Origin of the sequence: Phytohabitans kaempferiae (assembly GCF_042433955.1) — a bacterium.
Lineage (GTDB): Bacteria > Actinomycetota > Actinomycetes > Mycobacteriales > Micromonosporaceae > Phytohabitans > Phytohabitans kaempferiae.
Genome location: NZ_JBHLUH010000009.1, coordinates 226,120 through 283,790 on the forward strand (window position 1 = coordinate 226,120; position 57,671 = coordinate 283,790).

At 74.0% G+C, this 57,671-nt stretch carries 34 protein-coding genes and 1 pseudogene (2 of these 35 only partly in view); 21 read left to right on the top strand and 14 right to left on the bottom strand.

Annotation, left to right across the window (positions count from 1 at the left end; translation table 11 throughout):
* Positions 1 to 821: the 5' portion of an arginine beta-hydroxylase, Fe(II)/alpha-ketoglutarate-dependent gene (gene vioC / locus ACFFIA_RS07805; protein ID WP_377247701.1), read on the bottom strand. 208 nt of this gene lie to the left of the window's left edge; 821 of the gene's 1,029 nt are visible here — the first part of the coding sequence; its start codon is at positions 819 to 821; its stop codon lies beyond the left edge, outside the window.
* A gap of 206 nt (positions 822 to 1,027) precedes the next feature.
* Between vioC and ACFFIA_RS07810 the strand changes: the two genes are divergently transcribed.
* Together ACFFIA_RS07810 and ACFFIA_RS07815 are read left to right on the top strand one after the other, a co-directional pair.
* A complete protein-coding gene (locus ACFFIA_RS07810; protein ID WP_377247704.1) occupies positions 1,028 to 2,158 on the top strand; it encodes an aminotransferase class I/II-fold pyridoxal phosphate-dependent enzyme in 1,131 nt (376 codons plus the stop codon).
* 43 nt (positions 2,159 to 2,201) lie between these two features.
* Positions 2,202 to 3,299: a branched-chain amino acid aminotransferase gene (locus ACFFIA_RS07815; protein ID WP_377247707.1), complete on the top strand. Its 1,098-nt coding sequence runs from the start codon at positions 2,202 to 2,204 to the stop codon at positions 3,297 to 3,299.
* Positions 3,300 to 3,356: 57 nt separating this feature from the next.
* On the opposite strand, the gene vioD is transcribed toward ACFFIA_RS07815, so the two are convergent.
* Complete coding sequence (gene vioD, locus ACFFIA_RS07820) at positions 3,357 to 4,481, bottom strand: capreomycidine synthase (RefSeq protein WP_377247710.1); 1,125 nt, start codon at positions 4,479 to 4,481, stop codon at positions 3,357 to 3,359.
* A 162-nt stretch (positions 4,482 to 4,643) separates the two neighbouring features.
* Here vioD and ACFFIA_RS07825 point away from each other — a divergent pair, with 162 nt between their 5' ends.
* The 12 genes and pseudogenes from ACFFIA_RS07825 (at position 4,644) to ACFFIA_RS07880 (ending at position 27,895) form a co-directional block, all read left to right on the top strand.
* Entirely contained in the window at positions 4,644 to 4,856 is a 213-nt protein-coding gene (locus tag ACFFIA_RS07825) for an MbtH family protein (RefSeq protein ID WP_377247713.1), read from the top strand.
* A 20-nt stretch (positions 4,857 to 4,876) separates the two neighbouring features.
* Positions 4,877 to 5,095, top strand: a pseudogene (locus tag ACFFIA_RS07830) (thioesterase II family protein); the annotation flags it as partial.
* 163 nt (positions 5,096 to 5,258) lie between these two features.
* The gene (locus ACFFIA_RS07835) at positions 5,259 to 11,552 is read left to right on the top strand and encodes a non-ribosomal peptide synthetase (protein WP_377247716.1); all 6,294 of its coding nucleotides are present in this window, start codon (positions 5,259 to 5,261) and stop codon (positions 11,550 to 11,552) included.
* A complete protein-coding gene (locus ACFFIA_RS07840) occupies positions 11,552 to 17,344 on the top strand; it encodes a non-ribosomal peptide synthetase (protein ID WP_377247719.1) in 5,793 nt (1,930 codons plus the stop codon). The genes ACFFIA_RS07835 and ACFFIA_RS07840 overlap by 1 nt, the downstream gene beginning before the upstream one ends.
* A gap of 71 nt (positions 17,345 to 17,415) precedes the next feature.
* Positions 17,416 to 18,672 carry an aminotransferase-like domain-containing protein gene (locus ACFFIA_RS07845; protein ID WP_377248292.1) on the top strand — a complete coding sequence of 419 codons (1,257 nt, stop codon included), beginning with the start codon at positions 17,416 to 17,418 and terminating at the stop codon, positions 18,670 to 18,672.
* Positions 18,673 to 18,730: 58 nt separating this feature from the next.
* On the top strand, positions 18,731 to 19,414 hold the full coding sequence (gene dpgB, locus ACFFIA_RS07850) for an enoyl-CoA-hydratase DpgB (RefSeq protein ID WP_377247722.1): 684 nt from the start codon (positions 18,731 to 18,733) through the stop codon (positions 19,412 to 19,414).
* A 5-nt stretch (positions 19,415 to 19,419) separates the two neighbouring features.
* On the top strand, positions 19,420 to 20,706 hold the full coding sequence (gene dpgC, locus ACFFIA_RS07855; protein ID WP_377247725.1) for a (3,5-dihydroxyphenyl)acetyl-CoA 1,2-dioxygenase DpgC: 1,287 nt from the start codon (positions 19,420 to 19,422) through the stop codon (positions 20,704 to 20,706).
* Positions 20,707 to 20,709: 3 nt separating this feature from the next.
* Positions 20,710 to 21,837, top strand: coding sequence for a 3,5-dihydroxyphenylacetyl-CoA synthase DpgA (dpgA, locus tag ACFFIA_RS07860; RefSeq protein WP_377247728.1), 1,128 nt, complete (start codon positions 20,710 to 20,712; stop codon positions 21,835 to 21,837).
* On the top strand, positions 21,831 to 22,625 hold the full coding sequence (gene dpgD, locus ACFFIA_RS07865; protein ID WP_377247731.1) for an enoyl-CoA-hydratase DpgD: 795 nt from the start codon (positions 21,831 to 21,833) through the stop codon (positions 22,623 to 22,625). Before dpgA ends, dpgD begins: the two co-directional genes overlap by 7 nt.
* Before the next feature lie 112 nt (positions 22,626 to 22,737).
* On the top strand, positions 22,738 to 24,105 hold the full coding sequence (locus ACFFIA_RS07870) for an MFS transporter (protein ID WP_377247734.1): 1,368 nt from the start codon (positions 22,738 to 22,740) through the stop codon (positions 24,103 to 24,105).
* Positions 24,102 to 26,624 (top strand): non-ribosomal peptide synthetase, encoded by a 2,523-nt coding sequence (locus tag ACFFIA_RS07875; RefSeq protein ID WP_377247737.1) that lies wholly within the window; start codon positions 24,102 to 24,104, stop codon positions 26,622 to 26,624. The genes ACFFIA_RS07870 and ACFFIA_RS07875 overlap by 4 nt, the downstream gene beginning before the upstream one ends.
* Positions 26,621 to 27,895, top strand: a complete 1,275-nt coding sequence (locus tag ACFFIA_RS07880; protein WP_377247740.1) for a cytochrome P450 — start codon at positions 26,621 to 26,623, stop codon at positions 27,893 to 27,895. Before ACFFIA_RS07875 ends, ACFFIA_RS07880 begins: the two co-directional genes overlap by 4 nt.
* Before the next feature lie 68 nt (positions 27,896 to 27,963).
* Here ACFFIA_RS07880 and ACFFIA_RS07885 read toward each other — a convergent pair whose 3' ends face one another.
* From ACFFIA_RS07885 to ACFFIA_RS07920, 8 genes are all read right to left on the bottom strand, one after another.
* Complete coding sequence (locus tag ACFFIA_RS07885; protein ID WP_377247743.1) at positions 27,964 to 28,698, bottom strand: thioesterase II family protein; 735 nt, start codon at positions 28,696 to 28,698, stop codon at positions 27,964 to 27,966.
* 5 nt (positions 28,699 to 28,703) lie between these two features.
* Positions 28,704 to 29,966, bottom strand: coding sequence for a cation:proton antiporter domain-containing protein (locus ACFFIA_RS07890; protein WP_377247746.1), 1,263 nt, complete (start codon positions 29,964 to 29,966; stop codon positions 28,704 to 28,706).
* 41 nt (positions 29,967 to 30,007) lie between these two features.
* Positions 30,008 to 30,814 (bottom strand): PhzF family protein, encoded by an 807-nt coding sequence (locus ACFFIA_RS07895; protein ID WP_377247749.1) that lies wholly within the window; start codon positions 30,812 to 30,814, stop codon positions 30,008 to 30,010.
* Positions 30,795 to 31,916 carry a hypothetical protein gene (locus ACFFIA_RS07900; protein ID WP_377247752.1) on the bottom strand — a complete coding sequence of 374 codons (1,122 nt, stop codon included), beginning with the start codon at positions 31,914 to 31,916 and terminating at the stop codon, positions 30,795 to 30,797. Before ACFFIA_RS07900 ends, ACFFIA_RS07895 begins: the two co-directional genes overlap by 20 nt.
* A 5-nt stretch (positions 31,917 to 31,921) precedes the next feature.
* A complete protein-coding gene (locus ACFFIA_RS07905) occupies positions 31,922 to 32,611 on the bottom strand; it encodes an iron-containing redox enzyme family protein (protein WP_377247755.1) in 690 nt (229 codons plus the stop codon).
* 46 nt (positions 32,612 to 32,657) lie between these two features.
* Positions 32,658 to 33,548: a chlorinating enzyme gene (locus tag ACFFIA_RS07910; protein ID WP_377247758.1), complete on the bottom strand. Its 891-nt coding sequence runs from the start codon at positions 33,546 to 33,548 to the stop codon at positions 32,658 to 32,660.
* Positions 33,549 to 33,558: 10 nt separating this feature from the next.
* Positions 33,559 to 36,174, bottom strand: coding sequence for an amino acid adenylation domain-containing protein (locus ACFFIA_RS07915; RefSeq protein WP_377247761.1), 2,616 nt, complete (start codon positions 36,172 to 36,174; stop codon positions 33,559 to 33,561).
* A 71-nt stretch (positions 36,175 to 36,245) separates the two neighbouring features.
* Positions 36,246 to 37,076 carry a hypothetical protein gene (locus ACFFIA_RS07920; RefSeq protein ID WP_377247764.1) on the bottom strand — a complete coding sequence of 277 codons (831 nt, stop codon included), beginning with the start codon at positions 37,074 to 37,076 and terminating at the stop codon, positions 36,246 to 36,248.
* A 371-nt stretch (positions 37,077 to 37,447) separates the two neighbouring features.
* On the opposite strand from ACFFIA_RS07920, the gene ACFFIA_RS07925 reads away from it, so the two are divergent.
* From ACFFIA_RS07925 to ACFFIA_RS07945, 5 genes are all read left to right on the top strand, one after another.
* Positions 37,448 to 37,957 carry a hypothetical protein gene (locus ACFFIA_RS07925; RefSeq protein WP_377247767.1) on the top strand — a complete coding sequence of 170 codons (510 nt, stop codon included), beginning with the start codon at positions 37,448 to 37,450 and terminating at the stop codon, positions 37,955 to 37,957.
* A 56-nt stretch (positions 37,958 to 38,013) separates the two neighbouring features.
* On the top strand, positions 38,014 to 38,817 hold the full coding sequence (locus ACFFIA_RS07930) for a DinB family protein (RefSeq protein ID WP_377247770.1): 804 nt from the start codon (positions 38,014 to 38,016) through the stop codon (positions 38,815 to 38,817).
* Positions 38,818 to 39,039: 222 nt separating this feature from the next.
* On the top strand, positions 39,040 to 42,120 hold the full coding sequence (locus ACFFIA_RS07935; protein WP_377247773.1) for a non-ribosomal peptide synthetase: 3,081 nt from the start codon (positions 39,040 to 39,042) through the stop codon (positions 42,118 to 42,120).
* Between the two features lie 114 nt (positions 42,121 to 42,234).
* The gene (locus ACFFIA_RS07940; RefSeq protein ID WP_377247776.1) at positions 42,235 to 43,494 is read left to right on the top strand and encodes a cytochrome P450; all 1,260 of its coding nucleotides are present in this window, start codon (positions 42,235 to 42,237) and stop codon (positions 43,492 to 43,494) included.
* 62 nt (positions 43,495 to 43,556) lie between these two features.
* Entirely contained in the window at positions 43,557 to 46,883 is a 3,327-nt protein-coding gene (locus tag ACFFIA_RS07945; RefSeq protein WP_377247779.1) for a condensation domain-containing protein, read from the top strand.
* A 99-nt stretch (positions 46,884 to 46,982) separates the two neighbouring features.
* Here ACFFIA_RS07945 and ACFFIA_RS07950 read toward each other — a convergent pair whose 3' ends face one another.
* From ACFFIA_RS07950 to ACFFIA_RS07965, 4 genes are read right to left on the bottom strand one after another with little or no spacing between them, the layout of a single operon-like run.
* Positions 46,983 to 48,155, bottom strand: coding sequence for an alpha/beta fold hydrolase (locus ACFFIA_RS07950; RefSeq protein ID WP_377247782.1), 1,173 nt, complete (start codon positions 48,153 to 48,155; stop codon positions 46,983 to 46,985).
* A 36-nt stretch (positions 48,156 to 48,191) separates the two neighbouring features.
* Positions 48,192 to 48,431 (bottom strand): acyl carrier protein, encoded by a 240-nt coding sequence (locus ACFFIA_RS07955; RefSeq protein WP_377247785.1) that lies wholly within the window; start codon positions 48,429 to 48,431, stop codon positions 48,192 to 48,194.
* A gap of 10 nt (positions 48,432 to 48,441) precedes the next feature.
* A complete protein-coding gene (locus tag ACFFIA_RS07960) occupies positions 48,442 to 53,778 on the bottom strand; it encodes a non-ribosomal peptide synthetase (protein ID WP_377247788.1) in 5,337 nt (1,778 codons plus the stop codon).
* A complete protein-coding gene (locus ACFFIA_RS07965; protein ID WP_377247791.1) occupies positions 53,778 to 55,700 on the bottom strand; it encodes a non-ribosomal peptide synthetase in 1,923 nt (640 codons plus the stop codon). Before ACFFIA_RS07965 ends, ACFFIA_RS07960 begins: the two co-directional genes overlap by 1 nt.
* Positions 55,701 to 55,874: 174 nt before the next feature.
* On the opposite strand from ACFFIA_RS07965, the gene ACFFIA_RS07970 reads away from it, so the two are divergent.
* On the top strand, positions 55,875 to 57,434 hold the full coding sequence (locus tag ACFFIA_RS07970) for an amino acid adenylation domain-containing protein (RefSeq protein WP_377247794.1): 1,560 nt from the start codon (positions 55,875 to 55,877) through the stop codon (positions 57,432 to 57,434).
* Between the two features lie 18 nt (positions 57,435 to 57,452).
* Positions 57,453 to 57,671: the 5' portion of an acyl carrier protein gene (locus ACFFIA_RS07975; RefSeq protein WP_377247797.1), read on the top strand. It continues 60 nt past the right edge of the window; 219 of the gene's 279 nt are visible here — the first part of the coding sequence; its start codon is at positions 57,453 to 57,455; the stop codon falls past the right edge of the window.

Consider the following 57,671-nt stretch of genomic DNA (forward strand, 5'->3'; position numbering starts at 1 on the left):
CACAGCCCGCGGAAGGCCCGCAGCGACCGCTCCGGCCAGCCCTCGGTCTTCATGTGGTACGGATCGAGCGCCATGTACGGGCTCTGGCTGTCGCCGAAGAGGACCGGTCGCTTGACCGGATCGTCGTTCCACGACTGGATGAGCGCGAAGCTGCGGGCCCGCAGCCGGTCGACGGTCGGGTCGCCGGTGGACTGCCCGGTGTTCTGCGGCTGGTGCGAGTTGTCCGGCATCTGGGTGAACGCCGGCTCGAACAGCGCCTCAACATCCAATGTGGACCAATCCAGGTCGGCCGCGTCGCACACCATCGTCTCGACCAGGTCCGGGTTTTTGAGGCACATCAACGAGACGTAGTCGCCGCGGCAGGGATGGAACGCGTCCTCGGTGTGCCACGACAGGTGTTGCAGGCTGTTGGAGCCGATCTCGTAGTGCTCGTGCCCGCGGATCGGCAGTACGTCGTGCATGATGCGGCCGTCCTGCTGGGTCGCCCAGCCGAAGACGTCGCCGAGCCGGGTCGCGCAGAGCAGGAAGAAGATCTCCTGCGGGAACGCCGGCGAGTCGTACTGACTGTCGCGCCAGTGGGTCGGCGTGGGGCCGAGCTGGATCTCGTCGACGTCCAGGCCGGAGATCATGCACAGGGCGGAGGGCTCGCCGAGGCGGAACTCCTCCAGGAACTCCAGGAGGTGCGCCGGCAGCGACCGGGCGAGCACCGGCGCCCGCGCGATCAGCTCCGGGTCCTCGATGGTGTCGTACGCCTTGGCGAGCTCGGCCAACATCGGCGCGAGTATCAGGTTGTCGCCCGGCGTCAGGGTCAGGCGCTGCATTGGCGCGTCTCCTCCCGCTGTGCGCGGACGGCGCCGGCAGAGCCGCCGCGGCCTTGACCACGATTGAAGTCTATGGCTGATGCGCCGCGTGCCCGGTCCCAGTTAGAGGGGACAGGTATCCCGGCGATCCAGCCGCCTAGTGTGCTGGAAGGCAAAAGCTGCCCAACCGATCCAGGCCGACATGCGACCATGCAGGGGACCGAGAGATGAGCGAGCTTGCCAACCTGACCACAATGGAGGTTGATGCGCTTACCGACCTGGACGGCGGCCTCAACCTGACCGACGGACATGCACGTCTCGAACTCTCCGCGGAACAGGCTGCGATCGTCGCCCGGATCCCTGAGATGTTCGCGGAAGCGTCACGTCGCGCCTTCCCCGACATCGAGCGTGAAGCGCACCACGCCTACCTCACCGCCATCGGACAGCACAGCGCCCCGGTCGGCACCGGCCGGATTCTCAGCTGCTACTCGTCCACACTAGCCACCGACATCGTGGCCCGCGCACTGCCGCACGGGGCACGGATCGCGGTGCTGCACCCCACGTTCGACAACATCGCCGACCTCTTCGTCACGCGAGGGCTGTCGCTGGTGCCGCTCTCCGAGTCGGCCCTGCTCGCCCGGGACTGGCCGGGGCCGCCGGTCAACGCGATCGTCGTGACGCACCCCAACAACCCCACCGGGCTCGTGACGCCTCCTGACCACCTCCGGTCGCTCGCCGAGCACGCTGTCCGAAATGGACAGACGGTCATCATCGACGCCAGCTTCCGGGGCCAGGTCAAGGACGCGCAGTACGACACGTACGCGATCCTCGACGAGGCGGGCGCCGACTGGATCACGATCGAGGACACCGGCAAGCTGTGGCCGACGCACGAACTCAAGATCGGCATGCTGGCGTACAGCGCGCGCACCAAGCTCCCGATCGAACGGGCGTTCTCCGAGTCGCTGCTCTCCGCGTCACCGGTCGTCCTGCTGCTCGTCAAGGCGCTGACCGACGACTGGATCGACGGCGGCCACGAGCGGGCGCGGGCGCTGGTCGAGCGCAACCGGGAGGTGGTCCGGAGCACGCTCGCGGAGATCGGCCTGCACCTGGCCGACCCCACGTCGCAGATCAGCGTCGCCCGGATCGAGCTGCCCCCGGACGGCCCCGACTCGTCGCTGCTCTACAAGGACATGGTGGCCCGGGGCGTGCACGTCCTGCCCTGCGCGCCGTTCCACTGGGCCGACCCGGCGAGCGGGCTGAAGTACATCCGGCTTTCGCTGGCCCGGCCGTACGCCACGGTCGAGACGGCCGCGCGCACGCTGACACAGTCCTATCTGGAGCTGTCGGCGGCCTGCTAGCCCGCGCGGGCGTTCACGACGAGAGGTGAGGGGAGACGGACGCATGGTCGACTTCGAGATCCGCCCGTCTCCCCTGCCCGCGTCGCCGGCCCAGCGGGCCGCTGCGCTCGCCGCGCCCGGCTTCGGCCAGGTCTTCACCGACCACATGGTCACGCTCCGCTGGTCGGCCGGGAGCGGCTGGCACGACGGGCGCCTCGAGCCGTACGGGCCCTTCACGCTCGACCCGGCCACCGCCGTGTTCCACTACGGCCAGGAGATCTTCGAGGGGATGAAGGCCTACCGCCAAGCGGGCGGGTCGATCGCGCTGTTCCGGCCGGAGGCGAACGCGGCCCGGTTCAACCGGTCGGCCCGGCGGATGGCGATGCCGGAGATCGACGAGGAGACCTTCCTGCACGCCCTGGAGCTGCTCGTCACGCAGGACGGCGCCTGGGTACCCGAGGGGATCGGCAACAGTCTCTACCTCCGCCCGATGATGATCGCCACGCAGCGGGGGCTCGGCTTCACGCACCCCTCGGACAGCTACCTGTTCTGCGTCATCGCCTGCCCCGCGACCGCCTACTTCGGGGCCGCCCCACGCGCGCTGACCGTGTGGCTCAGCGAGGAGTACACGCGGGCCGCGCCCGGTGGCACCGGCTTCGCCAAGGCCGGCGGAAACTACGGCGGGGCGTTCGTGGCCGGCCGGCTGGCCGCCGAACGCGGATGCGACCAGGTGGTCTGGCTCGACTCGGCCGAGCGCCGCTGGGTCGAGGAGATGGGCGGCATGAACATGTTCTTCGTGTACGCGCCCGCCGGCGCCCGGCCGCGGCTGATGACGCCGGCGCTGACCGGCACGCTGCTGCCCGGCATCACGCGCGACTCGGTGCTGACCCTGGCGGCGCTCCTCGGCTTCGACGCGGAGGAGGGCCGGATTTCCACCGACCAGTGGCGCGAGGAGTGCGCGTCCGGCGCGCTGACCGAGGCGTTCGCCTGCGGCACGGCGGCCGTGATGGCGTCGATCGGCACGGTGCGGGGCGTCGACGGCCAGTGGCGGATCGGCGCCGGCCTTCCGGGACCGGTCACCGGCCGCCTCCGCGACGAGCTGCTCGGCATCCAGTACGGCACGCGCCCCGACCCGTTCGGCTGGGTCCACAAGGTCTGCTGAGCCAGACGCCAGAGCCCGCCGGTCGAGCCGGCGGGCTCTGGCGTGCCAGGCTGGGCCTCACGCGCCGGCGGCGTCCTCGCGCAGCACGCGCTCCAGCAGCGTGAGGCCGGCGGTCAGCTCCGCGGTCGTACCGCCGAAGCCGAGCCGGGCGTGGTCGCGGTAGGCGTCGCCGAAGCACGCGCCCGGCACCAGCAGCACGCGGTGCCGCTCGGCGAGGCGGCGGCAGGAGCGCACCACGTCCGGCTGGCCGGGAAACTCCACGAAGGCGGTCACGCCGCCGTCGGGCGGGGTCAGCCGCACCAGCTCCGGCCGGGCCGCCGCCCAGTCGACCAGCAGCCGCCGGTTGCGCACGGCGTGCTCGCGCTGGAGCGCCACGATGCGGTCCGCGTTGCGTACGGCCTGCTCGGCGAAGAACTCCAGGATCGGCGAGACGTACAGCGCGATGTAGTCGCGCAGCAGCGCCATCCGGGCCATCAGCTCGGGCGGCGCCACGCACCAGCCGACCCGCAGTCCGGCCAGGCCGTAGCTCTTGGAGAACGTGCCGAACACGATGGACCGCTCGTACCCCAGCGGGATCGGCAGCGGCTCGGCCGTGTATGTCAGCTCCCCGAACGCGTGGTCCCACACCAGCCAGGCGCCCGCCTCCGCGGCGATGGCGACGATCTCCTTCTGCTCGGCCGCGGTGATCGAGACCCCGGTGGGGTTGTGCGGGAAGTTCACCACGATCATCCGTGGCCGGCTCGCCGCCAGCTCGCGCAGCACCGACAGGTCGGCGGCGAAACCGGCGGCCGGGTCGAGCGGCCACCGGGTCACGCGGCAGCCGCGCGCGGCCGCGATGTCGTGCAGCTGCTGGTACGCGGGGTCGAGCACGATGATCTCGTCGCCGGGCTCCAACGCCAGATGCATGACCAGGTAGATCGCCTCGCTGGAGCCATGCGTGACCATCATCCGGTCGATGTCGCCACCGGTCCACCGGTCGGCCAGCGCGGCGCGCAGCCGCTCGCCGCCGTAGCTCTCGCTGTCGTGGAACATCATCGGATCCAGCTCGGACAGCTCGAACCCGCACAGACCGCGAAACTCGGCCATCGAGAGGTCACGCACGCCGCTGCTGCCGATGTCGTGGTCGACCTTGTGGTAGTAGTCGCGCATCCAGGCTTCGAGCCGGGCGACGGCGATGTCCATGTCCAGCTCCATCAGGTCCGCGGAGGGGTTTGTCCGGTCCCACGGTATGCGGACCGGAAGCCGCGCAGGTGTCACGTGAAGCCAGGACGGGCGGCGCGATTTCGGGGCCGTCCTCGATTCACGTGACATCCGGAAGCGGGCCGGCGTGGCTACCGTCGGCCCATGAACCCGTTCGATGATCCCGACGGCACCTTCGTGGTGCTGGTCAACGACGAGGAGCAGCACTCGCTGTGGCCGCAGGCGCTGGCCGTACCGGCCGGCTGGCAGGTCACGTACGGCCCCGACGGCCGGCAGGCGTGCCTGGACCACATCGAGGCGAACTGGACCGACATCCGCCCGCGCAGCGCACGCCGCGACGCCGTACCGACAAACTGACCCGGGTCGCGGAGCCGACGATGGCCCAAGCACAGGTCGGCGACCGCCGCTGGCTCAAGCGGTTCGGTCGCCGCGACGGCTCCGCGCGGATCCGGCTGCTCTGCTTCCACCACGCCGGCGGCACGGCCTCGGTGTACCGGCAGCGGTCGCACCTGCTGCCGCCGTCCATCGAGCCGGTCGCGGTGCAGCTTCCCGGGCGCGCGGACCGGTTCGCCGAGCCCGCCTTCGAGCGGATGGAGCCCCTTGTCGACGACGGCGACTGGCCGTCCCCAGTGGACACTTCTTCGACGAGGCGGCCGAACGCCAGGTCATCCGGGCGATCACCGGTGACCTCGACCCCGCGCGGGCGGCCCCCGGTTCCGGCGACACGACAGGCCCAACGGGGGCTCATAGATTGCGTCCGTGACCACGAGCAGTGTCGAGGACATCTACGAACTCACTCCGCTCCAGCGGGGAATGCTGCTGCACAGCGTGCACGACGGTGCCGCCGACATGTACCTCGGCCAGCACGTGTACACATTGGACGGTCCACTGGACGCGGACGCCCTGGTACGCGCCTGGCAGCTTGTCTTCACCGCGCATCCCGCGCTGCGCACCTCCTTCCACTGGGAGGGCCTGGACAAGCCGCTCCAGGTGGTCCACCGCGACGTGACCCCGGTGGCGCGCCAGCACGACTGGTCCGGCCTCGGCGAGACCGAGCAGCGCGAGCGCCTCGACCGGCTGCTGGCCGACGACCGCGCCCAGGGCTTCGACCTCACCACGCCGCCGCTGCAACGGCTGCACCTGATCCACCTCGGCCCCGACCGGCACGGGCTGGCCTGGTCACACCACCACCTGCTGCTCGACGGCTGGTCGGTGCCGGTCTTCATGAACGAGGTCATGGAGCGCTACCGCGGCCTGACCGTCGGCGGGCCGCCGCCGCCGGCCGCCCCGCCGTACCGCGACTACATCGCCTGGCTGCAACGGCAGGACGTCGCGGCGGCGGAGCGCTTCTGGACCGAGACGCTCGCCGGCTTCACGCCCGCGCACCTGGCGCCGCTGCGCCCCGCCGACCCGCGCGACGGCACCGGCGCCGTCGACCGGCACACCATGACGATCGCGGCCGAGACCGAGCAGGGCCTGCGCGCGGCCGCCGCGCGCCACCGCGTCGCGCTCAGCGCCCTGCTGCACGCCGCGTGGGCGGTCGTGCTGCGCCGCTACACCGGCTCGGACACCGTCTCCTTCGGCGCGGTCACCTCCGGCCGCCCGGCCGAGCTGCCCGAGGTCGACCGGATGGTCGGCCTGTTCGCCAACACGCTGCCGGTACCGGTGACCGTGCCAGAGGAGGGCGACCTCGGCGACTGGCTCCGCGACCTCCAGGCCCGGCACGCCGAGATCCGCCGGTACGAGTTCAGCCCGCTCGCCGACATCAAGAAGTGGGCCGGTACGCCCGGACAGCACCTCTTCGAGAGCCTCGTCGTGCTGGACAACTACGCGCTGACGGTGGCGGCGGGCGGCGACGGCGACGCGCTGACCGGCCGCGCCGAGGTCCTGTACGACAAGGTGAGCGTGCCGCTGTCGCTGATCGTCACGCCGCAGCCGGTATCCGAACTCCAAGTGCTTGTGCACCGGGACCGCTTCGCGGCCGGCTTCGCCGCCGAGCTGCTGGACTGCCTGCGCCCGACGCTCGACGCGCTGGCCCGGGCCGACCGGGTCGAGGAGGTCACCGCCGCCGCCGGCCCCGTGCTCGCGACCGCGCCGGCCACCGCCCCCGCGGCACCGGAGGCCGGGCCGCCCACGCCCCCCGCGACGCCGGAGGAGGAGGCGATCGCCGCGATCTACCGGGACATCCTCGGCGCGGCGGAGGTCGACGTCGAGAAGAGCTTCTTCGAGCTGGGCGGCGACTCGTTCGACGCGGTACGCGCCATCGGCCGCATCGAGGGCGCCACCGTCGCCATGCTCGCCGCGAACCCGAGCGTGCGGGGCCTCGCCCTGGCCCTCGCGACCTCCGCCGCCGACCAGCCGGACGCCGCGCTGGACGACGAGATCGCCGAGCTGGAGCGGCAGGTCGCCGAGCGGGCCGAACTCGAACGGCTGGTGGCTGAGCGGGCCGACCTGGAGCGGCGGCTGGCCGAGAAGCGGGCCGCCAAGGAGCAGCTCGCCCAGGCGCGCACGGTCGTACCGGTGCCGCGGGACGGGTCGCTGGTGTGCACGTTCCAGCAGGAAGCGGCCTGGCTGGTCAAGCGGCTGGACCCGTCGGCGGCGGCGACGTTCCACATCCCGTTCGCGCTGCGGCTGCACGGCGAGCTGGACGTGCCGGCGCTCCAGCGGTCGCTGCGCGCGCTGGTGGAGCGGCACGAAGGGCTGCGGACCCGCTTCGTGGAGGAGGAGGGCCAGCCCCGGCAGGTGATCGACCCGCCGCCGCCGGCGGCGCTGCCGCTGCCCGTCGCCGACATCGCGCCCGGCGAGGTCGAGCGGTGGGCCCTCGACGAGGTGCGCCGGCCGACCGACCTGGAGACCGGCCCGGTGTTTCGCACCGCCCTGGCCCGGGTCACGCGCCGGGACCACGTACTCGTGCTGGTCGTGCACCACATCGTCGCGGACGGCTGGTCGGTGCGCATCCTCGCCGGCGAGCTGTCCCAGCTCTACGCCGCCGAGACCGGCGGGCCACCGGCGCGCCTGCCCGAGCTGCCGATCCAGCCGGCCGACCACGCCGCCTGGCAGCGCGGCTGGCTGAGCGGCGCCGAGCTGGACCGGCAGCTCGGCTACTGGCGCGACCGCCTCGCCGGCCTGCCCACAGTGGACTTCCCCACCGACCGGCCGCGCCCGGCCGATCCCACCGGCGCCGGCGCCGACCTCGCCCGCCGCCTCCCCGACGACCTCGCCGCGACCGCCCGCGCGTACGCCCGGGCCAACCAGGTGTCGCTGCTCGCCGTGCTGCACGCGACCCTGCTCACCGTGCTGTACCGGTACACCGGCGAGACCGACCTGCCGATCGGCTCGGTCTTCTCCGGCCGTACGCGGGCCCAGATCGAGTCGCTGGTCGGCAACTTCGCCAACGCGGTCGTGCTCCGCACAAACCTCGACGGCGACCCCACGTTCACCGACGTCGTGCGCCGATGCCACGACACGGTCCTGGAGGCCACCGCCCACCAGGACATCCCGTTCGGCCTGGTGGTCGACACGCTCCAGCCGGACCGGGTCGCGGGGCGCAGCCCGCTGTACCAGATCGCCATCACCCTGCAACCGAAGGGGACCGCGATCGGCAGCCCTTCGCTCGGCGAGGTCACCACCGAGCTGCTCGACGTCACCGGCGACTACGTGCCCACCGACATCAACTTCGTCATCTACGAGGGCACCGACGGCTCGATGGAGGTGCTGGTGGAGTACGCCACCGAGCTGTCCGACCCGGACCGGATCGACCGGCTGCTCGACCACTACGTCAACGCGCTCGCCAACGGGCTGGCCGCGCCGGAGCGCCCCGCCACCGGGATCGAGATCCTGCCGGCGGCCGAACGGCACCGGCTCCTGCGCACCTGGAACGACACGGCGGTGGCGCGTCCGGCCGAGCCGCTGCACCGGATGGTCGAGGCCGCCGTCGCCGCCGCCCCCGACGCGGTGGCCGTGGTCGACCACGACGGCACCGCGCACACGTACCGGGAGCTGGACGCCGCCGCCAACCGGCTCGCCCACCGGCTCCGGCGGGACGGGGTCGGCCCCGGCGCCCCGGTCGGGATCTGTCTGCGCCGCGGTGCCGACCTGGTCACCGCCCTGCTGGCCACCTGGAAGGCGGGCGGCGGCTACGTGCCGCTCGACCCCGACCTGCCCGCGGACCGGCTGGCGCTCGTGCTCGCCGACGCCGCGCCGGCCACCCTCGTCACGCACGCCGCGTACGCGCCGGCCTTCCCCACGGCGATCCGCCTGGACACCGAGCGGGAGGCGCTGGCCGCCGAGCCGGCCACCGCGCCGGACGGCGGGGCCGCCCTCGACGACCTCGCCTACCTGATCCACACCTCCGGATCCACCGGTACGCCCAAGGGCGTCCGCGTCTCCCACCGCGCCATCCACAACCGGATCGCCTGGATGCAGGAGGCGTACGGGCTGCGGCCGGACGACCGGGTCCTGCAGAAGACGCCGTACAGCTTCGACGTCTCGGTGTGGGAGTTCTTCTGGCCGCTGGTCACCGGTGCGACGATCGTCGTGGCCGCCCCGGGCGGGCACGGCGACCCGGGCTACCTGCACCGCCTGATCGCCAGCCAGGCCGTCACCACCGTCCACTTCGTACCGACCGTGCTGAACGGCTTCCTCGACGCGGCCGAGGGCCCGCTGCCCAGCCTGCGGCGGGTCTTCTGCAGCGGCGAGGCGCTGAGCGCCGGCACCGCCCGGCGCGTGCTCGCGCTCTGGCCCGGCGCCGAGCTGCACAACCTGTACGGGCCGACCGAGGCGTCCGTCGACGTCACCGCCTGGCGCTGCGAGCCGGACGCGCCGACCGTCCCCATCGGACGCCCGATCGCCAACACGCGCGCGTACGTGCTCGACTCCCGCCAGCGACTCATGCCGATCGGGGTTCCCGGGCAGCTCTTCGTCGCCGGCACGGGACTGGCCGACGGCTACCACAACCGGCCCGGGCTGACCGCCCAGTCGTTCGTCGCCGACCCGTACGCCGGCGAGCCGGGCCAGCGCATGTACGCCACCGGCGACCTCGCCCGCTGGCGCTCCGACGGCGCGCTCGAGTTTCTCGGCCGGCGGGACCGCCAGGTCAAGCTCCGCGGCCAGCGCATCGAGCTGGCCGAGGTCGAGCACGTGCTGGTGGGGCACCCCGGCGTGCGCCAGTGCACCGTGGTCGTCCGGGACGGCGACCACCTGGCCGCGTACGTCGTCGGCGACGCGGAGCTGGGCGAGATCCGCCGGTACGCCGCCGAGCGCCTGCCCACGTACATGACGCCGACCGCGTGGGTCAGCCTGCCCGAGCTGCCGACCACGCCGAGCGGCAAGCTGGACACCGCCCGCCTGCCCGAGCCGCCGCGCCCGGCGGCGGACCACGTCCCGCCCCGCACCGACACCGAACGCTGGCTCGCCGAGACCTGGCAGGACCTCCTCGGCGTGGACCGGGTTGGCGCGAGCGACGACTTCTTCGGCCTCGGCGCCAACTCGCTGCACGCGACCCAGCTCACCGCCCGCATCCGCGACCACCTCCACATCGAGCTGGCCCCGCACCACCTTTTCATCAGCTCCGGCCTCGACCAGCTCGCCGCCCTGCTGGACGAGAGCGAGGCGACCCCGCCCGAGGCGCCGATCGCGCCGGTGCCCCGGGACGGCGCGCTGCTCTGCACGTACCAGCAGGAGAGCCTGTGGCTCGTGCAGCAGCTCGACCCCGCGTCGACCGCGTACCACATCGGCTTCGGCACGCGGCTCCACGGCGAGCTGGACGTACCGGCGCTGGAGCGGGCGCTGCACGCGCTGGTGGTGCGGCACGAGGCGCTGCGGACCCGGTTCGTGGCCCAGGACGGGCTGCCCCGGCAGGTCGTCGACCCGCCGCCGGCGGTCTCGGCGCTGCCGGTGACCGAGGTCCCCGCGGACGAGGTCGAGCGGTGGTCCACCGGCGAGATCCGCCGGCCGCTCGACCTCGCCGCCGGCCCGATGTTCCGCACCGCGCTGGGGCGGGTCGGCCCCCAGGAGCACGTCCTGGTCGTGGTCGTCCACCACATCGTCTCCGACGGCCTGTCGGCCCGGATCCTGATCGAGGAGCTGTCCCGGCTGTACGCCGCCGAGACCACCGGCGCCGAGGCGCACCTGCCCGACCTGCCGATCCAGCCGGCCGACCACGCCGCCTGGCAACGCGACCGGCTCAGCGGCGCGGAGCTGGACCGGCAGCTCGACCACTGGCGCGAGCGGCTTGCCGATCTGCCCACAGTGGACTTCCCCACCGACCGGCCCCGCCCGGCCCAGCCGACCGGCGACGGCGCGACCGTCTGGCGCCGCCTCCCCGACGAGCTGGCCGCCACCGCCCGCGCGTACGCCCGGGCGAACCAGGTGTCTTTCCTCGCCGTCCTGCACGCCGCCCTGCTGCCCGTGCTGCACCGGTACACCGGCCAGAGCGACCTGCCGATCGGCTCGGTCTTCTCCGGCCGTACGCGCGCCGAGCTGGAGCCGCTGGTCGGCTACTTCGTCAACGCGGTCGTCCTGCGTACCGGGCTCGACGGCGAGCCCACCTTCGCCGACCTCGTCCGCCGGTGCCACGACACCGTCCTGGACGCCACCGCGCACCAGGACGTCCCCTTCGGCCTCATCGTCGACACGCTCCAGCCGGACCGCACCGCCGGCCGCAACCCCCTCTTCCAGATCGCCCTCTCGCTGCTGCCGGCGCAGGGGGCCGGCGACGGGCCGCGCCTCGGCGACCTGACCGCCGAGCCGGTCGACGCCACCACCGGCCACGCCCGCTTCGACGTCGCCATCAACGTGGACGACGCCCCGGGCGGCGGGCTTGACCTGTCGGTGGAGTACTCCACCGAGCTGTTCGACCGGGACCGCGTCGAACGGCTGATCGACCACTACACCACCGCGCTCGCCCACGGGCTGGCCGAGCCCGGCCGCCCCGCCGCCGACATCGAGATCATGACCGCCGCCGAGCGCCGGCAGATCCTGCACGCCTGGAATCCGGCGCCGCCCGATCCGGTCGCCGACGCCGTCGCCGGCCCGGGCCCGGGAGGCGCGTGATGGTGGACATCGCCGTACCGCGCCCGGCGCACGCCACCGCGCTGCTGCACGAGGTGACCGCCGGGCACGACGCCGACCGGCTCGCGCTGCGGTTTCGCGGCCGGGCCGCCGAGGAGCTGACCTACGGCGAGCTGGAGCGGCGGGCCAACCGGCTCGCCCACGCCCTCAACCGGGCCGGTGTCGGCGCCGGGCACGTGGTCGGCCTGCTGCTCGAACGCGGGCCACACCTGCCGGTGGCGCAGCTCGCCGTGATGAAGGCGGGCGCCGCCTGGACGCCCCTCGACCCCCGGTATCCCGCGGCGCGGCTGGCCTTCCAGGTCGGCGACGCCGCCGCGCCGCTCGTGCTCACCACCACCGACCTGGCCGAGCTGGCCGGCCACGCCCCCGCCGGGACGCCACACTGGTGCCTCGACGAGCCGGCGCACGCCGCCCGGCTGGAGGGCTGCCCGGAGACCGCGCCGGCAAACGACGTCCGCCCGGACGACCCGGCCTACCTGATGTACACCTCCGGCTCCACCGGTACCCCCAAGGGCGTGCTCGTCTCGCACCGCTCCGCCTACGCGTTCTGCCGTGCCGCGGCGGACGTCTTCGCCCTCGGCCCGGCCGACCGGGTCGGGCAGCTCGCCAACCCCGCCTTCGACGGCAGCGTCTTCGACTGCTTCGCGACGCTGCTGGCCGGCGCCACGATGGTCAGCGCGCCGCACGAGACCATCGCCGACCCGGCCGCGTACACGGCGCTGCTGCGCGCGGAGCGGGTCACCTTCTCCTTCGTCCCGCCGGCGATCCTGGCGCTGCTCGACCCGGACGCGCTGGCCGGCAGCGACCTGCGAATCCTCTACAGCGGCGGGGAGACGCTCGGCGCCGAGCAGGTCGGCCGCTGGTCGCGGCCAGGGCTGGAGCTGCACAACACGTACGGCCCGACCGAGACCACCGTCTTCTGCACGCACCACGTCTGCCCGGCCGGCCCGCTGGCCGCCCCGCCGCCGATCGGCGCGCCGCTGGCCCACCAGCGCGCGTACGTGCTCGACCAGCGGCTGCGGCCGGTACCGGTCGGCGTGCCCGGGCAGCTCTTCGTCGCCGGCACCGGCGTCGCGCACGGCTACCACAACCGGCCCGGGCTCACCGCCCAGCGATTCCTCCCCGATCCGTACGGCGAGCCGGGCCGGCGCATGTACGCCACCGGCGACCTGGCCCGGTGGCGCTCGGACGGCGTGCTCGAATACCTCGGCCGGATCGACCGGCAGGTCAAGCTCCGCGGCCAGCGCATCGAACTCGGCGAGATCGAACACGCCCTGACCCAGCACCCCGGCGTCCGCCAGTGCGCGGTCGTGCTCCGCGACGGCAGCTACCTCGCGGCGTACGTCGTCGGCGACGCCGGCCCGGCCGAGATCCGCACGCACCTCGCCGAGCGGCTGCCCACGTACATGCTCCCGGCCGCGTACGTCACGCTGCCCGAGCTGCCGCTGAACCCGAACGGCAAGGTGGACACCGCCCGGCTGCCCGACCCCCGCCCGGCCGCGGTGGAGTACCGCGAGCCCCGCACCGACACCGAACGCTGGCTCGCCGACACCTGGCGGGACCTGCTCGGCGTCGACCGGGTCGGCACCGGCGACACCTTCTTCGACCTCGGCGCCAACTCCCTGCACACCACGCAGCTCACCGCCCGGACGCGCAACCATCTGGAGGTCCAGTTGGACCCGCGGGACCTGTTCGCCAACCCCACCCTGGAACAGCTCGCCACTCGCATCGACGAGGCCCGCGCCACCACGGCCGGCGATCCGCCTCCCGACGCGCCGGAGGAGGAGCTCGACGACGAGATCGCCGCGCTGGAGCGGATGCTGGCCGAGAAGCGGGCCGCGAAGGCCCGGCGCGCCCAGGCGCAGCGGCCCCGGGCCGTCTCCCGGGACGGGAAGCTGCCGTGCACGCTCCAGCAGGAAGGGCTCTGGTTCGTCCAGCAGATGGACCGCTCGTCGCCGGTGTACCACATCGGCTTCGGGCTGCGGCTGCGCGGCGTACCGGTGCGCGCGGCGCTGGAGGGGGCCCTGCACGCCCTCGTACTTCGCCACGAGGCGCTGCGCACGCGGTTCGTCGCCGACGACGGCGTACCCCGGCAGGTGGTGGACCCGGCGCCGGACACGCCGCCGCCACTGTCCACGGTGGACCTCGACGGCGCCGACGTCGAGCGGTGGGTCGCCGACGAGATCGCCCGGCCGATGGACCTCGCCGCCGGGCCGCTCTTCCGGGCCGCGCTGGGCCGGGTCGCGCCCGACGACCACGTGCTCGCGCTCGTGGTGCACCACATCGTGGCCGACGGCTGGTCGGTCGGCCTCCTGGCCGGCGAGCTGTCGCTGCTGTACGGGGCCGCGGTGCGCGGCGTCGACCCAGGGCTCCCGGAGCTGTCGACGCAGCCCGCCGACCACGCCGCCTGGCAGCGCGGCTGGCTCGACGGCGCGGAGCTTTCGCGGCAGCTCGGCTACTGGCGGACGGCGCTGGCCGATCTGCCCACTGTGGACTTCCCGACCGACCGGCCGCGCCCGGCCCAGCCCACCGGCGCCGGCGCCAACCGGCAGCGGCGGCTCCCCGGCGCGCTGTCGACGGTGGCCAGCGCCTACGCCCGTACCCATCGCGTGTCGTTTCTGGCGGTGGTGCAGGCCGCGCTGCTGACCGTGCTGCACCGCTACACCGGCCAGACCGACCTGCCGATCGGCTCGATCTTCTCCGGCCGCACGCGGGCCGAGATCGAGCCGCTGGTCGGCTTCTTCGCCAACACGCTCGTGCTCCGTACCGACGTCGGCGGCGACCCCAGCTTCGCCGAGGTGGTGCGCCGCTGCCACCACAGCGTGCTGGACGCGACCGTGCACCAGGACGTGCCGTTCGGGCTGGTGGTCGAGACCTTGCAGCCGGAGCGGACCGCCGGCCGGAACCCGCTCTTCCAGATCAGCCTCACGCTCCAGCCGGGGCGGGGCGGTGGTGGCGAGGGCCGGCTCGACCTGGGCGGGCTCACCACCGAGTCGGTGAACGTCCCCACCGGCTACGCCCGCTTCGACCTCGGCATCGACCTGGCGGAGAGCCCGGACGGCACGCTCGAGCTGGCCGTCGAGTACTCCACCGAGCTTTTCGACGCCGACCGCATCGACCGGCTGACCGACCACCTCCTCGCCGCGCTCGCCGCCGGGCTCGCCGCGCCGGAGACCGCCATCGCCGAGATCGACCTGCTCTCCCCCGCCGAACGCGAGCGGGTCCTGCGCACCTGGAACCCGCCGCCGGTGCCCCGGGACACCGGACTGCTGCACGAGATGCCCGGCCGGCACGACCCGGACCGCCCGGCCGTGCGGTTCGGCGACGCCGAGCTGACCTACGGCGACCTGGAACGCCGGGCCAACCGGCTGGCCCGGGCGCTGCTCGACGCCGGCGCCGGTACCGGCCGGATCGTGGCCCTGCTGCTGGAACGCGGCCCGCACCTCCCGGTGGCCCAGCTCGCCGTGCTGAAGGCCGGCGCCGCCTGGACCATGCTCGACCCGCAGCTCCCGGCGGCCCGGCTCGCCTTCCAGGTCGCCGACGCGGCGGCGGCGCTCGTGCTGGCCACCACCGACCTGGCCGAGCTGGCCCCGGACGGCCCGCCGCTGTGGCGCCTGGACGAGATGGACCTCGCCGGCCCGGAGACGCCGCCCGAGGTCGAGGTGCGGCCGGACGACCCCGCGTACCTGCTCTACACCTCCGGCTCGACCGGCCGGCCCAAGGGCGTCATGGTGACGCACCGGTCCGTGTACGCCTACTGCCAAAACGCCGTGGAGATCTTCGACATGACCCCGGACGACCGGGTCGTGCAGGTCTCCAATCCCGCCTTCGACGCCAGCATCTTCGAGATCTACGCGGTCTGGCTGGCCGGCGCCACGCTGGTCGGCACGGCGCGGGAGACGGTCACCGACCCGGAGGCGTTCACCGCGCTGCTGCACGCCGAGGCCGTCACGCTCGCCTACCTGCCGCCGGCCATCCTGGGTCTGCTCGACCCGGCCAGGCTCACCGGCAGCGCGCTGCGCGGGGCGTTCAGCGCCGGCGAGGCCCTCCCCACCGAGCAGGCCAACCGGTGGTACCGACCCGGTTTCGCGATGCACAACTCGTACGGGCCGACCGAGACCACGGTCATCTGCACCAACTACCCGCTCCCGGACACGCCCCTGCTCAGCCCGCCACCGATCGGCGCGCCGCTGCCCAACCACCGCACGTACGTGCTCGACAAGCGGCTCCAGCCGGTGCCGATCGGCGTGCCTGGGCACCTCTACGTGGGCGGCAGCGGCGTCACGCTCGGCTACCTGAACCGGCCGGCGCTCACCGCGCAGAGCTTCCTCGCCGACCCGTACGGCGGCGCGCCCGGCGAGCGCATGTACGGCACCGGCGACCTGGTCCGCTGGCGTTCCGACGGGCTGATCGAGTTTCTCGGCCGGATCGACCGGCAGGTCAAGATCCGCGGCCAGCGGGTCGAGCTCGGCGAGATCGAGTACGCGCTGGTGCGGCATCCCCGGATCCGGCAGAGCGCGGTGGTGCTCCGCGGCAGCACGCTCGCCGGGTACATCGTCGGCGACGCCGACCTCGACGAGCTGCGCCGGTTCCTCACCGAGCGGCTGCCCACGTACATGATCCCGACCGCGCTCGTGCCGCTGGCCGAACTGCCGATCACGCCGAACGGCAAGCTCGACACCGCGCGCCTGCCCGACCCGGGCTCGGTGGCGGCCGACTACGTGGCGCCCCGCACCGGCACCGAACGCTGGCTCGCCACCGCCTGGCAGGACCTCCTCGACACCGACCAGATCGGCGCCACCGACAACTTCTTCGACCTCGGCGGCAACTCGCTGCACGCCACGCGGCTCACCGCGCGGGTCCGCGACCAGCTCGGCGTGGAGTTCCATCCGCAGCACCTGTTCACCAACCCCACGCTCGAAGACCTGGCCGCCCGGCTGGACCAGATCCGCGACGACGGCGACACGCGGTCCGACACCGGCGTCGTGACGCTGCGCGCCTCGGGTACGCGGCCGCCGCTGTTCCTGGTGCATCCGGTCGGCGGGGCGGTCACGCCGTACGCGCAGCTCGCCCCGATGCTCGGCGACGACCTGCCGGTACACGCCATCGAGGATCCCGGCCTGCGCGGCGCGGTGCCGGAGGGCGGGCTGGTCGAGCGGGCCCGGCAGTACGTGGAGCTGGTCCGGCGCCTGCGACCGGACGGTCCGTACCACCTCGGCGGCTGGTCGATCGGCGGGATCATCGGGCTGGAGATGGCCCGGCAGCTCACCGAGGCGGGCGCGCGCGTCGACCTCGTCGTGGCGATCGACTCCGGCCTGCCTCGGCAGCGGGAGGAGGTCGGCGATGTCGACGCGCTGGTCGGGTTCGTCCGCGACCTGGCCGGGCGGGCCGGCATCACGGCGCCGGACCTCGACGCGGAGACGTACGGCCGGCTCGACCGGGAGGCGCTGGAGGAGCGCGTGCTGGACGTGCTGGACAAGGCCGGCCTGGCGCCGAGCGGGCTGCGCGACGAGATGCGCGTGCGGATGCGCGTTTACGTCGCCAACATGCGCGCGCTCCACGCGCACGAGCCGCGGGCGTACGGCGGCCGGTTCGTGCTGGTGCGCGCGGCCGAGTGCCTGGCGCCGGCGGAGTTCGAGCGGTGGCCCGCGGTCTCGCCGGACATCGAGTACCGGACCGCGCCCGGCAACCACTTCACGATGGTGCAGCCGCCGCATCTGACCGGCCTCGCCGCCGTCCTGCGTGACGTGCTGTCCGGGACCGGCGACCGGTGACGGTGGCCTCCGGGGCCCGGTTGCGCCTGGGCGACCTGCACGCCAGCGTCGCCGACCCGGTCCTGGACACGATGAACTTCCTCAACGAGGTCACGTTCCGCTACCCCGACGCGATCTCGTTCGCCCCGGGCCGGCCGTACGACGGGTTCTTCGACGTCGAGCAGATGCTCGTCGACATCCGCCGGTACATCGACCACCTGCTCGCCCAGGGCGGCGGGGCGCAGCGGGTCCGCGACGTGCTCTTCCAGTACGGCCCGGCCAGCGGCCAGATCCGCGAGCTGATCGCCGACTGGCTGCGCGCGGACGAGGGCGTGGACGTACCGGCCGGGTCGATCGTCGTCACGGTCGGCGCGCAGGAGGCGATGGTGCTCGCGCTGCGCGTGCTGATCGCCGGGCCGGACGACGTCCTGCTCGTCTCCAGCCCCTGCTACGTGGGGATCACCGGCGCGGCACGCCTGCTCGACATCGAGGTGCGCGCGGTCGAGGAGGGGCCGGACGGGCTGCGCCGCGCCGACCTCGAAGCGGCGGTGGCGGCCGAGCGGGCGCGGGGCCGGCGGCCGCGGGCGCTGTACGTGATTCCCGACCACGCCAACCCCTCCGGCAGCACGATGCCCCTGGCGGCCCGCCGCGAGCTGCTCGACGTCGCCGACCGCCTCGGCCTGCTGGTGCTGGAGGACAGCCCGTACCGGCTGGTCAGCCCCGGCCCACGGCTGCCCACGCTGAAGGCGCTGGACCGGCACCGCGCGGTCGTGCACCTGGGCTCGTTCTCCAAGACGCTCTTCCCCGGGGCCCGGGTCGGGTTCGCCGTCGCCGACCAACTGGTGGAGGACGGCGCGGGCGGCACCGCGTTCCTCGCCGACGCGCTCACCAAGGTCAAGAGCATGATCACGGTGAACACGTCGCCGCTGAGCCAGGCGGCCGTCGCCGGCATGCTCCTCCGCGCCGGCGGCCGTGCGTCCGCGCTCAACGTGGCGACGTCCGCGTACTACGGCGACGCGATGCGCACCACGCTCCGGCACCTCGACGCGGCCTTCCCCGCCCGGCGCCGGACCGCCCTCGGCGTGCGCTGGAACGCGCCGACCGGCGGCTTCTTCCTCGCCGTCTCCGTCCCCTTCGTGGCGGACAACGCCGCGCTGCGCCGCTCGGCGCGGGAGTACGGCGTGATCTGGACCCCGATGTCGTACTTCTATCCCGAGGGCGGCGGGGACACCGGCATCCGGCTGTCGGTCAGCTACCTGAACGAGGCGGAGATCGCCGAAGGGGTCGGCCGGCTGGCCCGGTTCATCGAAGCGGAGATCGCCGATACGCGAGGGAGTGGGTCGCAGTGATGACGACGGTCGTGGTCCGGCCACGCAGCAAGCCCCGCATGTGGGGATGGACGTTCCGATGACGCGGCGGGACGAGTTCGTCGTCAGCGTCGACGGCGAGCGGCCGCTGTCGGCCGAGGCGGTCGCGGTGGTCGCCGCGGCGTGCGACGCGGCCGAGGACGCGTCCCGGTACGGCGCCGCGGACGCCCACGTGGTCGTGCACGTCTCCGGCACGCCCGGGCCGGCCTGGGCCGCCGAGCTGACGGTCGGGCTGGTCAGCAAGTGGGAACGCGCGCTGCGCCGGCTGGAGCGCCTCCCGATGGCCACCGTCGCCGTGGCCACCGGCGACTGCGGCGGCCCGGCGCTGGACGCGCTGCTCGCCACCGACCACCGCGTCGCCGCCACCTCGACCCGCCTGCTGCTGCCGGTCAGCGGCGGCGGCACCTGGCCGGGCATGGCGGTGTACCGGCTCGCCCGCCAGGCCGCGAACGCCGCCGCGATCCGCCGGGCGGTGCTGTTCGGCGTACCGCTGGAGGTCGCCGACGCGCTCGCCGCGCACCTGGTGCACGAGGTGACCGACGACGTGGCCGGCGCGCTCGCCCGCGCGGCCCGGCTCGCCGCCGCGGTCTCCGGCACCGAACTGGCGGTGCGGCGGCAACTGATGTTCGACGCGCCGACGGTCAGCTTCGAGGACGCGCTCGGCGCCCACCTGGCCGCCTGCGACCGGGCGCTGCGCCGGGCGGGCGCCTGGCCGGCGGCGTGACCGGCATGCCGGGAGGTGACCTCGCGGCGGCGCGGGACCGGCTCGCGCGCGCGGCCGGGGAGGTCGAGGCGGTGCTCGACGCCCTGCCCGAGCCGGCCGGCCGGGCACCGGAGCAGGTGGCGACCGCCACCGCCGCCAAGGAGCGGGGGCGGGCGGCCCGCTGGGCGTTCCTGGCCGCGCACGCCGACGCGGTCTACGACGAGCTGACCGCCGGCCGTGCCCGGTCGTTGCGCCTGGCCGCGCTGGTCGAGGCGGCGGCGGTCGCCTTTCCCGGGCTCGTACCGGCGGCGGACCGGCTCGCCGCCGACCGGTCCCGGCCGCAGGCGGAGAAGGAGGGGTACGAGGTCGACCAGGGGATCTTCCTGCGCTTCGTGCTCGACTCCCCGGTGGCCGGGCCGCACCTGGTCGACGCGATGCTCCGCCCCACCGACCGGGCCGCCCGGCTGCTGGCCGACTACCTCCGCACCGGCGCCGCCGACCTCGGCACGGTACGGCTGGCGCGGCGGGACGGCGCCGGCCACCTGACCATGTGCCGGGGCGACCGCCTCAACGCCGAGGACGAGCGGCAGGTCGACGACATGGAGACCGCGGTCGACCTGGTGCTGCTCGACCCGGACGCGCGGGTCGGGCTGATCCGGGGCGGGGAGATGACGCACCCCCGCCACCTCGGCCGCCGCGTCTTCGGCGCCGGAATCGACCTCAGGGCCCTGCACCATGGCCGGATCGGGCTAGTCGACTTCCTCCTGCGCCGCGAACTCGGCTACGTGCACAAGCTCGTCCGCGGCCTGGGTACCGGCGCTGAGGGCTGGCCGCCCGCGACGGTGACCAAGCCCTGGGTGATGGTGGTGGACGGCTTCGCCATCGGCGGCGCGGCGCAGCTGCTGCTGACCGCCGACCACGTCATCGCCTCGGCCGACGCCTACCTCAGCCTGCCCGCCGCCCAGGAGGGGATCGTGCCCGGCGCGGCGAACCTGCGGCTGACCCGGGCCGCCGGCGCCCGCCTCGCCCGGCAGGTCCTCCTCCAGGGGCGGCGGCTGCGCGCGGCCGAGCCGGACGCCCGGCCGCTGGTCGACGAGGTGTGCGAGCCGGGCGAGTTGGACGCCGCCGTGGCCGCGAGCCTGGAGCGCCTGAGCGGCCCGGCGGTGCCGACCAACCGGCACATGCTCGCGCTCGCCGAGGAGCCGCCGGACGCGTTCCGCCGGTACGTCGCCGAGTTCGCGCTCCGCCAGGCGCTCCGGATCCACAGTGCCGACGTCGTCGCCAAGGTCGGCCGCTTCGCCGGGGAGGGGTGAGGGATGTCGCGTACGCACGAGACCCTGGAACGCGTCCGGGAGGTGTCCGCGGCGCGGCCGCCGGCGCCCGCGCCGCGGATCACCGGTGTGGGCACCGCCGTGACCGCCGAGTCGTACTCGCAGCAGGAGGTGCTCGCCCTCTTCGGCATCACCGACCCGAAGGTGCGGTCGGTCTTCCTCAACAGCGCGATCGAGCGGCGCTTCCTCTCCGTCCCGCCGCGCGACGCGAGCGGCGCGATCCAGCCCGAGACGCAGGGAGCGTTGCTGCGCAAGCACGCCCGGCTCGGCGTCGACATGGGCGGCCGGGCGCTGCGCGCCTGCGTGGCCGACGCCGGCGCCGCACTCTCCGATGTGGACTACCTGTGCTGCGTCACCTCCACCGGCTTCCTCACCCCGGGCGTGAGCGCCCTGGTCATCCGGGAGCTGGGCCTCGACCCCGGATGCGGGCGCGTGGACGTGGTCGGGATGGGCTGCAACGCCGGCCTCAACGCGCTCAACGCCACCGCCGCCTGGTCGCGCGCCAACCCCGGCCGCCTCGCGGTACTGCTCTGCGTCGAGGTCTGCTCGGCCGCGTACGTCGTGGACGGGACGATGGGCACCGTCGTGGTGAACAGCCTCTTCGGCGACGGCGCCGCCGCGATCGCGCTGGTCACCCCCGCGCGCGGCGATGGCGGGGAGCATCCGCCGGCGGGTCCGAGCGTGCTCGCGTTCGCCAGCCACATCATCACCGACGCCTTCGACGCGATGCGGTACGACTGGGACGAGGAGCAGGGCAAGTTCAGCTTCCACCTCGACCCGGAGATCCCGTACGTGGTCGGCGCGCACGCCGAGGGGGTCGTCGACCGCCTGCTCGTCGCGGCCGGGCTACGCCGGGGCGGGGTCCGGCACTGGCTGGTCCACTCCGGCGGCAAGAAGGTCATCGACGCCGTACGGGTCAACCTCGGCCTGACCCGGCACGACGTACGGCACACGATCGAGGTGTTGCGCGACTACGGCAACCTCTCCAGCGGCTCGTTCCTCTTCTCGTACCAGCGGCTGCTCCGCGAGGGCGTGGCGGCCGAGGGCGACTACGGCGTGCTGATGACGATGGGTCCGGGCTCCACGATCGAGACCGCGCTGATCCGGTGGTGACCCGGGTCCGCTACCTCAAGAAGGAGCACGTCGCGTACGTGACCCTCGACCGGCCGGCCGTGCTCAACGCGCTCGACCTGCGGACCCACGAGGAGCTGGCCGAGGTCTGGGACGACGTCGAGGCCGACGACGGCGTACGGGTCGCGGTGCTCACCGGCGCCGGCGACCGCGCCTTCTCGGTTGGCCAGGACCTGCGCGAGCGGGCCGCGCTCGACCGGGCCGGCGCGGCGCCCACCACGTTCGGCAGCCGGGGGCAGCCGGGCTGGCCGCGCCTCACCGAGCGCTTCGGTCTCACCAAGCCGGTGCTCGCGCGGGTCAACGGGTACGCGCTGGGCGGCGGCTTCGAACTCGCCCTCGCCTGCGACATCGTGGTGGCGGCGGAGCACGCCGAGTTCGGGCTGCCGGAGGTGCGGCTCGGCCTCGTACCGGGGGCGGGCGGGGCGTTCCGGCTGGCCCGCCAGATCCCGCTGAAGACCGCCATGGGCCACCTGCTCACCGGCCGGCGGATGGGCGCCGCGGCGGCGTACCGGCTCGGCCTGGTCAACGACGTCGTCCCCTACGCCGAGCTGGACGCGTGCGTCGCCGGCTGGACGGACGACCTGGTCCGGGCGGCGCCCCTGGCCGTACGCGCGGTCAAGGAGGCCACGCTCCGCTCGCTGGACATGCCGCTGCCGGAGGCGTTCACGGCGGACCATCCGGCCGAGCGCCGCCGGATGGCCAGCCGCGACGCGGTGGAGGGCCCGCGCGCCTTCGCGGAACGGCGGGAGCCGCGCTGGGAGGGGCGCTGATCCGGCCTCCCTGGTTCGTGTGACAAGACGCTCCCCGAGGCGGGCCCATAGATTCGGTACGCCGCAGCCGAACGGCCGCCGTGCCGTCGACTCACCGACCCGAAGAGGACCCATGGCAGCGCCAACCGCCGGGCTCCGCACGTTCGTGATCCTCTGGTGCGGACAGTTCGTCTCCCTGACCGGATCGTCCGTCTCCGGCTTCGCGCTGGGCGTGTACGCCTACCAGCTCACCGGCTCGGTGACGACGCTCGGGATCGTCTACGCGCTGGCCTACCTGCCGGTGATCCTGGCGTCCCCGTTCACCGGCTCGCTGGTGGACCGGTGGGGCGTCCAGCGCTCGCTCGTGGTGAGCAACATCGGCAACCTGGTGGTGATGCTGACCCTGGCCGGGCTGCTGATCACCGACACGTTCGTCACGTGGCACATCTACGTCCTGGTCGCCGTCATCTCGGTGATCGGGGCGTTGCAGACCCCCGCCTTCGAGGCGTCGGTGCCGCTGCTGGTCCCGAAGCGGCACCTCGGTCGGGCGAACGGCATGCGGATGGTGGCGCTGGCGACGAGCCAGGTGATGGCCCCGGTGGCCGCTGGGTTCCTGCTGATCAGCATCGGCATCGGCGGCATCATCCTGGTCGACTGCGCGTCGTACGCCGTCGCCCTGATCACGCTCGCGCTCATCCGCATCCCGCGCCCCGGCGGGGAGGCGGCCGGGTCGCCCAGCGTGGCGTCGCTGCTGGCCGACTTCGCGGTGGCGTGGCGGTACGTCGTCATGCGCCGCGGGCTGCTCGCGTTGATCTACTTCCTCGGCGCGCTGAACTTCTGCGCCGGCTTCGTCGACCTGCTCTTCACCCCGCTCGTCCTCGCCTTCGAGTCCTCGGACGCGCTCGGCACCGTACTGTCGATCGGTGGCATCGGCATGATCGCGGCGAGCCTGGCGATGAGCGCGTGGGGCGGGCCGCGCCACCGGGTCAACGGCGTGCTCGGCTTCTCGCTCGTACTCGGCGTCGCCACCGTCATCGGCTCGTTCCGGCCGAGCGTCCCGCTGGTCGCCGTCGGCGCGTTCCTCTTCCTCGGCGCGCTGGCCATCGTCGTCGGCAACAACCTGACCATCTGGCAGAGCAAGGTCGAACCCCAGCTGCTGGGCCGCACGATGGCGATGATGAACATGGTCGCGTCGGCCCCCCAGCTCGTCGCCTACGCGCTGGCCGGCGTGACCGCCGACCGCGTGTTCCAGCCGCTGGTCGGCCGCGACGAGGTCCGCTCGCCGGTCGTCGCCGCGCTGGTCGGCGACGGACCCGGCCGTGGCATCGCGCTGCTGCTCATGGTGATGGGCGTACTCATCGTCGTCTGCGTGGTGGTCGGCTACGCGCATCCGCGGCTGCGCCACCTGGAGGACGAGCTGCCGGACGTGACAGGAGAGGAGCCATCCGTGCCCGCTGAGCCCGCGCCGGCGCAGGCCGCCAGTACCCGGTCGGCGCCATGACCACCGTCGAGAACGCGCCCGCTTCCGCCGTCGCCGACCTGGAGTACTGGAAGCGCAAGCTCGGCGGCGACCCGCCCGTGCTGGACCTGCCCAGGGACCGCCCTCGACCGTCCACGATGGACTCGGCCGTGCGCACCGCGCCGCTGCGCGTGGACGCGGCGGCGGTACGCGCGTTCGGCCACCTCGCCCGCGCCGAGCAGACGACGCCCTTCGTCGTGACGCTCGCCGGATACCAGGTCTTCCTCGCCCACCTGAGCCGGCAGCGGGACATCGTGGTGGGGGCGCGGCTGGCCGGCGGCGCGAGCCCCACGCCGCTGCGGACCGCGCTCGACGGCACGCCGACGTTCCGTGAGGTGGTCCGCCGCGTGCGCCAGACGGTACGGGAGGCGGAGGCGCACGGTGCCGGCCCGCTCGACGACCTGGCGGCCGAACTGTGCGTGCCGCGCATCCCCGGCGTCCCGCCGCTCTTCCAGGCCGCGTTCCACCATGGACGGATCGGGGAACGGGCCGGGCGCGTGGACGTGGAGGTCGCGCTCCGCGAGGCCGGAGGCGAGCTGGCCGGTCTGCTCGCCGGCCCGGCGGACCTCTTCGACGAGTCGACCACGACCCGGTACGCCGCCATCCTCCAGCACCTGCTGGGGCGGCTGGCCGCCGCGCCGGACACGCCGGTCTTCGCGCACTCGCCGCTGCCGCCGGGCGAGCGCGAGCGGATCCTGTACGGGCTCAACCGGTACGAGCGTCCCGACATCGCGTACACGACGATGGCCCAGCCCTTCGAGGAGCAGGTCCGCCGTACCCCGGAAGCGGTGGCGCTGGTGAGCGAGGCGGGCAGCCTCACGTACGCCGAGCTGAACGCCCGCGCCAACCAGCTCGCCTGGCACCTGCGCGGAGCGGGGGCCCGGCCGGGGGCGTTCGTCGTGGTCAGCATGGAGCGCGGCCTGGACCTGATGGTGGCGCTGTACGCGGTGGCCAAGAGCGGCGCCGCGTACGTGCCGATCGACCCCGAGCTGCCGGACGCCCGGATGGCCTTCATGCTGGAGGACTCCGCGCCGGTCGCCGTGCTCGTGGACGGACGGGCCCGCGCGCGGGTACCGGCCGGGCCGTGGCAGGTGCTCGCGGTCGACGAGGACGCGGCGCGGTGGGCCGGCGAGCCGGCGCGTGACGTACCGCCGGAGCCCGGCAACCACCTCATCCACATGCTCTACACCTCGGGCACGACGGGCCGTCCCAAGGCGGTGGCGTACCCGGTCGACGGCGCGCTCGCCGACATCTTCTGGCTGCACGGCGCGTACCCCTACCGGCCCGGCGACACGGCGATCCTGAAGACCTCGTACGGCTTCGACGTGTCGATCTGGGAGATCTTCTGGCCGCTCTACCACGGCAGCCGGGTCCTCATCTGCCCGCCGGGCGCGCACCGCGACCCGGCCCGGCTCCGTGACCTCGTCGACGAGTACCAGGTGACCGCCATGTTCATGGTGCCGTCGATGATGCAGCCGTTCTACGACCACACGCCGCCGGGCAGCTGCCCCTCGCTGCGGTGGGTCTTCTGCGGCGGCGAGGCGGTGACGCCCCGGGTCCGCGACGGCTTCCACGAGCGCTTCGCGGCCGCGATCGTCAACTGCTACGGCCCGACCGAGCTGGGCTGCGTGGCCGAGACCGTGCTCCCGGTCGAACCGGACGCGCCGGTGATGGTCGGCCCGCCGCCGGCCCACCGCCGCGCGTACGTACTCGACGACAACCTGGAGCCGGCGCCGGTCGGCGTGCCCGGCGAGCTGTTCGTCGGCGGCGAGGTGGGCATCGCGCAGAGCTACCACCGCCGGCCGGGGCTGACCGCGGAGAAGTTCCTGCCCGACCCGTACGGGCTTCCCGGCGGCCGCATGTACCGCACCGGCGACCTGTGCCGCTACCGCGCCGACGGGGTCCTGGAGCACCTCGGCCGGATCGGGCGGCAGGTGAAGATCCGCGGGATGCGCATCGAGCTGGCCGAGATCGAGGCGGTCCTCGCCGAGCACGAGGACGTCGCCCAGGCCGTGGTCACCGTCGTGCCCGACAAGGGCGGGGAGATCGCCGCCTTCGTGGTGCCGGCGGCCGGGCGGCCGGTCCCGGTGGCGGAGCTGGTCGCGCACGCCCGCCGGCTGCTCCCCGCCCACATGGTGCCGCCGACGCTCACGCTGGTGGGCGAGATCCCGACGTTCGTCCACGGCAAAATCGACTTCGGTACGCTGCTCCGCCTCGAACGCACGCCGGCCGAGCCGCGGGCGGTGGTCGCGCCCCGGGACGGCACCGAGGCCAAGGTGGCCGCCATCTACGCCGAGGTGCTGCGGCGCGACTCGGTGAGCGTCACCGACAGCTTCTTCACGCTCGGCGGGCACTCGCTGCTGGTCTTCACGCTCATCGAGATGTGCGAGGCCGAGTTCGGCGTGACGCTCGCGGTCAAGGACGTGCTGGGCGCGCTCTCCGCACGGCAACTGGCCGCGCTGATCACCACACGCACCGCCACGGGAGGTCGAGCGGCATGACGACGGAGGCCGGGCTCGGCGCGCCGGCGCGCCCCGACGGGACGGTCCACGCGGACGACGTACTGGCCGAGGTGCTCAAGGTCGACCTGGCCGACCCCCGGCTGTACGCGACCGACCGGCCGGAGCGGATCTGGCGGACGATGCGGGGCGCCGGCCTGCCGCTGCGCATGCCCGGGCCGCGGGAGCACTGGGCCGTCACGCGCTACCGGCAGGTCCGCGACGTGCTCGGGCAGAGCCACCTGCTCTCCTCGGAGAGGGGCATGCGGCTGGGCGAGAAGGCGAGCGACGGGCAGGCCGGCGAGGCGGCCGGCGGCATGTCGATGCTGGTCACCGACGACCCGGCACACGGCGAGATGCGCAAGGCGCTGGAGTCGGCGTTCACCCCCCGACAGATGCGCCGCCTCGCCGGCGGCACCGAGGCCCTCGCGCGGCGGCTCGTCGTCGAGGCGGCCGCGCAGCCGTCGGTCGACTTCGTGGCCTCGGTCGCCACGCCGCTGCTCACCACCGTGGCCTGCGACCTGCTCGGCGTACCGGAGAGCGACCGGCCGCACGTGGCCAGCCTGACCAGCACGGCCTTCAGCGGCTCGGGCCACGCCACCGCGTCCGCCACGGCCCAGATCGGCGCGCACACGCAACTGCTCGAGTACTGCGCCGAGCTGATCGCGAGCAAGCGCCGTGCCCCCGGCGACGACGTGGCATCGCTGCTGGCCCAGGCCCGCATGAACGGCCGCCCCATGCCGACCCACATCGCCGTCATGAACTGCCACGACTTCATCCTGGGCGGCAACGCCTCGGCGAGGTTCATCCTCACCTCCATCCCGGTGACGCTGGTACGCCACCGTCCCTTCTGGACAGAGCTGCGCACCGGCCGCGCCGACTTCGACGTCGCCACCGAGGAGCTGCTGCGCTTCGAGGCACCGGTCAACCACCTGATGCGCACGCTCACCGGCGACGTGGAGGTCGAGGGCGTACGGATGCGCGCCGGCGAGCTGGTCACGCTCTGGCTCCGCTCCGCCAACCGCGACGCCGACATCTTCGACGACCCCGACACGATGCGCGCCACCGGACGCCGCCACGCCCACCTCACCTTCGGCCACGGCCCGCACTACTGCATCGCCGCGTACCTGGCCCGCCTGGAGATCCGGTCACTGATCCGCGCACTGGCCGAGGAAGTGGCCGACGCCGAGCTGAGCGCGCCCCCGCGACGCATGGAGTCCAACTTCCTGCGCGGCTACCGGGCCGTGCCGGTCGCCCTGCGTCCGCGCGCCTGACCCTCGCCCCGCACGCCGGCGACCGCTGCCAAGCAGGCGGCCGCCGGCGGGGTTCGAGCGTCGGGGGGTCAGGCCGCGCGTGGTGCGACGGCGGCGTGCAGCACCGCCAGCAGCTCCGGCGGGGCGTCGATGAAGCGGTGGTGGACGCCCGGGAAGACCACGAACTCGGTGTCGCCGCAGACCGCCCAGCCGGACATCTCGTCGGGGCGTACCTCGGTGTCGTCGGTCCAGCCGACGGCGGTGATCGGGCAGCTCAGCCGGGGCGGGTCGGGCACGTGGTAGCGCAGGCTCACGTCGATGTCGGCGCGCAGCACGTCGACGTAGATGGAGACCAGCTCGGGATGGGGCTTGTGGCCCATCGCGCGTACGGTCTTCTCCAGCTCCCCCGCCAGCTGCTCCTCGGTCATGCCGATCATGCGGCCGGTCAGCTCCTCCTGCGGGCCGGGCTGCGACGACACGAAGAGCCTGGCCGGGGCGGGCAGGCCGGCGCGGTCGAGCTGCACGGCCACCTCGTACGCGGCGAGGGCCGACCAGCAGTGGCCGAAGAACGTGAACGGCACGTCCAGGTACGGCGCGACGCCGGCGATCAGCGCGCGGGCCAGCTCCTCGAAGGTGTCCGGGATGCGCTCCCCGAAGCGGGTCAGCCGCCCGGGCAGCTCCACCGCGAGGAACTCGACGCCGTCCTTCTCCTCGGGCCAGTTCGCGAACACGGTGGCACCGCAGCCGGCGTGCGGGATGCAGAAGACGCGGCCCGCCGCCGCGGGCGACGGCGGGCGCTGGAGCCAGGGAGTCGTCGTCTCCACGACGGTCACCGCTCGCGGGCGTACAGGGCGGCGGCGTCGGGCTCGGCGGCGTCGCGGCGGACCCGCTCCGGCGGATACACGAACGGCAGCAGCAGCCCGGCCATCGCCGTGGTGACCAGAGCCATCACGACCATCAGGGAGTACAGGCCGCGGTCCAGCATGCCGAGTTGCAGGCCGACCGTGAGCACGATCAGCTCGGTGAGGCCGCGCGTGTTGATGAGGAGGGCGAGGACGGTCGAGTGCCGAGGGCGTACGCCGTTGACCCGCGCGCTGGCGAAGGCGCCGACGCACTTGCCGCCGACCGCGACCAGCATGATGAGCGCCAACTCGCCGAGGGCGGTGCCGTTCAGGGCGGAGAGGTCGACCTTGATGCCGGCGACCACGAAGAAGACCGGCAGCAGCAGCCACGCGCTCGTCTTCTCGATCCACGGCAGCGCCCGCTCCCGCAGGGCGACCGCGCCCTCGCGTGGCATCACGACGCCGAACAGGAACGCGCCGAAGATCGCGTGCAGCCCCATCCACTCGGTCGCGCTGGCCGAGAGGTAGAGGCCGACCGCCACGGCGGCGAGCACGCCGACGCCGGCCCACGCGCCGTTCGCCGCGTGCCGCGCGGCCAGCCGGGCCAGCAGTGGCCGGACGACCCTGAGCATGAGCGCGGCGAACGGCACCACGAGCAGGACCCGCCACGGGTCGCCGCCGCCGTCGGCGAGGGCCGTCACCACGGCCAGCAGTGACCAGGCGAGCACGTCGTCGACGGCGGCGCAGGCCAGCGCCAGCCCACCGATGGGCGTGTCGATCAGGCCCTTGTCGGTGAGAATCCGGGCCAGCACGGGAAACGCGGTGATCGACATCGCGGTACCCATGAAGAGTATGAAGGCCAGCTTGTTGTCGGTCGGATGGTTGGTGAAGAGGTAGAGCGCCAGCAGCGCGCCGAGGCCGAACGGGAGCGCGATCGAGCTGAGTGACACGGTCGTCGCGATGCGGCTCTGCCCCTGCAGCAGGCGATGGTCGAAGTGCAGCCCCACCAGGAACATGAAGACGCAGACACCGATGGAGGCGATCGTCGCCAGCGACGGCCGCACGTCGGTGGGGAAGACCGCGTCGGTGACGACGCCGCTGAAGAGCGTCGGCCCGAGCAGGATGCCGCCGAGGATCTCGCCGATCACCGGGGGCTGTCCCACCTTGCGGGCCAGCATGCCGAAGATCCGCGCGACGACGACGATCACCAAGATGGCGAGGAGAAATCTCGGTACCAGTTCCAGCTCCACCCCGTGTCCGTCCCTTCTGGTCGGTGCGTCGTGCCGTTGTCCTATGTGGTGGTCAGCGCGTGGAACACAAGCTCCTGGACGCCGCCTCGGCTCACCGCCGCGCCCAGTACGCGGACGCGGTCGCCGCGGTCCTCGACCTCGAGCCGCCCGCCGCGCTCGGAGAGCTGGAGCGCGGTGAGGGCGGTCCGGCCCAGCCGCCGCGCCCAGAACGGCGCGAGCTTGCAGTGCGCGCTGACGCACACCTGGTCCTCGTCGACCCCGAGGGACGGGAAGAAGGTGCGGGAGACGAAGTCGGCACCGCCGGTGGCCGGCGCGGTGACGATGTGCCCGCGGAAGGGCTGCCGGGCCAGTGCGGCGAAGTCCGGGCGGATCGCGGCCACCGCCTCCGCCGACTCGACCTCGACGAGGACGTCGTCGCTGGAGACCGCGCACGAGGCGGCGGCCACGCCGAGCGCCTCCAGCAGCCCCGGCGGCGGGGCGGCCGGGGTCAGCGCGGCGGACGGCAGGTCGATCGCCACGAGGTCGCCGACCCGCTCGGCGTACAGGACGCCGTTGTCCGAGACGAACCGCAGCCGCGACCGCCCCGCGTCCGCCGCCTGGCCGAACAGGTACCGCGCGCTCGCGATCGTCGCGTGGCCGCAGAGGTTGATCTCCTTGTACGGCGTGAACCACCGCACGCGGTACTCCCCCGGCCCGGCCGCCACGACGAAGGCCGTGGTGGGCAGGCCGATCCGGTGCGCGACGCTCTGCATCGCCGCGTCGGCCGGGAACTCCGGCGCGGAGACCACCGCGGCCGGGTTGCCCGCGAACCGGTCGTCCGCGAACGTGTCAACGATGTGAAAGCGCACCGGCGGTGCTCCCCTCCCAGGCCCGGAAGACGCGGTCGATCGCCGCGCCCATCCCCCAGACCTCCTCGTACGGCGGCCCCTCCGGCCCGGAGTCGATGTCCCGCTGCCGCGCGTAGGCGGCGGTGGTCCACTCCGGCGTCGAGGGGTAGCGGTGGTGGTAGTCGTGGCTGGGCAGGTCTCCGACCACGACCAGGAGCCGGCACGGGATGTGGTAGAAGATCGTCGCCGCGGTCCAGCGCAGCCACGCCACGACCTGCGCGCCGGCCGGCATCGAGCGCGCCGGGACCGGCGCCCCGCAGTACCGTGCCGCGGTGTTGGCGGCCGTGTAGAAGCGGTGGCCGAACTCGGGGTTGCGCGGCCCCAGCCACTCGTGCTCACCGAGCCGGTCCAGCAACGCGCTGAGCTGCGCGAAGAGGATCACCGGCAGGACGAACGCGAGCAGCAGCACGAGCGCGCCGTTCGGCAGCCAGAACGGCAGCGACAGCCACCAGCCCAGCCACACGCCGAAGCCGGCCAGCCGCCACGAGCGCGACCTGAGGTTGCTGCCCACGCGCCCCAGGAACCCGCGCCAGTAGAACAGCGGCGAGAGGAAGACCGTCCAGGCCCGCCGCCACAGTTGCCGCCGCGACAGCCCGGGCCGGAACCCGAGGTCGAGCAGGAACTGCACCGGCGGGTCGGCCTCGGTGGCGAATATCTCGCGCCGGTGGTGGTTGTCGAAGTGCTCTTCTTTGAAGTCCCGGAAGGTGTGGAAGACGCTCAGGACCGTCACCACCTCGCCCCAGAACCAGTCGAGCCGGGACCTGCCGGAGAAGCGCCGGTGCAGCGCCTGGTGGGCGATGACCAGCACCATCATCCGCTCGCCGGTCACCGTCAGCACCCAGCCCAGCGGGAGGGCGAGGTACCAGAAGGGGAACATGGCGGCCACGGCCGCGGTCGACACCGCGAGGCCGGCGAGGAACAGCGCCAGCGTGACCGCCAGGTACGAGGCCCAGGTGTGCCGCAGCAGCGGCTTCTGGCCTGGCAGGGCCTTGCCGGTCTGCCAGGTCCAGAAGTGCTGCGTCCACGCCGGAAACCGCAGGTAGGTCGCCCGTACGTCTTCCACGAAACTCACCGAGCCGGGGCGGTTGCCTTGACGTCGGCCTCCAGGGCGAGACGGTCGAAGAAGGCCGTCCACAGCCGCCACATCTCGTCGGCGGCCGCGACGACCGCGTTCTCCTGCTCGGTGCCGAAGTCCGCCATCAGCGCGTGGTTGGCCTCTTCCACGTGGTCCGGCTCCTGCTGGACGTGGATCGAGACCCACTCGTTGTCGGTGACGCCCGTGGTCCGCTCGATCGCCTTGCCGATGCTGGAGACCATCAGCAGGTCGGTGGTCTCGGTCGCGAAGATGAAGCCGAGCGCGGCCTCCGGCGTCTCCGACGCCTTCCGGTAGCCCTCCACGAGGGCCGCCGTCTCCGGGTACGGGTCGGTGCCGACGACCCGGTCGCGGTCGAACCCGCACTTGTCCATCGAGTCGACGTAGATGACCTCGTGCGCCATGGTCACGTCGCCGCCGCCGGCCTCCTGGTTGAGGATCCGCGTGATCGCCGACTTGGCCGCGATGTCCGGCAGTACGGCGACGCAGCGTGCCAGGAACGTCGGGAAGTAGTGCAGGGGGTGCCACCACTGCTCGATGAGCGTGGCGGCCTGCTCCTTCGTGAGGGCGGCGGAATGTACCGCCGCGAAGAAGGGATGGTCGCGGAAATTCTTGTAGACAGGGCTCTCGGCCAGCCGATCGCCGAACGTCAACGTCCCGGTCATTTTCTGCTCCTTCGCAGGTTGCTCCAGTGTGGAGACTCGGCCCGGCTCAGGCGCCTTGCCGGTCGAGTGGGGTGAACGGCTCCCCCCACGCGTTCTCGCGCCGCAGCCGGTTGTGCCCGTACTCGTCCTCCCCGGCGACGAGCACGCAGCCGTGCCGGTCGAGATCGAAGTGGTGACCGAACTCGTCGAACTCGGTCATCCCGCCGTAGACCCGCACGTGGGTCGGCACCACCCGGATCGCGTACCCCATCCGCTGGCGCTTGCTGACGTTGGGGTTCGATCCGTGGATGCAGCGCGCGGTGAAGATGAAGAACTGTCCCGCCCGCATCTCCAGGTGCCGCACGTCCTCCTGGTCCGGGTCCCAGTTCTTGTCGATCTTGATGTCCTCGTAGTTGTACCCGAAGAAGGAGTTGTCCCGCGCCGAGCCGTTCCACTTCATCGGGGCGTGCTCGTCGTACCGCCACTGGCGGTGGCTGCCCGGGATCACCTTCATGCAGCCGTTGTCCCTGGCCGCCTCGGTGAACGCGACCCAGCAGGTCAGCTCCATCGGCGCTGCCGGCGAGTGCTCGGTGGCCTCGAGCATCCCCTCGCTCGTCTCGCCGATCGCGTACGTCTCGACCTGGTGCCAGCCGGTGCCGGAGTCCCCGGGGTTCTTGGGGAAGAACTCGGTGCGCCAGCAGAGGATGTCCGAGCCGATGATGGCCTGCATCCGCCGTACGATCTCCGGCTCTACGATGAGCCGGCTCAGGCCCGGTATGTCGAGGTGACGGTCGTAGTTCACCGGGTTGTCGAATGCCTTGCGCGCGTTGTTGGCCGGGTCCAGCAGGGCCTTGCGCTGCGCCTTCCACCAGGCCGTCATCTCCTCCGGCTCCCAGAGGGTGAACGGGCCGATGTAGCCCTGCTCGGCGAAGGTCTTCCGGTCAATTTCGAGGTCCATCTGCTGCTCCCTACCGCCCGACGAGCTCCAGCGCCGCGTCCAGTTCCCTTGCCGCCTCGGTGACGTGTTCTCCCCTGATGAACCCCCAGTGGTCGCCCTGGATGGAGGTGACGGTGAGCGTGCCGGTGCAGAGGCCGCGCATGGCCTCGACAAGCCGCTCCTGGCGTTCGGCGCCGGAACCCGCCGCCTGGAAGAGGTGGACCGGCCCGGCGTACGGCGCCGGCCGGTACCGCATGGCCGCGTTCATGCACGACCGCGCGGTCTCCAGCGCGTTTCGCAGGTAGCCGCTGGAGGAGCTGGCCGCGATCGGCGCGCCCATCAGCTGGATCCACGTCTCGCCGGTGGTCAGCTCGGCGAGGTCCGCCTCGGTGGTGTCCGGGTCGTCGAGGCGCTCGACCACGGCGTTCAGCATGTCGAGGAACGGCGTCTGGTCCATCGCCAGGCCGGTGATCGGGTCGATCAGGGGGTTGGCGTCCAGCAGCGCCAGGAACTCCACCGCGCCGCCCTCGGCGGCCAACTGCTGGGCCATCTCGTACGCCAGCACGCCGCCGAAGGACCAGCCGGCGAGGCGGTACGGGCCCTCCGGCTCGATCACGCGCAACTGCTCCACGTGGACCCGGGCGATCTCGGCGAGCGAGCTGCCGAACGCCGGCGGCTCGCCCCGCCAGCCGACGCCGAGCAGCCGCAGCGGTGCCCGCGAGGCGCGCGCCAGCTCCCGGTAGCCGAGCAGCTCGCCGCCGAGCGGATGCGGCAGGTACAGGCCGCGCCCGGAGGGGCCGGCCCGGAGCGTGACGATCTGCGACGGGCTGACCCGCTGCGGGCCGGCCGGTGTGGCCGACTCCAGCGCGCCGGCGAGATCCTCGACCGTGCTGTACTCGATGAACATCGACAGGTCGACCGGCCGGCCGAGCGCCTGGCTCAGCTCGGCCACGACCCACGTCGCGAGCAGCGAGTCGCCGCCGACGTCGAAGAAGTCCTCGTCGTCGTCGAACTCGTCGTGCCCGAGGACCCGGGCCCAGATCGCCGTGATCACGCCGGTCACCGGGACGGCCTCGTCGGCCGGCGGGGCCGGTTCGGCCACGGCCGGCAGCTCGATCGCGGCCAGCGCCCGCGTGTCCACCTTCCCGCTCGACGTGCGCGGCATCCGCTCGACCGGCACCGTGCGCGCCGGCACCATGTACGCAGGCAGCAGGCCGCGTACGTGGTCGGTGATCTCGCGGTGCGCGACCGGGCCGTCGGTCTGCAGGTACGCGACCAGCACCGGGACGCCGTCCGCGACCTGGCGCAGGTCCACCGCGGCCGCCTCGACCCGGGGATGGCTCAGCAGGGCCAGCTCCACCTCGGCCGGCTCCACGCGGAACCCGCGCACCTTGAGCTGCGTGTCCGTGCGGCCGATGAACTCGTACGTGCCGTCGCCGCAGTCGCGTACCAGGTCGCCGGTGCGGTACAGGCGCTCGCCTGGGACGGCGGCGAACGGGTCGGCGACGAACCGCTCCGCGGTCAGTGCGGGGGCGCCGAGGTAGCCGCGGGCCAGGCCGGAGCCGCCGACGTACAGCTCGCCGACCTCGCCCTCGGCCACCGCCGCGAGCCGCTCGTCGAGCACGCGGCAGCCGACCCCGCCGACGGCGGCCCCGATCGACGGTACGGACGGCCACTCCGCCGCGCCGCCGGGGAGCGTCAGGCTGGTCACGAGGTGCGCCTCGGTCGGCCCGTAGTGGTTGTCCAGGCGGCAGCGCGGTACGGCGGCGAAGAACGCGCGGATGTCCGACGTGATGATCAGCCGCTCGCCCGCGGTGACGACGTGCTCCAGCGGGTCCGGCACCACGCCCCGGCGCGCGGCCGTGACCGCCATCATCTGGAGCGCCACGTACGGCAGGAACAGCCGCTGCACGCGGTGCTCGACGATCGCGTCGAGCAGCGCGGACGGGTCGCGCCGCAGCTCCTCCGAGGCGAGGACCAGGCAGCCCCCGGTCGCGAGCGTCGAGAGCACCTCCTGGAACGTCACGTCGAAGGTCGGCGCGGTGAACTGGAGCGTGCGCAGCCCCGGCCAGCCGCTGGCGACCTGCCAGCCGATCAGCCGGGACAGGCCGCGGTGCGGCATCGCGACGCCCTTGGGGGCGCCGGTCGAGCCGGAGGTGTGGATGACGTACGCGAGCGCGTCCGGGGAGGGCGCGACCACGGCCGCGGAGCCGCTCGCCGTCCCGGCCGCCGGCGACACGACCTCGGTACCGGCGGGCAGCCGCGCCGCGTTGGCCGGGTCGGCGACCGCGACGCGGGCACCGACCGCGCGCACGATCGCGGTGAGGCGCGCGTCCGGCGCGGTCGCGTCGAGCGGGCAGTACGCGCCGCCCGCCGCCATCGCGGCCAGCAGCGCGACGATCTGGTCGAGCGGGCGGTCCACCATCACGGCGACCGGCTGGTCCGCCCCGACGCCACTGGCGCGCAGCCGCTCGGCGAGCGCGTCTACGCGCCCGACCAGCTCGGCGTAGGTCAACGCGGTGCCGCCGGCGGCCGCGTCGACCAGCGCGTGCCGGTCGCCCTCGGTCCGCGCCTGGGCGCGCACGAGGTCGTACACGAACGGCGCGGCCGTCTCGACATCCGTGGTCGGCATCACGGTTTCGGTCATCGCGAAGGCCCATCAATCCGAAGTAGTCCACCCGTGGACCGACACTAGGTACGGCCGCGATTCCTGGGGCGTCACGTGAAAGGGCGACGGCCGTTCGGTGGTCGCAGGCGGATGCAGCAGCTCGGGCAGATCTTCGCCTCGGGGAGCGTGAACGCGAGACAGCACGTGCGGCGCTGCACCGTCACGACGCCGTCCGGGCCGGGCACGAGGTCGACCAGGTCGCGCACGCCGAGCGCGGTCAGCAGCACGTCGGCGTGCTCGGCCGCGGAGCCGGGGAGCACGTCGGCGGCGTCCAGCACGGCGTGCGCCACGCCCGAGGCGAGCGACCCGAGCAGCGTACGGGCGCCGAGCCGCGCGGTGCCCCGCAGATGCCCCAGCACGGGGTCGAGGTGCGCCTCCAGCAGCGCGGCGCGCAACGCGTCGAGCAGCTCCGCCTCGCCCGCCGCGACCTCGACGCCGGCACGGCGGGCCGCGACCGGATCCGCCGGCAGCACCGCCACGCGGACCGACGGGCGCAGCGCGAGGGTCAGCACCGCGCCCGGCGTCCCGGGGCGTACGAGCACGTCGGCCGGGCGCACCAGCGGGACGCGGCGGGCCGAGGCCCAGCCGACCACCGCGGGCAGGGCCAGCGCGTACGTGTACACCTTCCACGCCAGCGCGGCGGCGGCGTGCGGCGTGGCCCGCCGGCTGCGCGCCACGGAGGCGAGCAGCTCGGGCAGCCTGGTGCCGTCGGCGATGCTCGTGGCGCACATCCAGCCAGTCGCGTCGCCGACCACGAGTTCCGGTGCGAGGCTGCCGGGCGAGCCTTCCTGGAAGGCCGCGCGCAGCGTCGCCCGTACCGGGGCCAGCGGGTCGAGGCCGGCGAGGCGCACCGGAGCGTCGACCCCGTCGATGCGGCGCAAAGTCCACCCCGCCTTTCGATCGCGAGCCGTGCGTTCGGTGGCATCCGCTCGCACCGCGACGTTAGGTCCACCTAAGACGGCGAGGCAGTCACGTGAAGCGGCGACGGCCACCTGTCCGCCGAACCGGGGACAGGCCGTCCCGTTGACCCGCCGGCCGCCCAGTCCGTTAACTGAAAGCTCCAGCAGCCCAGGGCGTGTCTGGTGGATCTTTGCGGGGCTGCGGCGGGCCCAGGCGGCGCCCGGCGGCACCGGACGAAAGGCCACATACAACACCGGTATGCGACCTTCCGCCCGGCACCACCGGACCGCCGCCTGGACCTCGCCTCGCACCCACAAGATCCACCAGACACGCCCTAGCCATAGGAGGGTCTGTGCCCACGACGACGCACCGGGACAGCGACACGTCGACACCACCGGAGTGCGTCGGCCCGATGGCGATCTCGCCCGCGCTGGCGCGAGCGCTGCGGTCGCTGGCCGACGCGGCCACAGTGGACGATGTGGTCCCGTTGTCGGTCTGCGCCACCGAGCTTCTGCGGCGGCTGTCCCGCCCCGGCGCGCGGACCTGGGCCCACGTGATCTGCGGCCCTCGGGAGGCGGTCGCTCCACTGTCGACAGAGTGCTGGGATCCGGGGCTGAGCTTTCGCGCCGCCCTGTCCCGGTACGCGCGGCGTCGCATGTCGACGGTGCGGGTCGACCTGACCATCCTGGTCTCGCCGGACCACGACCGCCTGTACGTCGAGCGCATGACCGACTCGGCCGACCTGCCGACCGCGCAGCACTGCGCCGACTCGTTCCTGCACCTGCTGGCCAGCCTCACCGCGGAGCCGGACGCGCCGCTGGCCGCCCACACGCTGCCCGAGGAGGGCGGCGCCGGAGACTGACCGGGCCGACCGGCGACGGGCGAGGTCCGACCGGGCGAAATGTTACTGTCTGCGCCGTGGTGGACTTCGTCGGCGACGATCTCCAGGGCGCCCGGTTCGAGCGGGTCAACCTGGCCGGCGCGCGGTTCACCGAGGTCGACCTGACCGGTGCGGAGATCCATGGCGGCGAGCTGGCCGACTTCCGGATCCGCGGCGTCGACCTGCGCCGCGTCGTGCTGCGCGGGGTCGCCCTGGACGGCGTGGAGATCCACGGCGAGATCGGCTCGCTGACCGTCAACGGCGTCGACGTCGGCCAGTTCGTCAGCGACGAGCTCGACCGCCGATACCCCGAACGGGCCAGGATGCGCCCGACGGACGCCGCCGGCTTCCGCGACGCGTGGGACGTGGTCGAGCGGCTGTGGACCGGCACCGTCGAGCGGGCCCGCGGCCTGGATCCCGCGCTGCTGCACGCGTCGGTCGACGGCGAGTGGTCGTTCATCGAGACGCTGCGGCACCTGGTCTTCGCCACCGACTCGTGGATCCGGCGGGTCATCCTCGGCGACCCCTCGCCGTGGCATCCGCTCGACCTGCCGTGGGACGAGATGCGCGACACCGAGGGCATCCCCCGCGACCGGGCGGCCCGCCCCTCGCTCGACACCGTGCTCGCGCTCCGGCGCGACCGGATGGCGACGGTGCGGGAGGTCGTCGACGGCCTCACCGACGCGTCGCTCGACGCGCTCACCGAGCCGGTCGAGGCACCGGGATGGCCCGACCCGCGCGGCTACCAGGTGCGCGAGGTGCTGCTGCTCATCCTCAACGAGGAGTGGGAGCACCGGCTCTACGCCGAGCGCGACCTGACCGCGTTGGCCGCCCGCCCGTAACCTCTCCCCGGCCGCAACGCGCGATCGGCGGCGCGTTACAGCAAAATCAGCGACTTTGCTGTCTCAGCCGCAGCGTGAGGCAGCAAAAGCAGGGATATTGTCGGGATCTTCGCGGGCGGTACCCGGAGCTGTCCGCTGAACGCGGGACAGGCGGTCGTATTGACCCGCCCAGACCGATTTCGTTGACTGAGGACTCGACTGCCTCGCATCGGAGGAGCGGCCGTGACCGGCAGCCAGAGTCCCGCCCACAGCCCAGTCGCCACAGTGGAGCCCGGTGTCGTGGCCACCGTGCCCGACCTCGTCCGGGCCCAGGCGGAACGGTCGCCGGAGGCGGTGGCGGTCGAGTCGGCGGGCGACCGGCTGACGTACGCGCAGCTGCTCGCCGAGGCCCACGGTGTGGCCGAGCACCTGCGCCAGGCCGGCGTCGCGCCGGGCGACCTCGCGGCGGTGGCGGTGCCGCGCGGTGTCGACCTGGTCCCGGCGCTGCTCGGCGTGCAGCTCGCCGGCGCGGCGTACGTGCCGCTGGATCCCGAGCATCCGGCCGACCGGCTCAACTACATCCTGGAGAACTCCGGGGCCCGCGTGCTCGTGACGGCGGACGCGGCCGGCGCCCGTGGCCTGCGCGTGGCGACCCAGCTCCACCTCACCGACGTCGCGGTGCGCACCGGCCCGCTCCCCTCCCCCGCGCTCGCCCCCGGCTCCGCCGCCTACGTGATCTACACGTCCGGCTCGACCGGGCGTCCCAAGGGCGTCATGGTGACGCACGGTGCGTTCGCCAACTTCATCCAGTCGATGCGCGAGCGGCCCGGGCTGCCCGACGACGTCGTGCTGCCGGCGGTGACCACGGTCTCCTTCGACATCGCCGGCCTGGAGCTGTTCCTGCCGCTGACCACCGGCGGCCGGGTCGTGGTCGCGCGGCAGGCCGAGACGAGCGACCCGCGCCGGCTGGCCGCCCTGCTGGCCAGCACCGGCGCGCGGGTCATGCAGGCGACGCCGATCACCTGGCGGCTGCTGCTGGAGGCCGGCTGGTCGCCGCCGCCCGGCTTCACGGTGCTCTGCGGCGGCGAGCGGCTGCCGGCCGAGCTGGCCGACCGGCTGCTCGGCGACCAGGTCGTGCTCTGGGACCTGTACGGGCCGACCGAGACCACGGTCTGGTCCTCCGTCACGCGGTACGAGCGCGGCACGCCGGCCCGGTTCCATCCGGTCCGGGAGACCTCGCTGCGGCTGCTCGACGAGCACCTCCAGCCGGTGCCGCCGGAGACGGTCGGCGAGCTGTACATCGGCGGTACGGGACTGGCCGCCGGCTACCTCGGCCGCGCCGCCCTGACCGCCGCTCGGTTCGTGGCCGACCCCTACGCCGCGGTCGTGGGGAGCCGCCTGTACCGCACCGGCGACGTCGCGCGCCGCCATCCGGACGGGCGGATCGAGATCCTGGGCCGGAGCGACGACCAGATCAAGATCCGCGGCTTCCGGATCGAACCGGGCGAGATCGAGCACCTGCTGGCCCGGCATCCGCAGGTGGCCGAGGCGGCGGTGCGCGCGTTCGGCGAGACCGACGAGGCGACCCGGCTGGTGGGCTACATCCGCCCGGCCGACCCGGCGGACCCGCCCGACGCGCGGCGGCTCCAGCTGCACCTGGCCCGCTCCGCGCCGGCGTACATGATCCCGGCCCAGTTCGTGGTCCTGGACGAGTTTCCCCGTACGCCGAACGGCAAGCTGAACCGCGCCGCGCTGCCCGCCCCCGCCGAGTCGCCCCGCCCGACCGGTACGGCGGAGCCCGCCGCGCCCCCGGCCGCGGACGCGCGGGCCGGCGGCATGACAGAGCGGATCGCCAAGATCGTGGCCGAGGTGCTGGAGCGGCCGACCGTCGGCGCGCACGAGGACTTCTTCGCGCTCGGCGGCGACTCGCTCCGCGCCGTCCAGATCATCCTGCGGCTCAACGAGGAGCTGGCGACCGAGGTCCCGATCAACGCGCTCTTCGAGACCCGCACCGTGTACGGGCTCGCCGCGCTCCTCGACGCCGACGCCGCCCCGGAGCCGCAGCCCCTGGCCCTGCCCGGCGGGCGCGGCCCACGGCTCTCCGCCGCGCAGTGGCGGCTGTGGCTGCACCAGCGGTCGGCGCCGGAGAGCACCGCCGACAACGCGCCGGTGGTCGTGCGCCTGCCCGGCCCGCTCGACCTCGCCGCGCTGGAGTCGGCGGTCACCGGCCTGCTCGCCCGCCACGCGATCCTGCACACGCGGTACGACCAGGACGAGTCCGGGCTGCCGGTGCCGGTCGTCGAGCCGCCCGCGCCGATCCGGCTGGCGGTCGAGGAGGGCGACCCGCGAGCCATCCTCGCGGCGGAGTTGGCCCGCCCGTTCGACCTCGCGGCCGGGCCGCCGGTCCGCGTGCGCCTGGTGCGCCGGCCCGGCGACGACGGCGCGCTGCTGCTGATGGTCGCGCACCGCATCGCCGCCGACGACCGTTCCGGCGAGCTGATCGCGAGCCAGGTGCGGGCCGCGTACCGGGGCCGCACCGTGCCCGCGCCGCCGCTCGGCTACGGCGACTTCGCCGAGTGGCAGCGCGAGCTGTCCGCCAGCCCCGCCGCGCGCCGGCACCTGGACCGCTGGCGTACCACGCTGGCCGGGCTCGACACCGCCGAGCTTCCCGCCGACCGGCCCCGCCCGGCCACGCGCGACTGGCGCGCCGGCACGGTCCGGTTCGCGGTGCCGCCGGCGGCCGTACGCGCGCTCCAGGAGGTCGCGGCCGACCACGACGCCACGCCGTTCATGGGGCTGCTGGCCGGCTTCTACGCCCTGCTGGCCCGCCGCACCGGCGGTACGGACCTGGCGGTGGGCGTGCCGGTCGCCGGCCGGGACCGGCCCGAGCTGGAGGCCGTCGTGGGCATGCTGGAGGAGACCGCGGTGGTCCGGGTCGACCTCGGCGGCCGGCCCAGCTTCGGCACGCTGCTCGCCCGCGTGCGCGAGGCCACGCTCGCCGCCGTCGACCACGCCGTGCTCCCCTTCGAGGACATCGTCGCGACGACCGAGACCGTGCCGGCGCCGGGGCGCAACCCGCTCTTCGACGTCCTCTTCGCGCTCCACGGGATCCCCGCCGACCCGGCCGGCTTCCCGCTGCCGGACCCGCCGGGGACCAGGTTCGACCTCTGCTGCCACCTCACCGAGCGGCCGGACGGCGGCGTCGACGGCCGGCTCGACTACGCCACGCAACTCTTCGACGAGGCCACGGTCGCCGGGCTCGCGGACGAGTACGTGCGCCTGCTCGCCGAGGCCGGCGCCGATCCGGACGCGCCCGCCGCCTGACGTGGGCTGTCCCCGGAAGCGGGGAGGTGCCCACCGGCACGCGCGGCGGAATGCTTCGGGCATGAGCGTCATTCCCGCCTCGCGTGATCGCCGCCGCGTCCCGGTGGTGCCCGGATGACCGCCACGAGTGCCTCTCCCGGCCCGGTGCTCGACCGCACCGACCCGATCCCGGACATCGACCTGGTCGATCCCGATCCGGCGCGCATGGCCACGCACGACCGGGTCTTCGCGGAGCTGCGGCCGGAGCATCCGGTCTTCTGGCACGGCCCGAAGAGCCGCCCCGGCTTCTGGGCGGTGATCCGGTACGCCGAGACCCGGCAGGTCTACCGCGACTCCGCCAGCTACTCCGCCACGCACGGCATGACGCTCGACAGCCTGCGGACCGAGCAGGATCCGGCCAGCGGCATGATGGTCGAGGTCACCGACCCGCCGGAGCACCGCCGCCTGCGCCGCGGCATCGGCGCCTTCTTCGCGGACGGCGTGGTCGCCGACCTGGCGCCGATGGTCGACGCGTACGTCCGCGAGCTGCTCGTCGGCGTCCGCGACCGCGGTGAGCCGGTCGACTTCGTCGAGGCCGTCGCCGCCCGGATACCGACCTACGCCGCCGGCATGCTGCTCGGGCTGCCGCCGGAGGACCTGGAGTGGATCACGTCCCGCACGTCGCGGGTCTTCCTCTCCGACACGACCTCCGACGCGCCGGCCACGCTGCGGGACGAGGCCGAACAGGCGAACGGCGAGCTGCTCGGCTACTTCGCCAAGCTGCTGCGTACGGCCCGGCGCGGCTCCGGCGCGGAGAGCCTCGTCCAGCGGATGGTCGCGGGCACCGACAGCCGGGACAGCCTCACCATCGGCGAGGCGATCCTCAACGCGCTCAACCTGGCCATCGGCGGTACGACGACGACCCGCAGCCTGCTGACCAACCTCGTGCACGCGCTCACACGCTTCCCGGACGTGTTCCAGGCCCTGCGCGCCGAGCCCGAGGCGGTGCCGCTGGCGGTCGAGGAGGCCGTACGGTGGGCCAACCCGGTACGCCACCTCGCGCGGGTCGCCAGCCGCGACGTCGAGCTGGCCGGCCGGCGGATCCGGGCCGGCGAACCGGTCGTGGTCTGGCCCCGCTCGGCCAACCGCGACGAGGCGGTCTTCGCGTCGCCGGACACGTTCGACATCCACCGGCATCCGAACCCGCACATCGGCTTCGCCGCCGGGACGCACAGCTGCCCCGGCACCGGGCTGGGCCGGGCCCAGATGCGGGCGACGCTGAGCCACGCGCTGGATCTCTTCAGTGCCTGCGAGGCGGCCGGCCCGGCGGAGCTGATGCAGTCGAACTTCCTGCACGGCTACGCCCGCCTGCCGGTCCGGTTCACCCCCGCCTGAGCCGGTGAACACCCCTTTTTGCGTGACAACCGCCCGCGATGGCCCGACCTTAGTGTTCGGATATGGCGCGTCCCTTCCTGGTGACCTCCCCCGCTGAACCCGACGACCGCGGCCCGGACGAGCTGCCGGACATGTACGGCGAACGGTCCCTGCCGCCGCGCACGCCGTACGAGGACGCGATCGTCGGCATCCTCGGCGACGTCCTCGGACGCACCGACATCGACGTGCAGGACCGCCTGCTGGCGCTCGGCGACGTCGCGCACGCGCCACGCGTGGTCGCGCGGATCCGCAAGACGATCGGCGTCGACATCCCGGTCGCCGACTACGTCGAGTCGCGGACGGTCGCCGGGCTCGCGGCGGCGGTCGCCGCGAAGTCGTTCGCGGCCCGCTCGGCGACCCGGCCGAACGCGCTGCGGACGCGCCCGGCCGACGCCCGCCCGGTGCTCTCCTTCGACCAGCAGCGGCTCTGGATGGAGAACCAACTGCTGCCCGGCGTCATCTACAACGTGCACGGGCGGCGGCGGATCGTCGGGACGCTGGACGTGCCGACCTTCGAGGCGAGCATCCGCGCGATCCTCGCCCGGCACGAGACGCTGCGGACGCGCTTCCCGGCCACCGACGGCGAACCGGTGCAGGTGGTCGACGCCCCGGACGGCGACTGGCACATCCCGGTCAGGGACCTCACCGGGCTGCGCGGGCAGGGCGCGGACGACCTCGTCGACCGGACCGCCCGGCGCCTGCTCGACGAGGAGCTGATGACGCCGTTCGACCTCACGACCGGCCCGCTCATCCGCTGCCTGCTGATCCGGATGGGCGAGCGGGAGCACGCACTCGGCGTCACCATGCACCACGTCGTCTCCGACGCCTGGTCGATCGGCCTGTTCATCCGCGAGCTGACCGCGCTGTACCGGGCCGGCGGCGACCCGGAGCGGGCCGGGCTCGCCCCGCTGCCGGTGCAGTACCGGGACTACGCGGTGTGGCAGCGCGGCTGGCTCACCGGTGACGCGCTCGAACACCAGGTCAGCCACTGGCGCCGCCACCTGCGGGACGCGCCGCGGGTCCTCGCGCTCCCCACCGTGCAGCGGCGGACCAACGCCATGCGCGCCGAGGCCGGCCAGGTGCTGGCCGAACTGTCCACAGAGGAGACAGCGGCCCTGCACGCGCTGTGCCGCACGCACGGCGTCACCTCGTTCATGGTGCTCTACGCGGTGCTCGCCACGATCTTCAGCCGCTGGTCCGGCCAGACCGACATCGTCATCGGCGTTCCCGTCGCCGGCCGCACCAACAGCGTCACCGACCGGCTGATCGGCTTCTTCATCAACATGCTGCCGATCCGCGTGGACCTCTCCGGCAACCCGCCCTTCGCCACGCTGCTCGAACGCGTCCGCCGCGTGGCGCTCGACGGGTACGCGCACGCCGAGGCCCCCATGGACGAGCTGGTCCGGGACCTCAACATCGCCCGCGACCCGCGCCGCACGCCCCTGTTCGAGGTGGTGCTGAACGTCGTCGGCAGCCCGGAGGCCGAGGAGGTCGACGAACTCGCCATCGAGCCGATGGACACGCCGTCGCTGTTCAGCCGGTACGACCTGACCTTCACCGCACAGGAGTCCGGCGGGGTGCTGCGGCTCAAGCTCGACTTCCCCGCCGACCGCTGCGACCTGGCGACCGGACGGGTACTGCTGGAGCAGTTGCGTACGCTGCTGCGCGCCGCGACCTCGGACCCGGCGGCGCGCCTGCTCGAACAGCCGGCCGAGGAGCCCGCCGCGGCCGGCGCTCCCGAGCCCCCCGCCCCGGCGCCGCACCTCGCCGCCGCGCGGCACGCCGCCGATCCCGACCTGGTCGCGGTCGCCGACGGCACCGGCCGGTGGAGCTACCGGTGGCTGAGCCAGGCCGCCGACCGGGTCGCCGAGGTGCTGGCGGAGCGCGGGGTCACGGCGGCCGACCGGGTCGGCGTCGTACGGCGGCCGACCGCCGGCTTCGTCGCCGTGCTGACCGGTGCGGCGAAGGCCGGCGTCACCTGCACGGTGATCGAGACCGACGACCCGGCGCTGACCGGCCCGCTCGGGCTCTCCACGGTGCTGGACGCCAGCCCGGCGGGCGAGCCGGCCGCCGACACGGTCGACCTGAGCCTGATCCTGCCGGCCGGCGACGAGGCGCCCGCTCCCCCGGACCCCGGCGCCGTGCCCGGCGACTGGGCGGTCGAGCGGTTCGGGCTCGGCCGGGACGACCGGTTCGCGGTGCTGTGCAGCCGTCCAGGCCACCTGATCTCGGCCCTGGGCAGCGCGTTCGGTGCCGGCGGGACGCTGGTGATCCCGGAGCGCTCGTTCGCCGGCGACTCCGGCGGGCTCGCCGACTGGCTGCGTGACAACGCCATCACGGTCGCGTACGTGGACGCCCCGATCCTGCGCGCGCTGACCTCGCGGACCCCGGCACCGGACCTGCCGGCGCTGCGGTGCGTGGTCGTCGACAACGCCGGCGACCTGCTGCCGCACGACGTCGAGGCGGTACGGGAGATGGTGCCGGGCTGCCGGTGCGTCAGCGTGTACCGGGTCACCGCGGACGGCCGGCCGCTCGCCTTCTACGACGCCCCGCCGGACCTGGAGGTGCGGAACGCGCCGCTGCGCGTCCCGCTCGGCGTCCCGCTGCCCGGCGTGCCGGTCGCGCTCCTGCGCCCCGCCGGGCAGCCGGCGGCGGTCGGCGAGCTGGCCGAGATCTGGTACGGCCCGGACCGCACCGGTGACCTCGGCCGCCGGTGGCCGGACGGCCGGATCGAGTACGCGGGCGAGGCGGCGACCGGCACCCTCGTCGACCCGATCGAGACCGTCTCCGCGCTGCGCGACGTGCCCGGGGTCCGGGACGCGCTCGTCACCGAGCAGGCCGCCCCGGACGGCACCACGACGCTGATCGGCTACGTGGCCGGGCCGGACCCGGAGCTGGGCACGATGACCGTCCACAATCACGTGAAGGCGCGCCTGCCCGACTATCTGGTGCCGCGCCACCTGTTCGTGCTCGACGCCCTGCCGCGCACCCCGTGGGGCGGCTACGACCTGCGGGCCCTGCCCCGGCCGACCGGCGACGCGGTGGACGGTGACGCGTACGCCGCGCCGCGCACGCCGATGGAGCGGCAGCTCACCACGATCCTCGAGGAGCTGCTGGAGATCGACCAGGTCGGCATCTACGACAGCTTCTTCGAGCTGGGCGGCTTCTCGATGCTCGCGACCCGGCTGATCACCCGGGTCCGGGACACCTTCGGGGTACAGCTCGCGGTCCGCGACGTGTTCGAGTCGCCGACGGTCGACGAGCTGGCGCGGCTCGTGATCCGCGCGCAGGCCGAGCAGGCCGGCCTCGACGACCTGGAGGCCCTGCTCGCCGAGATCGAGCGGAGCTGAGGGGCGGCGACCGCCGCCCCGGTCGAGGCGCGAACGACCTCAGGACACGAGGAACGACGTCAGGACACGAGGAACGACGTCAGGACACGAGGAACGACGTCAGGACACGAGGAACGACGTGAGCCAGGAGACCTGCGCCGGCGTCGCCCGGAACGCGTCCAGGTGGTGGCCGTGCTCCGCCTCGACCAGCCGCGCGCCCGGCACCGTCGCGGCCAGCCACCGTGAGCCGGCCGGATGCGCGGTGCTGTCGTCCGCGCTGGTGACGACGAGGCACGGCTGCGACACGCGGGCCACGGTCGGCCGGGAGTCCCAGTGCATCGTCGCGCCGGTGAGCTTGGCGTACCGGTAGAACAGCTCGGCCGTCGCGTACGGGCGGACCACCAGCGGGCCCAGCCCTTCCGGTACCCCGGTCATCTGGCCGGCGGTGAGCTTGTCGCGGAGCCAGGCCGCGGTGTCCCGGGACTCGCCGCCCAGGTCTAGCATCGCGCGCAGGTTGACCTGGTGGTCGGTCTTCTCCGCCTCGGCGCCCAGCTCCAGGTCGGCGTGCCAGAGGCTGAGCGAGCCGACCCGGTCCGGCGCCCGCGCGGCCGCCTCCAGCGCCACGGCCACGCCGGCGCAGAGCCCCATCAGGTGCACCGGTCCGGTGGCGAGCGCGTCGACGGTCGCCAGCAGGTCGCCGACCTGGTCGCCGACGCCGTAGCCGCGCCGGTCGAAGTCGGCCGGGTCGGCGATCCGCCCGCTGGTGCCGCGCGCCTCGACGATCACGCAGCGGTACGACGAGCGGAGCGCGGCCAGCCACGGCAGCGAGAGCCGGTAGCCCATGCCGCACGGCGCCGAGAGCAGTACGCAGGGGGCGTCCGCCGGTCCCGCCTCCACCGCCGTGACCGTGGTTCCGTCCGGCCGGCGTACGGCGTGCCACCGGTGGCCGGCCTCCTCCCGCTCGTACCGGCGCCGCGCCTCGGCGGCCGCGTCCGCGGGGTCCAGGCCGGCCAGCCCGGGCGCGCGCTGGGCCCGCTGGATCTCCGCCCCCAGCGCGACGACGGCGTGGTCCCGCTCCCGGCCCCGGCTCGGCGCGTCGAAGGTGAGCGGCACGTCCAGCGCGCGGCACACGGCGGCGACGACCTCCGGCGCGGTGTCGCACACCTCCGAACCGAGCGCGAACGGGCCGACCTGCGCGGTCAGCCCTTCCAGTTGCCGCACGGCGTCGACCAGGTCGGCCAGGGCGGTGTCCCGGTCCGCCGTACCGGCCGGCCGCCGAGTACGCAGGTCCATGCCTTCTCCTTCCGCGGAGCCTCACCAGAGCGGCGCCTACGCGGCGGCCGTCGCGACCCGGGCCAGGTTGCGTACGGTGACCGTCCCGTCGAGGTCGCGCGGGTTGATGTCGAGGTGAAGGGTGCGGCTCGTCTCGGCCACGATCCTGACGATCGACAGCGACGTGCCGCCGTGCTCGGTCAGCTCGTCGTCGGCGGTGATGCCGGGCTCGGCCAGGATCCGGCGCGCGATGGCCAGGATCCGGTCGACCCGCTCCTCGGCGGGCGGGCTGCTCACGCCAGGCTCCTCAGGCCGCCGGCTCGCCGGCCGGGCGGGGCAGGGCGGCCAGGTCGTAGTCGCCGCCGGGCGTGAGCGGGATCCGGTCCACTGTCACCACGTCGCGCGGGATCAGGTACTCCGGCAGGTGGGTCACCATGCGCTGGCGCAACCGGCCGAGGTCGACCGGCCCGCCCCGGCTGGTCACGTACGCGGCCAGCACCGGCGCGCCGGCGGCGTCCCCGGCGACCGTCACCACCGCGTCCGACACGTCGGGCAGATCGCGCAGCACCGCGACCGTCTCCAGCGGGTCGCCCGGTGGCGTGCCGGGGCCGCCCGCGCCGACCGGCCCGGCGAACTCGAGTACGCGGTCGTGCCGGCGGCGGACGAGCACACCGGTGCCGGCGGCGCCGGCGAACAGCTCCGCGACCTCGCCGACCGCGGCCGGCTGCCCGGCCTGGTTGCGCAGGGCCACCGGGACGCCGGCCAGCTCCCGGCCGACCGGTATCCGCAGCGGCGCCGTCGACGGCGACCAGGCGGCCGGCACCTCGTAGGCGGCCAGCGGCGCGTCCCCGCCCGGCGTGCGGTGGACGGCGACCACGCGGCAGCCCCGCGCCAGCCGGCGCACCAGCGCCACGTCGTGCGCGGTCAGGTCGCCCCGGTTGTCGAGGAACGCGTGCCGCAGGCTCGGCAGTGCGACGCCGGCCTCGTGCGGCGCCAGCGACCGCAGGGGCGGCGCGGCGAGGTACACCGCGGTCGCGTCCGTCTCCCGCAGCCAGCTCACCAGCGCCCCGGGGTCGCCAGCCGTCGCCGCGCCGGCCACGAGCACGGCGGCGCCCGCGGCCCGCGCGGCCGAGTGCGCGCAGGCGGCCAGGCCGGCGTCGCCGGTCACGACGGCGACCCGGTCGGCGGCGGTCAGGCCGAAGCTCCCGGCCGGCGCGGCGGCCGGCTCCTCGTCCTCGGTCGGGGCCTCCAGCTCGTACTCCAGGACGCCCCGGGACGGGTCGTCGGCCGCCGCCGCGAGCACCGCCGCCAGCTGGTCGAGGAGGGCGCGCATCGCCGGCTCGGCGTAGCGCTCGGCGTGGTACATGAGGTCGAGCCGGTAGTCGTCGCCGTGGTGGTGCACGTCCAGGTTGAGGTCGAACTTGCTCGGCTGCGGCGGGAGGTCCGGCGTCTCCACCGCGATCCCGGGCAGCCGCCACTCGTCGTCGGCGTCCTCGATCATGTTGAGCAGCACCTGGAACAGCGGCGTCCGGGACGGGTCGCGCACCGCGCGCAGCTCGCCGACCAGCACCTCGAACGGGGTCTCGCCGTAGTTGACGTACCCCTCGACCGCGGTCCGCCGGACCCGGTCGAGCACCTCGCTGAACGCGGGGGCGCCGGCCAGCTCGACGCGGAGCGGCACGGTGTTGACGAAGAGCCCGACCAGCGCGTCGGTGCCGGCGGCCGCGCGCGTGTGCACCGGTACGCCGATGACCAGGTCGTCCTGGCCGGACCAGCGGTGCAGCACGGTCGCCAGCGCGGCGAGCATCGCCATGAACGGGGTCACCCCGTGCACGCGGCACAGCTTCTGGAGCGCGGCCACCTCGTCGGCGCCGAGCGTCGCCCGTACCTTGCCGCCGACCGCGCCCTGCGAGGGCAGCCGCCGGCGGGCGGTCGGCAGCGCCACCGCGGGCGGCGCCCCGGCGAGCCGGTCGCGCCAGTAGCCGAGCGGCGCGGCCAGGCGCTCGCCGGTCAGCGTCTCGCGCTGCCAGACCGCGTAGTCCAGGTACTGCACCGGCAGCGGCGGCAGCCCAGCCCGCTCGGCGTCGCCACCGGCCCGGTAGAGGGCGGAGAGCTCGCGCAGGATCAGGCCGACCGACCGGCCGTCCGAGACGATGTGGTGCACGGTCATGCTCAGCAGGTGCTCGGTGTCGCTCAGCCGCACCAGCAGGCAGTGGAACAGCGGGCCGGTCCGCAGGTCGAACACGGTGGCCGCCTGCTCGTCGGCGAGGCGCCCGGCCTCGGTCGCCGCGCCGGCGCCGAGCCCGGACAGGTCGACCACGGTGATCCGCCAGGACGGGTCGGGGTCGGTCACGCGCTGCACCGGCAGCCCGCCCACGAGGGGGAACGTGGTCCGCAGGCTCTCGTGCCGGGCGACGATCTCCCGGATTCCGCGCTCCAGCACCGGTACGTCGAGCGGGCCGCGCAGCCACTGCCGGCCGTGCACGTTGTAGGCGGCGCCGGCCTTGAACTGGCACTCCAGCCAGGTGCGCTGCTGCTCGAAGGAGAGGACCGGCTTCGCGCCCGGCGCCCGTGGCGGTACGGCGTGCCCGGCGAGCGGGGTCTCCGGCGTGGGCAGCGCGGCGGCGAGGTCGGCCAGCCGCGAGTTCTCGAAGACCATCCGCAGGGGCAGGCTCCGGCCGGCCCGCTCGCGCAGCCGGTTGAGCACCTCGCCGGCCTTGAGCGAGTCGCCGCCCAGGTCGAAGAAGTCGTCGTCGCGGCCGATCGTGTCGAGGTCGAGGACCTGCCGCCAGACCTCGGCGACCAACTCCTCGTCGCCGCCGCGCGGGGGCTCGCCGCCGACCGCGACCGGAGCGTCCGGTGCCGGCAGCGCCAGCCGGTTCACCTTGCCGTTGGGGGTCTGCGGCAGCGCGTCGAGCAGGAGCAGGCTGCTCGGGATCATCACGACCGGCAGCGTGCGCCGCAGGTACGCCCGGACGTCGTCGAGGTCGAGCGCGCCGGGCTGGCTGGCCGTCACGTACCCGACGAGCCGGCCGTCCTGGAGCGAGACCACCGCCTCGCCGACCCGCGGATGCCGCCCCAGGATGGTCTCGATCTCCCCCAGCTCGATCCGCTGCCCCCGCACCTTTACCTGGAAGTCGCGGCGGCCCAGGTAGAGCAGCGCCCCGTCGGACCGGTAGCGGGCGATGTCGCCGGTGCGGTACATGCGCTCGCCGGGCGTCTCGGCGTACGGGTCGGCCACGTACCGGGACGCGGTGAGCGCGGCCTGGTTGACGTAGCCCCGGCTGAGCCCGCGACCGGCCAGGTACAGCTCGCCGACCGCGCCGACCGGGACCGGCCGCAGCGCCCCGTCGAGCAGGTAGCCGCGCCCGTGCGGCAGCAGCGCCCCGATCGGCGGCGGCTGCTCGCGCGGCAGCAGCACGGCGTGGGTCGAGTACGTGGTGTCCTCGGTCGGGCCGTACAGGTTGTAGACCGCCTCGACGTGTCCGGTGGCGTACAGGTCGTCGACCAGCGTGCCGGTGACCGCCTCGCCGCCGAGGCCGACGATCCGCGTGCTCCGTGGCAGCGCACCGGCCGCGACGAGCGCGCGGGCCGCCGACGGTACGGCGCTGACCAGCGTCACGTCCGGCGGGTCGGCGAGCAGCGAGAGCGCGTTGTCCACGACCACGACGGTGCCGCCCGCGCAGAGCGTCGCGAAGAACTCGAAGACCGACACGTCGAAGGAGATCGACGTGGACGCCAGCACGCGGGACATCTGCTCGGGCGAGAACGTGCAACCGGCCCACCGCACCATCGGCACCGCGTTGCGGTGCGTGAGCAGTACGCCCTTGGGGCGGCCGGTGGAGCCGGAGGTGTAGAGCACGTACGCCAGCCGGCCCGGCGGCACCGGCCCGATGTCCACAGGGGACACCGGCTCCCGGTCGAGCGCGGCCAGCTCGGCGTCGGTCACGACCAGCCGGGCCGAGCTGTCGCCGAGCATGTAGTCGGTGCGGTCGGCCGGATACGCGGGGTCCAGCGGCAGGTACGCGGCGCCGGCCTTCATGATGCCGAGCATGGCCACGGCCAGGTCCACCGAGCGGCCGAGCCGGATGCCGACCACGTCACCGGCCTCGACGGCGCGACCGCGCAGGTGGTGCGCGAGCTGGTTGGCGCGCTCGTCCAACTGCCGGTACGTGAGGACGCGGCGCGGGTCCTCGATGGCGATCGCGTCCGGGATCCGGGCCACCGTCGCCGCGAAGAGGTCGACAAGGCTCACGTCCGGGTCGTCGGTCACCGGGCCGAGCTGCCAGCGGGCGAGCAGCGCGCGCTCCCGGTCGGTGATCAGGTCGAGCCGGTCGACGGGCGTGTCCGGGTCGGCCAGCCCGCGGGACAGCAGCACTGGCAGCCGCTCGGCCATCCAGGTCGCCGTGGCCGGCTCGAACGTCTCCGCGCTGTAGTCCCACGTGCCCCAGAGCCCGCCCTCGTGCCGCCACAGGTGCAGGTCGACGTCGTAGCGGATGCCGGGGCGGGCGACGACGACCTGCTCCAGGGGCGCCCCGGCCAGCGTCGGCGTACCCCAGTCGCCCTGGAACGCGATGCTCGCCCGCACGAGCGAGCCGTCGACGTGGCGCCCCGGCGCGAGGGCGCCGACCAGGTCTTCGAACGGCACACCGCGATGGGCGAGCGCGGCCAGCGAGGTGGCCCGGGCCCGGCGGACCAGGTCGCGGAAGGAGGGGCGCCCGCTCACGTCGGCGCGGAGCACGAGCATGTCGGAGATGAGGCCGACCGCGCTGTGCCGGCCCGGCCGCGACCGGCCCGCCTCGGGCGAACCGACCGCGAAGTCGGTCTGTCCACTGTGCTGGGCGAGGAGAAGCTGGAACGCGGCGAGGACGACGGTGAAGAGGGTCGTCCCCTCGCTCCGGGCCAGCCGTTCGGCCGCCGCGACCAGCTCGGGCGGCATCGCCAGCGGCACCGAGCCGGCCGCGAAGGTCGGCAGCACCGGCCGCGCCCGGTCGGTCGGCAGGTCCAGCTCGGGCAGGTCGGCGAGGTGCGTGAGCCAGTAGTCGAGCGCCCGCGGGTCGGCGGTCGCGGGCACCGGATCGACGGCCACACCGTCCAGCTCGCCCCGGTACGCGGGATCCAGCTCGGCCAGCAGGACCCGCATCGAGCCGCCGTCGCAGACCAGGTGGTGGGCGACGAAGACGAGGACGCGCTCGTCGTCCGCGAGCCGGATGCCGTGTACACGCACCAGCGGCCCGGCCGCGTGGTCGAACGGCTGGGCCGCGGCCCGCGCGGCGTGGTCGAGCGCCGCCGCCGTGCGCTCCGCGGGAGGCAGGTGCCGCAGGTCCGTCCACTGTGTCCGGAGGGTGAGGTCGTCCCGGACGACCCGGACCGGTCCGGCGTCCCCCTCGACGAACGTGCCGCGCAGCGCCGGATGCCGGCGGAGCAGCCGGGCCAGCGCGGCGTCCAGCCGGTCCTCGTCGAGGTGGCCGGTGTGCCGGGCGGCGAAGCGCAGGTTGAAGACGGCGGTGCCGGGGCGCAGCCGCTCGAACACCATGACCCCGCGCTGCGCCTTCGTCATCGGGGCGGGGCCCGGCGCGGTCGGCGCGCTCTCGCTCCCGGCCCGCCACCGCTGGACGAGGTTGCGTCCCACGACAAGATCCATCACACGACTCCCGCGCCGCTCTGCGCCATGACCATGCGATCCCGTACGTATGCCGGCTCGTGCCCCTGGTCGCGCCACTCTCGCAGGAGGGCGTCCGCCGCCTCCTCGGGCGTCGAGACGGCGAGGATGGTCTCCAGCGGCACCGTGAGGCCGAGCGCGTGTTCGAGCACGGCCGCCGCCTCCGCCGCGCGCACCGAGTCGACCCCGAGATCGGCCAGGTCGTCGGTGGGGCGGCAGTCGCCGACCTCGCAGATCGCGGCGAGAATCCCGCAGACCAGCGTGGCCAGCTCGGTCGCCGTGGCGGCCTGCGCACGCCCCTCGGCCAGCGCCGCGAGCGGGGCCCGGTCGCTCAGCACCGCGCCGTCGAAGGCGCCGGCCAGGAAGGCGTCGCGCGTGGCGGAGCGCCGGATCTTCCCGCTGGTCGTACGGGGCAGCGAGCGCGGCGGCACCAGCGCGACGAGGCCCAGGCGCAGCCCGGTCCGGGAGAGCACCGCCGAGCGCACCTCGGTCGCGAGCGCCTCGTCCCGCGTACCGTGTGCCTCCAGCACGAGCACGGGCAGCGGCTCGGCTCCGCTCTCGACCAGGAACGCCGCCGCGGTGCGGCCGACCCGGCCGACCGCGTCCAGCGCCGCCGCCTCCACGTCGACCGCGTGGTGGTTGACGCCCCGGTAGACGATGACGTCCTTGACCCGGCCGCTCACGTACAGCTCGCCGCCGCGCAGGTGGCCGAGGTCTCCGGTACGCAGGTAGCGCGTCCCGTCCAGCTCGCCGAAGAGGTCGCCGGTGTCGCCGGAGAGGTAGCCGGGCGTGACGTTCGGACCGGCGATCCAGATCTCGCCCTCCGCGCCTTCGTCCACTGTGGAGAGCTGTTCGGGGTCGACGATGGCGACCCGCTGGCCGCGCACCGGCGTACCGCAGCTCACCACCGCGTCCCCGTCGGCGGAGGGACCGGACCAGTGGCCGGCGCTGACGATCAGCGTCGCCTCGGCCAGGCCGTAGCAGGGCAGGAACGCCTCCGCGCGGAAGCCGGCCGGCGCGAACCGCCGCGCGAACGCGGCCAGCGTGCGGTGCCGTACCGTCTCGCCGCCGCTGAAGGCCACCTGCCACCGGGACAGGTCCAGCCCGGCCAGGTCCTCGTCGCCGCGGGCGCGGTGCAGGCACAGGTCGTACCCGAAGTTGGGGCCGCCGGTGTGCGTGGCGCCGGTCTCGCTGATCTGGCGCAGCCACGACAGCGGCGACTTGAGGAAGTGGCCGGGCTGCATGACGCGCATCGGGATGCCGGCGGTCATCGGCGTCAGCAGGCCCCCGACGAGGCCCATGTCGTGGAAGGGCGGCAGCCAGGTCAGCGCGCGGGACTCCGGGCCGAGCCGGAACTTCTCCGCGATGGACACGGTGTTGGCGGCCAGGCTCCCGTGCCGTACCAGCACGCCCCGCGGCTGCCCGGTGCTGCCGGAGGTGTACTGGATGACCGCGACGTCGTCGCCGGTGACCCGGCGCGGTCGGGCCGGCGTGGTGCCGTCCGCCTCCGCGCCCGGCACGGTCAGCGCGGTCGGCGTGGTGATCTCGGGGTACCGCTCGGGCGCCACGACGACCGGCGGGCGGGCGTCGCCGACGATGCCGGCGAGCCGGTCCCGGTCGGGCCGCGACGACGGGCCGGGCGGGAAGGCCGGGATCACCGGCCGCCCGGCGAGGAACCCGCCGAAGACGGCCACCACGTAGTCGAGCCCGGCGGGGCAGGCGAGCAGGACCGGTCCGTCCTCGGCGGTGGCGAGCCGCGCGGCGAGTGCCGAGGCGCGGCTGGCCACCTGCGCGTACGTCAAGGTGGTGACGGGGCCCTGCGGGTCGACGCACTCGTAGGCGACGACGTCCGGCGACCGGTCGGCCCGGACCAGTAGCGTATCGGGCAGGAATTCAGGCTCCATGCCGCTCAGACTCCAGGCTGCGGTCCGCCAACATGGCAGCCACGCTATCGAGCCCCGTGGTCGCCGGTGCGTCACGTGAATCGAGGACAGTCGGCCGGTCGCTCTTTCATGTGACTCCAGCGCCGATCTCGCCGTACCTAGCGTGAGGTGCACAGCCGGCGAAAGGAATCCGTGGTGCTCCCGGGTAGCTGCCTGCACACGATCTTCCGGGTACGGGCTCGCGAGAACCCGGAGCGCATCGCCCTGTCTACAGTGGACGAGCGGATCTCCTACGGCGAGCTGGACGCGCGCAGCGACCGGCTCGCCAGCCACCTGGTCGACCTCGGCGTCGGGCCGGACGTCATGGTGGCGCTCTGCGCGCGGCGCGGCCCCGAGGCCATCGTCGGCATGCTCGGCATCCTCAAGGCCGGTGGCGCCTACGTGCCGATCGACCCCAGCTACCCCGCCGAGCGCGTCGACTACCTGCTGGCCGACTGCGCCGCGCCGATCGTCGTGGCCGGGCCGGGGACGGCCGAGGTGCTCGCCGGGCGCCACGCGGCGGTCGTGACGATCGACGGGGACGGGATCTTCGCCGACCCGGGCCACACGCGGATCGCGCCGGCCGAGGCGACCGGCGCCAACCTCGCGTACGTCATCTACACCTCCGGCTCGACCGGAAAGCCCAAGGGCGTCACCGTCGAACACCGCAACCTGGTACGGCTCTTCGAGCAGACCGACCCGTGGTTCCACTTCGACGAGCGGGACACCTGGGCGCTGTTCCACTCCCTCAGCTTCGACTTCTCGGTGTGGGAGGTCTGGGGCGCACTGCTGTACGGCGGCCGGCTGGTCCTGCTCCCCGAGAACACCGCCCGCTCGCCGGCGCGGCTGGCCGCGCTCCTGCGCGCCGAGCAGGTGACCGTGCTCAACCAGACCCCGTCGGCGTTCCACCAACTGCTGACGGTGCTCGCCACAGCGGGAAACGGCGACGGCGCGCTCCTCGGCCCGGCCCTGCGCCTGGTCGTCTTCGGCGGCGAACGGCTCGAGCCCCGGATGCTGGCGCCGTGGATCGAGCGGCACGGCGACCGCCATCCCGCCCTGGTCAACATGTACGGCATCACCGAGACCACCGTGCACTGCACCTACCGGCCGATCACCGCGGCGGACCTGGGGGCGAGCGGGACGAGCCCGATCGGCGTGCCCATCCCCGACCTTCGCGTGTACCTGATGGACGGCGACGGCCAGCCGGTGCCGGACGGCGTGCCGGGGGAAATGTACATCGCCGGCGGTGGGGTGGCGCGGGGCTACCTGAACCGGCCGGAGCTGACCGCGGACCGGTTCGTCACCGCGCTGACCGAGCGGGGCGAGGAACGCCTCTACCGCTCCGGGGACCGCGCGGTGCGGCCGCCCGGCGGCGAGCTGACGTACCTCGGGCGGGTCGACGACCAGTTGAAGATCCGGGGGTTCCGGATCGAGCCGGGCGAGATCGAGCAGTGCCTGGCCGGCCTGCCGGAGGTCGCGCGTGCGGTCGTCGTACCGCGGGAGTTCGGTGACGGCGACGTGCGCCTGGTCGCGTACCTGCTGCCGGCGCGCGGATCCGGCACCGGCGAGCAGGCCGAGGCGCGACTCGCGACCGCCGCGGAGCGGCACGCGCTGGCGCGGTTGCCAAGGCACCTCCGGCCGTCCGTCTACAGGGTCGTCTCGGAGATTCCGATGACGCTGCAAGGAAAGGTGGATCGCGATGCGTTGGGAAAGTAACCCCTGGAGGCGACGGCCATGACCGCGCTGCCGAACACCGGCGTCCCGGTGGCGGACGTCCGGCAAACGATCACGGACATCATGCGCACCGAACTGGAGCGCGACGTCGATCCCTCCATCGACATCTTCGACCAGGGCGCCACCTCGCTGGCGTTCATCCGGATCGTGGCCCAGGTCAACGACAAGTACGGCATCAACGTGGATGTGGCCGAACTGGAGGAGGCGAGCATCGACACG

What these genes read in the sequence shown, in the direction of transcription:
- ACFFIA_RS07810 (WP_377247704.1), top strand. Translation starts at nt 1,028, where the DNA reads ATGAGCGAGCTTGCCAACCTGACCACAATGGAGGTTGATGCGCTTACC.
- ACFFIA_RS07815 (WP_377247707.1), top strand. Translation starts at nt 2,202, where the DNA reads ATGGTCGACTTCGAGATCCGCCCGTCTCCCCTGCCCGCGTCGCCGGCC.
- vioD (WP_377247710.1), bottom strand. Translation starts at nt 4,481, where the DNA reads ATGGACATCGCCGTCGCCCGGCTCGAAGCCTGGATGCGCGACTACTAC.
- ACFFIA_RS07825 (WP_377247713.1), top strand. Translation starts at nt 4,644, where the DNA reads ATGAACCCGTTCGATGATCCCGACGGCACCTTCGTGGTGCTGGTCAAC.
- ACFFIA_RS07840 (WP_377247719.1), top strand. Translation starts at nt 11,552, where the DNA reads ATGGTGGACATCGCCGTACCGCGCCCGGCGCACGCCACCGCGCTGCTG.
- ACFFIA_RS07845 (WP_377248292.1), top strand. Translation starts at nt 17,416, where the DNA reads ATGAACTTCCTCAACGAGGTCACGTTCCGCTACCCCGACGCGATCTCG.
- dpgB (WP_377247722.1), top strand. Translation starts at nt 18,731, where the DNA reads ATGACGCGGCGGGACGAGTTCGTCGTCAGCGTCGACGGCGAGCGGCCG.
- dpgC (WP_377247725.1), top strand. Translation starts at nt 19,420, where the DNA reads ATGCCGGGAGGTGACCTCGCGGCGGCGCGGGACCGGCTCGCGCGCGCG.
- dpgA (WP_377247728.1), top strand. Translation starts at nt 20,710, where the DNA reads ATGTCGCGTACGCACGAGACCCTGGAACGCGTCCGGGAGGTGTCCGCG.
- ACFFIA_RS07870 (WP_377247734.1), top strand. Translation starts at nt 22,738, where the DNA reads ATGGCAGCGCCAACCGCCGGGCTCCGCACGTTCGTGATCCTCTGGTGC.
- ACFFIA_RS07875 (WP_377247737.1), top strand. Translation starts at nt 24,102, where the DNA reads ATGACCACCGTCGAGAACGCGCCCGCTTCCGCCGTCGCCGACCTGGAG.
- ACFFIA_RS07880 (WP_377247740.1), top strand. Translation starts at nt 26,621, where the DNA reads ATGACGACGGAGGCCGGGCTCGGCGCGCCGGCGCGCCCCGACGGGACG.
- ACFFIA_RS07905 (WP_377247755.1), bottom strand. Translation starts at nt 32,611, where the DNA reads ATGACCGGGACGTTGACGTTCGGCGATCGGCTGGCCGAGAGCCCTGTC.
- ACFFIA_RS07910 (WP_377247758.1), bottom strand. Translation starts at nt 33,548, where the DNA reads ATGGACCTCGAAATTGACCGGAAGACCTTCGCCGAGCAGGGCTACATC.
- ACFFIA_RS07915 (WP_377247761.1), bottom strand. Translation starts at nt 36,174, where the DNA reads ATGACCGAAACCGTGATGCCGACCACGGATGTCGAGACGGCCGCGCCG.
- ACFFIA_RS07940 (WP_377247776.1), top strand. Translation starts at nt 42,235, where the DNA reads ATGACCGCCACGAGTGCCTCTCCCGGCCCGGTGCTCGACCGCACCGAC.
- ACFFIA_RS07945 (WP_377247779.1), top strand. Translation starts at nt 43,557, where the DNA reads ATGGCGCGTCCCTTCCTGGTGACCTCCCCCGCTGAACCCGACGACCGC.
- ACFFIA_RS07950 (WP_377247782.1), bottom strand. Translation starts at nt 48,155, where the DNA reads ATGGACCTGCGTACTCGGCGGCCGGCCGGTACGGCGGACCGGGACACC.
- ACFFIA_RS07960 (WP_377247788.1), bottom strand. Translation starts at nt 53,778, where the DNA reads ATGGATCTTGTCGTGGGACGCAACCTCGTCCAGCGGTGGCGGGCCGGG.
- ACFFIA_RS07965 (WP_377247791.1), bottom strand. Translation starts at nt 55,700, where the DNA reads ATGGAGCCTGAATTCCTGCCCGATACGCTACTGGTCCGGGCCGACCGG.